The 56,292-nt window shown below is 53.3% G+C and carries 54 protein-coding genes and 1 tRNA gene; 24 read left to right on the top strand and 31 right to left on the bottom strand.

The window, feature by feature from the left end; genetic code table 11:
* The first annotated feature begins 270 nt into the window (after positions 1–270).
* A complete protein-coding gene (locus ACYVG7_RS19070; RefSeq protein ID WP_460884683.1) occupies positions 271–1,056 on the top strand; it encodes a secretin N-terminal domain-containing protein in 786 nt (261 codons plus the stop codon).
* Between the two features lie 41 nt (positions 1,057–1,097).
* Here ACYVG7_RS19070 and ACYVG7_RS19065 read toward each other — a convergent pair whose 3' ends face one another.
* The 3 genes from ACYVG7_RS19065 to ACYVG7_RS19055 all read right to left on the bottom strand — a co-directional run bounded on the left by ACYVG7_RS19065 (position 1,098) and on the right by ACYVG7_RS19055 (position 4,612).
* A complete protein-coding gene (locus ACYVG7_RS19065; RefSeq protein WP_460884682.1) occupies positions 1,098–2,759 on the bottom strand; it encodes a putative transporter in 1,662 nt (553 codons plus the stop codon).
* 187 nt (positions 2,760–2,946) lie between these two features.
* Positions 2,947–3,225 (bottom strand): energy transducer TonB, encoded by a 279-nt coding sequence (locus ACYVG7_RS19060; protein WP_460884681.1) that lies wholly within the window; start codon positions 3,223–3,225, stop codon positions 2,947–2,949.
* Between the two features lie 769 nt (positions 3,226–3,994).
* A complete protein-coding gene (locus ACYVG7_RS19055) occupies positions 3,995–4,612 on the bottom strand; it encodes an acyl carrier protein phosphodiesterase (RefSeq protein ID WP_460884680.1) in 618 nt (205 codons plus the stop codon).
* A 387-nt stretch (positions 4,613–4,999) separates the two neighbouring features.
* Here ACYVG7_RS19055 and ACYVG7_RS19050 point away from each other — a divergent pair, with 387 nt between their 5' ends.
* Genes ACYVG7_RS19050 through ACYVG7_RS19040 form a run of 3 tightly spaced genes read left to right on the top strand, consistent with a single transcriptional unit; the run spans position 5,000 to position 9,771 of the window.
* A complete protein-coding gene (locus tag ACYVG7_RS19050) occupies positions 5,000–6,922 on the top strand; it encodes a PrkA family serine protein kinase (RefSeq protein ID WP_460884679.1) in 1,923 nt (640 codons plus the stop codon).
* A 26-nt stretch (positions 6,923–6,948) separates the two neighbouring features.
* Positions 6,949–8,214 (top strand): YeaH/YhbH family protein, encoded by a 1,266-nt coding sequence (locus ACYVG7_RS19045; RefSeq protein ID WP_460884678.1) that lies wholly within the window; start codon positions 6,949–6,951, stop codon positions 8,212–8,214.
* A 30-nt stretch (positions 8,215–8,244) separates the two neighbouring features.
* A complete protein-coding gene (locus ACYVG7_RS19040; protein WP_460884677.1) occupies positions 8,245–9,771 on the top strand; it encodes a SpoVR family protein in 1,527 nt (508 codons plus the stop codon).
* A 91-nt stretch (positions 9,772–9,862) separates the two neighbouring features.
* Here the strand turns inward: ACYVG7_RS19040 and fadR are convergent, their stop codons facing one another.
* Positions 9,863–10,579: a fatty acid metabolism transcriptional regulator FadR gene (fadR, locus tag ACYVG7_RS19035; protein ID WP_460884676.1), complete on the bottom strand. Its 717-nt coding sequence runs from the start codon at positions 10,577–10,579 to the stop codon at positions 9,863–9,865.
* A gap of 361 nt (positions 10,580–10,940) precedes the next feature.
* On the opposite strand from fadR, the gene dsbB reads away from it, so the two are divergent.
* Entirely contained in the window at positions 10,941–11,462 is a 522-nt protein-coding gene (gene dsbB / locus ACYVG7_RS19030; protein ID WP_460884675.1) for a disulfide bond formation protein DsbB, read from the top strand.
* Between the two features lie 119 nt (positions 11,463–11,581).
* On the opposite strand, the gene ACYVG7_RS19025 is transcribed toward dsbB, so the two are convergent.
* From ACYVG7_RS19025 to yceD, 13 genes are all read right to left on the bottom strand, one after another.
* Positions 11,582–12,358, bottom strand: coding sequence for a TatD family hydrolase (locus ACYVG7_RS19025; protein WP_460884674.1), 777 nt, complete (start codon positions 12,356–12,358; stop codon positions 11,582–11,584).
* Positions 12,348–13,325 carry a DNA polymerase III subunit delta' gene (gene holB / locus ACYVG7_RS19020; RefSeq protein WP_460884673.1) on the bottom strand — a complete coding sequence of 326 codons (978 nt, stop codon included), beginning with the start codon at positions 13,323–13,325 and terminating at the stop codon, positions 12,348–12,350. Before holB ends, ACYVG7_RS19025 begins: the two co-directional genes overlap by 11 nt.
* Entirely contained in the window at positions 13,310–13,939 is a 630-nt protein-coding gene (gene tmk, locus ACYVG7_RS19015; RefSeq protein WP_460884672.1) for a dTMP kinase, read from the bottom strand. The genes holB and tmk overlap by 16 nt, the downstream gene beginning before the upstream one ends.
* Positions 13,939–14,991: an endolytic transglycosylase MltG gene (gene mltG, locus ACYVG7_RS19010; RefSeq protein WP_460884671.1), complete on the bottom strand. Its 1,053-nt coding sequence runs from the start codon at positions 14,989–14,991 to the stop codon at positions 13,939–13,941. Before mltG ends, tmk begins: the two co-directional genes overlap by 1 nt.
* Positions 14,921–15,736 (bottom strand): aminodeoxychorismate lyase, encoded by an 816-nt coding sequence (gene pabC, locus ACYVG7_RS19005; RefSeq protein ID WP_460884670.1) that lies wholly within the window; start codon positions 15,734–15,736, stop codon positions 14,921–14,923. The genes mltG and pabC overlap by 71 nt, the downstream gene beginning before the upstream one ends.
* Before the next feature lie 129 nt (positions 15,737–15,865).
* On the bottom strand, positions 15,866–17,107 hold the full coding sequence (gene fabF / locus ACYVG7_RS19000) for a beta-ketoacyl-ACP synthase II (RefSeq protein ID WP_460884669.1): 1,242 nt from the start codon (positions 17,105–17,107) through the stop codon (positions 15,866–15,868).
* 84 nt (positions 17,108–17,191) lie between these two features.
* The gene (gene acpP / locus ACYVG7_RS18995; RefSeq protein ID WP_460884668.1) at positions 17,192–17,428 is read right to left on the bottom strand and encodes an acyl carrier protein; all 237 of its coding nucleotides are present in this window, start codon (positions 17,426–17,428) and stop codon (positions 17,192–17,194) included.
* 158 nt (positions 17,429–17,586) lie between these two features.
* Positions 17,587–18,321: a 3-oxoacyl-ACP reductase FabG gene (gene fabG, locus ACYVG7_RS18990; protein WP_460884667.1), complete on the bottom strand. Its 735-nt coding sequence runs from the start codon at positions 18,319–18,321 to the stop codon at positions 17,587–17,589.
* A 30-nt stretch (positions 18,322–18,351) separates the two neighbouring features.
* On the bottom strand, positions 18,352–19,287 hold the full coding sequence (fabD, locus tag ACYVG7_RS18985) for an ACP S-malonyltransferase (protein ID WP_460884666.1): 936 nt from the start codon (positions 19,285–19,287) through the stop codon (positions 18,352–18,354).
* Positions 19,288–19,306: 19 nt separating this feature from the next.
* A complete protein-coding gene (locus ACYVG7_RS18980) occupies positions 19,307–20,266 on the bottom strand; it encodes a beta-ketoacyl-ACP synthase III (RefSeq protein WP_460884665.1) in 960 nt (319 codons plus the stop codon).
* 8 nt (positions 20,267–20,274) lie between these two features.
* A complete protein-coding gene (gene plsX / locus ACYVG7_RS18975) occupies positions 20,275–21,294 on the bottom strand; it encodes a phosphate acyltransferase PlsX (protein ID WP_460884664.1) in 1,020 nt (339 codons plus the stop codon).
* Between the two features lie 22 nt (positions 21,295–21,316).
* On the bottom strand, positions 21,317–21,484 hold the full coding sequence (gene rpmF / locus ACYVG7_RS18970) for a 50S ribosomal protein L32 (RefSeq protein ID WP_377152791.1): 168 nt from the start codon (positions 21,482–21,484) through the stop codon (positions 21,317–21,319).
* 20 nt (positions 21,485–21,504) lie between these two features.
* A complete protein-coding gene (gene yceD / locus ACYVG7_RS18965; RefSeq protein ID WP_460884663.1) occupies positions 21,505–22,026 on the bottom strand; it encodes a 23S rRNA accumulation protein YceD in 522 nt (173 codons plus the stop codon).
* 126 nt (positions 22,027–22,152) lie between these two features.
* Between yceD and ACYVG7_RS18960 the strand changes: the two genes are divergently transcribed.
* The gene (locus ACYVG7_RS18960) at positions 22,153–22,734 is read left to right on the top strand and encodes a Maf family protein (RefSeq protein WP_460884662.1); all 582 of its coding nucleotides are present in this window, start codon (positions 22,153–22,155) and stop codon (positions 22,732–22,734) included.
* A 4-nt stretch (positions 22,735–22,738) separates the two neighbouring features.
* Here the strand turns inward: ACYVG7_RS18960 and ACYVG7_RS18955 are convergent, their stop codons facing one another.
* Both ACYVG7_RS18955 and rluC read right to left on the bottom strand, forming a co-directional pair.
* Positions 22,739–23,425 (bottom strand): HAD family hydrolase, encoded by a 687-nt coding sequence (locus ACYVG7_RS18955; RefSeq protein WP_460884661.1) that lies wholly within the window; start codon positions 23,423–23,425, stop codon positions 22,739–22,741.
* Positions 23,422–24,375 carry a 23S rRNA pseudouridine(955/2504/2580) synthase RluC gene (gene rluC / locus ACYVG7_RS18950; protein WP_460884660.1) on the bottom strand — a complete coding sequence of 318 codons (954 nt, stop codon included), beginning with the start codon at positions 24,373–24,375 and terminating at the stop codon, positions 23,422–23,424. The genes ACYVG7_RS18955 and rluC overlap by 4 nt, the downstream gene beginning before the upstream one ends.
* Positions 24,376–24,808: 433 nt before the next feature.
* Between rluC and rne the strand changes: the two genes are divergently transcribed.
* From rne to ttcA, 4 genes are all read left to right on the top strand, one after another.
* Positions 24,809–27,865, top strand: coding sequence for a ribonuclease E (rne, locus tag ACYVG7_RS18945; RefSeq protein WP_460884659.1), 3,057 nt, complete (start codon positions 24,809–24,811; stop codon positions 27,863–27,865).
* Positions 27,866–28,130: 265 nt separating this feature from the next.
* Positions 28,131–28,886, top strand: coding sequence for an FNR family transcription factor (locus ACYVG7_RS18940; protein ID WP_460884658.1), 756 nt, complete (start codon positions 28,131–28,133; stop codon positions 28,884–28,886).
* Between the two features lie 113 nt (positions 28,887–28,999).
* Positions 29,000–29,914, top strand: a complete 915-nt coding sequence (gene uspE, locus ACYVG7_RS18935; protein ID WP_460884657.1) for a universal stress protein UspE — start codon at positions 29,000–29,002, stop codon at positions 29,912–29,914.
* A gap of 90 nt (positions 29,915–30,004) precedes the next feature.
* Positions 30,005–30,919, top strand: a complete 915-nt coding sequence (gene ttcA / locus ACYVG7_RS18930; protein ID WP_460884656.1) for a tRNA 2-thiocytidine(32) synthetase TtcA — start codon at positions 30,005–30,007, stop codon at positions 30,917–30,919.
* Positions 30,920–31,019: 100 nt separating this feature from the next.
* Here the strand turns inward: ttcA and ACYVG7_RS18925 are convergent, their stop codons facing one another.
* Both ACYVG7_RS18925 and ACYVG7_RS18920 read right to left on the bottom strand, forming a co-directional pair.
* Positions 31,020–31,811 (bottom strand): glucosaminidase domain-containing protein, encoded by a 792-nt coding sequence (locus ACYVG7_RS18925; RefSeq protein WP_460884655.1) that lies wholly within the window; start codon positions 31,809–31,811, stop codon positions 31,020–31,022.
* Positions 31,808–32,584 carry a hypothetical protein gene (locus tag ACYVG7_RS18920; RefSeq protein ID WP_460884654.1) on the bottom strand — a complete coding sequence of 259 codons (777 nt, stop codon included), beginning with the start codon at positions 32,582–32,584 and terminating at the stop codon, positions 31,808–31,810. Before ACYVG7_RS18920 ends, ACYVG7_RS18925 begins: the two co-directional genes overlap by 4 nt.
* A gap of 422 nt (positions 32,585–33,006) precedes the next feature.
* Here ACYVG7_RS18920 and ACYVG7_RS18915 point away from each other — a divergent pair, with 422 nt between their 5' ends.
* From ACYVG7_RS18915 to ACYVG7_RS18900, 4 genes are read left to right on the top strand one after another with little or no spacing between them, the layout of a single operon-like run.
* Positions 33,007–33,543: a DUF2796 domain-containing protein gene (locus tag ACYVG7_RS18915; RefSeq protein ID WP_460884653.1), complete on the top strand. Its 537-nt coding sequence runs from the start codon at positions 33,007–33,009 to the stop codon at positions 33,541–33,543.
* A complete protein-coding gene (locus tag ACYVG7_RS18910) occupies positions 33,540–34,250 on the top strand; it encodes an ABC transporter ATP-binding protein (RefSeq protein WP_460884652.1) in 711 nt (236 codons plus the stop codon). Before ACYVG7_RS18915 ends, ACYVG7_RS18910 begins: the two co-directional genes overlap by 4 nt.
* Positions 34,244–35,491, top strand: coding sequence for an ABC transporter permease (locus ACYVG7_RS18905; RefSeq protein WP_460884651.1), 1,248 nt, complete (start codon positions 34,244–34,246; stop codon positions 35,489–35,491). Before ACYVG7_RS18910 ends, ACYVG7_RS18905 begins: the two co-directional genes overlap by 7 nt.
* Positions 35,492–35,493: 2 nt before the next feature.
* Positions 35,494–35,973 (top strand): DUF3299 domain-containing protein, encoded by a 480-nt coding sequence (locus ACYVG7_RS18900; RefSeq protein WP_460884650.1) that lies wholly within the window; start codon positions 35,494–35,496, stop codon positions 35,971–35,973.
* Between the two features lie 19 nt (positions 35,974–35,992).
* Here the strand turns inward: ACYVG7_RS18900 and cobB are convergent, their stop codons facing one another.
* From cobB to thrS, 9 genes are all read right to left on the bottom strand, one after another.
* The gene (gene cobB, locus ACYVG7_RS18895; RefSeq protein WP_460884649.1) at positions 35,993–36,724 is read right to left on the bottom strand and encodes a Sir2 family NAD+-dependent deacetylase; all 732 of its coding nucleotides are present in this window, start codon (positions 36,722–36,724) and stop codon (positions 35,993–35,995) included.
* A gap of 105 nt (positions 36,725–36,829) precedes the next feature.
* Positions 36,830–37,147: an integration host factor subunit alpha gene (locus ACYVG7_RS18890; RefSeq protein ID WP_460884648.1), complete on the bottom strand. Its 318-nt coding sequence runs from the start codon at positions 37,145–37,147 to the stop codon at positions 36,830–36,832.
* A gap of 3 nt (positions 37,148–37,150) precedes the next feature.
* On the bottom strand, positions 37,151–39,538 hold the full coding sequence (gene pheT, locus ACYVG7_RS18885) for a phenylalanine--tRNA ligase subunit beta (protein ID WP_460884647.1): 2,388 nt from the start codon (positions 39,536–39,538) through the stop codon (positions 37,151–37,153).
* Positions 39,539–39,554: 16 nt separating this feature from the next.
* A complete protein-coding gene (gene pheS, locus ACYVG7_RS18880) occupies positions 39,555–40,538 on the bottom strand; it encodes a phenylalanine--tRNA ligase subunit alpha (RefSeq protein ID WP_460884646.1) in 984 nt (327 codons plus the stop codon).
* A 106-nt stretch (positions 40,539–40,644) separates the two neighbouring features.
* On the bottom strand, positions 40,645–43,512 hold the full coding sequence (locus ACYVG7_RS18875) for an EAL domain-containing protein (RefSeq protein WP_460884645.1): 2,868 nt from the start codon (positions 43,510–43,512) through the stop codon (positions 40,645–40,647).
* 107 nt (positions 43,513–43,619) lie between these two features.
* Positions 43,620–43,976, bottom strand: coding sequence for a 50S ribosomal protein L20 (rplT, locus tag ACYVG7_RS18870; protein ID WP_460884644.1), 357 nt, complete (start codon positions 43,974–43,976; stop codon positions 43,620–43,622).
* 14 nt (positions 43,977–43,990) lie between these two features.
* Complete coding sequence (gene rpmI, locus ACYVG7_RS18865; RefSeq protein ID WP_460884643.1) at positions 43,991–44,185, bottom strand: 50S ribosomal protein L35; 195 nt, start codon at positions 44,183–44,185, stop codon at positions 43,991–43,993.
* Positions 44,186–44,279: 94 nt separating this feature from the next.
* Positions 44,280–44,774, bottom strand: coding sequence for a translation initiation factor IF-3 (gene infC / locus ACYVG7_RS18860; protein ID WP_460884642.1), 495 nt, complete (start codon positions 44,772–44,774; stop codon positions 44,280–44,282).
* A gap of 48 nt (positions 44,775–44,822) precedes the next feature.
* Positions 44,823–46,751: a threonine--tRNA ligase gene (gene thrS, locus ACYVG7_RS18855; RefSeq protein WP_460884641.1), complete on the bottom strand. Its 1,929-nt coding sequence runs from the start codon at positions 46,749–46,751 to the stop codon at positions 44,823–44,825.
* A 241-nt stretch (positions 46,752–46,992) separates the two neighbouring features.
* Here thrS and ACYVG7_RS18850 point away from each other — a divergent pair, with 241 nt between their 5' ends.
* The 10 genes from ACYVG7_RS18850 (at position 46,993) to ACYVG7_RS18805 (ending at position 55,143) form a co-directional block, all read left to right on the top strand.
* Positions 46,993–47,871: a fructosamine kinase family protein gene (locus ACYVG7_RS18850; RefSeq protein ID WP_460884640.1), complete on the top strand. Its 879-nt coding sequence runs from the start codon at positions 46,993–46,995 to the stop codon at positions 47,869–47,871.
* Between the two features lie 108 nt (positions 47,872–47,979).
* Positions 47,980–48,183: a CPXCG motif-containing cysteine-rich protein gene (locus ACYVG7_RS18845; RefSeq protein ID WP_460884639.1), complete on the top strand. Its 204-nt coding sequence runs from the start codon at positions 47,980–47,982 to the stop codon at positions 48,181–48,183.
* 94 nt (positions 48,184–48,277) lie between these two features.
* Positions 48,278–48,484 carry a YaeP family protein gene (locus tag ACYVG7_RS18840; RefSeq protein ID WP_460884638.1) on the top strand — a complete coding sequence of 69 codons (207 nt, stop codon included), beginning with the start codon at positions 48,278–48,280 and terminating at the stop codon, positions 48,482–48,484.
* Between the two features lie 95 nt (positions 48,485–48,579).
* Entirely contained in the window at positions 48,580–49,926 is a 1,347-nt protein-coding gene (locus ACYVG7_RS18835; protein WP_460884637.1) for an MATE family efflux transporter, read from the top strand.
* A 369-nt stretch (positions 49,927–50,295) separates the two neighbouring features.
* Positions 50,296–51,699 carry a putrescine aminotransferase gene (locus ACYVG7_RS18830; RefSeq protein WP_460884636.1) on the top strand — a complete coding sequence of 468 codons (1,404 nt, stop codon included), beginning with the start codon at positions 50,296–50,298 and terminating at the stop codon, positions 51,697–51,699.
* Between the two features lie 224 nt (positions 51,700–51,923).
* Positions 51,924–52,000, top strand: a tRNA-Val gene (locus tag ACYVG7_RS18825).
* Positions 52,001–52,335: 335 nt separating this feature from the next.
* On the top strand, positions 52,336–52,632 hold the full coding sequence (locus ACYVG7_RS18820; protein WP_460884635.1) for a DUF2325 domain-containing protein: 297 nt from the start codon (positions 52,336–52,338) through the stop codon (positions 52,630–52,632).
* A gap of 332 nt (positions 52,633–52,964) precedes the next feature.
* On the top strand, positions 52,965–53,666 hold the full coding sequence (locus ACYVG7_RS18815) for a pirin family protein (RefSeq protein WP_460884634.1): 702 nt from the start codon (positions 52,965–52,967) through the stop codon (positions 53,664–53,666).
* A 30-nt stretch (positions 53,667–53,696) separates the two neighbouring features.
* Entirely contained in the window at positions 53,697–54,119 is a 423-nt protein-coding gene (locus ACYVG7_RS18810; RefSeq protein WP_460884633.1) for a DoxX family protein, read from the top strand.
* Between the two features lie 79 nt (positions 54,120–54,198).
* On the top strand, positions 54,199–55,143 hold the full coding sequence (locus ACYVG7_RS18805; protein WP_460884632.1) for a LysR family transcriptional regulator: 945 nt from the start codon (positions 54,199–54,201) through the stop codon (positions 55,141–55,143).
* 144 nt (positions 55,144–55,287) lie between these two features.
* Here the strand turns inward: ACYVG7_RS18805 and ACYVG7_RS18800 are convergent, their stop codons facing one another.
* Positions 55,288–55,692: an H-NS family histone-like protein gene (locus ACYVG7_RS18800; RefSeq protein WP_460884631.1), complete on the bottom strand. Its 405-nt coding sequence runs from the start codon at positions 55,690–55,692 to the stop codon at positions 55,288–55,290.
* Positions 55,693–56,292: the final 600 nt, after the last annotated feature.

Raw genomic sequence — 56,292 nt, 5'->3', positions numbered from 1 at the left:
GGAACTGGTCAGGATCGGCTGTCGTACGGCTCCAATGCCACAACGCCTGTTGAAGCTGGCTGAGTCTCGATGGTAATCAGGTAAATCCATGATGAATCCCCCTCATTCGATCAACACCTAGGTCTAACTATAGGCCGATTGCGTGTTGCTGCGACCAATACGGATCACATTTTACGAGTCGCTGGAAGCCCGCTCTCGCAGACGCAGCATAGAGGTCTATCTGTATGAGCATGTTAAACTCGAACCACGGTTTTTTTAACTGGAGTCGCCATGCTGCGCTATCTATTTGCATTACTCCTGATTGCTTCGTACACGCTATCTGCCGAAGAGATCACCATACTTCCGCTGCACCACCGTCTACCCGAACAGGTTCTCCCCACACTGGAACCGCTGGTCAGTCCGGGCGGCTCTATCGTCGGCGCGGGTAATCAGCTGTTCGTCCGGACCACACCAGAAAATCTCGCCGAGCTGCAAACGGTACTTGCCGCCATCGATAAGCCGCTGCAGCGATTACTGATCTCGGTACGTCAGGGAAATGATTTCCGGGCCGATGAGCGCGGTCTGTCGATCCAGCAAGGCAGCATTAAACTGGGCGACAACTCTCAAATCCAGCTTGAGGGGTCTGTGCAGAACAACCAAAGCCAGGGTAACAACCAGAGCAGTCAACAGGTGCAAACGGTTGAAGGGGCCGCGGCGCAGATCTACCTGGGACAATCCCTGCCGTTGGCCATGCGTCAGATCCAGCGTCAAAACCATCAGCTGGTTCTGGCTGACACGATTCAGTATGTCGATGTGGGCACTGGGTTTACCGCCCTACCCCGGCTCGTTGGCGACCAGGTCGAGCTGAATATTTCGCCCCTGCAACAGCAACTCAACGGTAACCAGATTGAACAGGCTAATCTGAGCACAATCATCCGAGGCCCGCTTGGTACATGGATACCGCTGGGCGGCGGAGAAATCAGCAGTAATCAACAACAAAGCGGTTTGGCTGGCTCCAGCAACCAGCGCAATACCAGGCAGCAGCACGTATGGCTCAAAGTCGAGCGCTTGAATTGAAAACGGGGCCGCAAGGGCCCCGTTATCTGCTGTGATATTCGCTATCCCCCAACCCAGAGCAAGATAGCCAGGATCTGGGGCGAAAGGATCCGTAAAAACATCACCAGTGGATACACTGTTGCATAAGCCAACGAGGACGCTTCGCTGGTTGGATGCATGTTATTGGCAAATGCCAGTGCGGGTGGATCTGTCATCGACCCCGCCAGCAGACCGCAGAGCGTCAGGTAGTTCATTCCCGCCAACCAACGCGCCAACACCGCGACCAAACACAGCGGGATCAAGGTAATAGCAACACCGAATCCCATCCAGAGCACGCCATCTCCTTGCACCAGGGTTTCAACAAAATTGCCACCGGCTTTCAATCCCACCACAGCAAGGAACAACACGATCCCCAACTCGCGAAGAGCGAGGTTGGCGCTGGGAGGCATAAACCAATACAAGGGACCGATACTGCCAATCCGAGACAGGATCAGCGCCACCACCAGAGGGCCGCCGGCAAGCCCCAGTTTCAGTGCAGCCGGAAAACCGGGCACGTAAAATGGGACTGAACCGAGCACCACCCCGAGACCTATGCCGATAAACACAGGGAGCATCTGGACTTGTTGTAATTTTTGCTGCGCGTTACCCACCAGGTTTGCCACCGCCTCAATGGCTTCGGCACGCCCGACCAGATTGAGAATGTCGCCAAATTGCAAGGAGGAGTGGTTGCTGGGTACCAGTTCGATGCCAGCCCGGTTCAGCCGCGACACAACAACATCATACTTGAGCTTCAGATCCAGCTCCTGAATGGTCTTGCTCAATACCTGCTCATTGGTGACGACCACTCGTACCACACGCAAATCAGTGCCCTGTGTCGATAGTGATGTCTCGACTTCTTCACCAATAACCAAACGCACCCGTTTCAGCGCCTCGGGCTCACCGACCAGATGAACCAGATCGTTGAGCTGGATCCGGGTCGTGGCATGGGGGACCATCAACGCCTCCCCTCGCTTCAAACGTGAACAGATCACCTGTCCATCTTCCAGACTGGGGATCTCCTGCAGCATCAAACCATCCAGATTCGGATTACGCACCGCCAGATTCATGGTTTGCAGATTGCGTTTATTTTGCCCGCTTAGCTGCTCAAAATGCCGCGCTTCACGTTCGATATTGATCTTGAATACCAGGCGCACCAACCACATGGTCAACAGGATGCCGCAGATCCCGAATGGATAGGCAACAGCATAACCCATCCCCATGACCCCCATCTCACCCGGTTGTGCCCCCAACTCATTGAGGATCTGCTGTCCCGCCCCCAGAGATGGTGTATTGGTCACCGCACCGGAGTAGGTCCCCAGAATAACCGGCAATGGCACATTGAAAAGCTTGTGGATCAGATAGACCACCACAAAACCGACTAGCACCAGCAGGGCGGCAAACAGATTCAACTTCAGACCCGAGGTCCGGAGTGAGGAAAAAAAGCCGGGCCCGACCTGGATACCTATGGTGTAGACAAACAGGATCAGCCCAAACTCCTGGATAAACTGCAGGGTATGCATATCCAGCTCGACTCCGAAGTAGCCGACAAAATGGCCAACAGCAATCCCGCCAAATAGCACGCCGCCGATCCCCAGGCCGACACCATAGAAGCGCAGATTCCCAAACCACAATCCCAGAACGGCGACCAAAGCCAACAGGCTGGTCGACAACGCAACATCACTCATAGCTAGACTCCCGGTTGCGAAGACGATGATTTTGCCCAACAGGCCATAACGAGATCACCGAATGCCTAAAAGATTATCAGCCGTTCATGGTGACAAATGGGCGATGAGGCACAGTTCAGGGAGCCAATGTGGTACGGAATCACACTCTCGGTGATCTGGATCAAGCCGCTCACACGGCTTATTGGTGTCAAGGGTGCAAGCGGAAGATGACGGGCAGACGTAATCGGGCTGCATGCCCTACGCCATTGAGGGTATGGGGTAAAAACTGATTGCGGGACACGGATCGTAATGCCGCCTGATCCAGCAGCGCAGAACCGGAGCTTTCGATGATTTCACGTTTGAGCTGTTCGCCGTGCTCATCCAGCCACACCTGAACCAGAACTCGTCCTTCAATGCCTCGCCGCCGGGCCAAGGGGGGATACTCTGCTGGCACTGGCGCTTGCCGATAGCGAGCCTGGGTGATCACGGGGCCTCCGGGCTCTTTATTGACATTGGAGACTGTGGTGGCAGCCTTCGGATCTGTGCCGTGCTGAGTCGAGGGTTTGCCCAGGAGAGGCGCGGCAAGGGCGGAGGCAGAGGATACCGGATGGCTAAATTGGGTCTGTGGTCTTGAAGCCTCGCCCTGTGTAGGCGAAGTCTTGGCCGAATGCTGGGCTGCAGCTAGTACTGACGCTTGCGGATCCGTGACAGGCCTGCTGCGTTCCACGCTCGAGTATTGCTGCTTGGGATGGATTTGCTGCTTTCTTCGGCCCTTATCATCCACCGCAGAGTGGGTGGATGAACGTAACGCGGAGCGCCGTGATGACGGTACTGAGTGTTTAAGCGATGTCTGGGATGAGCGGCGATCCGGTTGTATGGCTACGGTTGATGGGATCGCCTCGGCTCGAGCAGCCCTGCGCGTTGGAGCCTGAGGCAACGATAGACTCGTGGATGCTGCTGACTTCGTAATTCGGTTTTGCGGCGAATCAGTTTTCATGCTCGAGGCGCTAAGCCATCGCGCCTTCAACATTGCGGTTTCAGGAGCATGCGCGACCTGAAGCAACACATTCCCTGGATGATTGGCTAACCAGAAAATAGCCGCAACACCAGTCACATGCACCAACAACACCAGCAGCCAGATATGATATCCGGTACGGCGATGGGCGGAGGCACGGGGTGGCGCAGGACGGGTCATAGCGGTTCGTTGTGGCCAGTGGGGACCCGATCATTCGATAATCGGACCGAAAAGCCAAGCTTCATTTCCTGGATCTCATCGCTCCGGCCAGTGTTTCATTCTCTTGCCACTCCCTGCAGGCCCGCAGCATGTCTGGCATAAAACCACGAAAATCTTGCTCCAGACCCGCATAATGAGCCTCCAGCTCGACAATTGCCCCGACCAAGCTATTCGCACGCTTCAAGCGAACACGGCTGATATGATCCAGCGACCGACCAATCATCGCCAAATCAGCATACCCACACAACCAGTCTTGGCGTTGCATCGCGGCCAACATATTGAATGCTCCTTCCGGGAAAAAGGACCAATACTCGGTCAGGAGCCGGTAAAAATCCTGGCTGTAGCGTGCCAAAGGGATGTCGCAATAACAGAGCCAGTGAGTTGCCAGAAAATGGTCATACACCATATCGATGATGATGCCGGCAAACCGCCGGCGCTCTGGACTGATACGCTGGCAGCTGCGGATAAACAACGGGTGTCGATCCGTTGAGCGATCCACAAATCGGTGTAGCGCGACTCCGCGGGCCAACTCAGGCGGCAAGCCACAAGGCAAGGGGCCTTTGACAAAATCCCCCAGCAAGCCACCAATCTGATCCGAAGGTCTCGCCCCCGCTAATAACACATGCGCCAGAAAGTTCACGCCTCAAATCCTTGCTAAAGACCCATATCGACACTGATGCGCCGAGTATACCCATCCTGAAGCCATTTCGGATCGTATTGGCTAGCAACGGCAATGCACCGAAATTGTGCGCACTCCAACTAATGGAACACAAATCCCCCAAGTTGCTGACAAAATGCGCTTTGACATCATCCCGTGACAGTGGCACAACAGGATCAAGGGCTCAAGATTGCCGCAGTAGACAGCAAGACGATGTCGCAAGTTGGCCTGAAAAGTGCTTATTTCTCGATAGCTTATTTCTCAGTCCACTTTTGACTCGACTAGTCTTTAACAAGACGACCGTCGATGCCGTCACCAGCCAGTAGTTTAACGCTGACTGGCCGTAACAAGCGATTTGGGGGAAAGATCATGGGAATTTTCGATCACTATCAACGCCGTTATGAAGCCTCGCGTGAAGAGGAGTACACACTGGCGGAGTTTCTTGACCTCTGCAAAAAGGACAAGACCTGCTACGCCTCGGCCTCCGAGCGCCTGTTACTGGCCATCGGTGAACCCGAAATGGTCGATACCTCCCTGACTCCCCGTTTGAGTCGATTATTCTCCAACCGGGTCGTGCCGCGTTATCCAGCGTTCAAGGATTTTTATGGTATGGAAGAGGCGATAGAGCAGATCGTCTCCTACCTCAAACATGCCGCCCAGGGGCTCGAGGAGCGCAAGCAGATCCTCTACCTGTTGGGTCCAGTCGGTGGCGGCAAATCATCCCTGGCCGAGAAGCTCAAATCCTTGATGCAAAAGGTGCCCATCTATCGCATCAAGGGCTCACCGGTAAATGACCACCCCTTCTGCCTGTTTGATGTCAACGAAGATGGCGACATTCTGGAGAAGGAATATGGCATCCCGAAACGCTATCTCAAGAGCATCATTTCGCCCTGGGTCGCTAAACGGCTGCATGAATTTGGCGGTGACATCAGTCAGTTCCGGGTCGAGAAGGTCTACCCTTCCATCCTCGATCAGCTGGCCATTGCGAAAACCGAACCGGGAGATGAAAACAATCAGGATATCTCCGCTCTGGTCGGCAAGGTTGATATTCGTCAGTTGGAGCATTTCGCCCAGAATGATGCCGATGCCTATGCCTACTCAGGCTCCCTGTGCCGCGCCAATCAAGGGATGATGGAATTTGTCGAAATGTTCAAGGCGCCGATCAAGGTGCTGCATCCGTTGCTGACCGCGACGCAGGAAGGCAACTACAACGGCACCGAAGGGTTATCCGCCCTGCCCTTCGAGGGGATCATTCTTGCTCACTCCAATGAATCGGAGTGGCAGCAGTTCCGCAATAACAAGAACAATGAGGCATTCCTGGATCGGGTCTATATCGTCAAGGTGCCCTATTGCCTGCGCTTCTCTGAAGAAGTGCATATCTATGAAAAACTACTGGTTAATAGTGAGTTAGCCAATGCCAAATGTGCTCCTGGCACCCTGGAATACCTGGCTCAGTTCAGTGTGCTCTCCCGGCTGAAGACTCCGGAGAACTCCAGCCTGTACTCCAAAATGCGGGTCTATGATGGGGAAAGCCTCAAAGATACCGATCCCAAAGCCAAGTCGTACCAGGAGTATCGCGACTACGCGGGTGTGGATGAAGGAATGGAGGGCCTTTCGACCCGGTTCGCCTTCAAAATCCTCTCCCGAGTATTCAATTTTGACCATCTGGAGGTAGCAGCCAATCCAGTGCATCTGTTCTACGTGCTGGAGCAACAGATCGAACGCGAGCAGTTTCCTCAAGAAACGCACGACAAGTACCTGGAATTCATCAAGGGCTACCTGGTCCCCCGCTATGTGGAATTCATCGGCAAGGAGATCCAGACCGCGTATCTGGAATCCTACTCTGAGTACGGTCAGAACATTTTTGACCGCTACGTAACCTATGCCGACTTCTGGATCCAGGATCAGGAGTACCGCGACCCGGAAACCGGCCAGCTGTTTGATCGCTCCGCACTCAACAGCGAGCTGGAGAAGATTGAAAAACCAGCCGGGATCAGCAACCCCAAAGATTTCCGTAACGAGATCGTCAACTTCGTACTGCGCGCTCGCGCCAACAACGCGGGCCGGAATCCGAACTGGACCAGCTACGAGAAACTCAGAGCGGTGATCGAGAAGAAGATGTTCTCCAATACCGAAGAGCTGCTGCCGGTCATCTCCTTCAATGCCAAGACCTCAGCCGAAGAGCAGCACAAACACGAGAACTTTGTCGAACGGATGATGGAAAAGGGCTATACGCGCAAGCAGGTCCGCCTGCTCTCTGAATGGTATTTGCGGGTGCGCAAATCCAGCTAGGGCTCGATGTATCAGGAGGCAGCAGTATGGCGCATTTCATCGACCGGCGGCTCAATGGCAAGAACAAGAGTGCAGTGAACCGGCAACGGTTCCTGCACCGCTACAAGGAGCAGATCAAAAAGGCGGTCTCCGATGCGGTGAGCAAGCGGAGCATTCAGGATATCGACCAAGGCGAACACGTTTCCATCCCGAGCAAGGATATTACCGAGCCGGTATTTCATCAGGGTAAAGGGGGGCATCGGGAGATCGTGCATCCTGGTAATGATCGCTTCGTACCTGGAGAGCATATCGACCGACCGACAGGCTCCTCCGGTGGCGGTAGTGGTTCTGGTGATGCCAGCGACAGTGGTGAGGGGGAAGACGAATTTGTCTTCGACATCTCCAAAGATGAATATCTCGATATGCTGTTCGATGATCTGGAGCTACCGAATCTAGAGCAGAACCAGATCAGCAAGTTGGTCGAGATGAAAACCCATAGAGCCGGTTACACCGCTAATGGCGTACCGGCCAACATCAACATTGTCCGTTCATTGCAGAACTCCCTCGCCCGCCGGATGGCACTGCAAGCCGGCAAAAAACGCCAACTGCTCGAGTTGGAGGCTGAATTGCAAAGCCAGCAAGCGGCGGGGGCATCGGCAGCCATTCTACAACTGATTGAGCAGGAGATTGCCGAGTTACGGCGCCGCATCGACGCTGTACCCTTTATCGACACCTTCGATCTGCGGTTTAACAACTTCGTCAAACGTCCCGAGCCTTCCAGCCAAGCAGTCATGTTCTGCCTGATGGATGTATCCGGCTCCATGGATCAAGCCACTAAGGAGATGGCCAAGCGCTTTTACATCCTGCTGTATCTGTTTTTAACCCGCAGCTACAAGAATGTGGACGTGGTGTTTATCCGCCACCATACCCAGGCCAAGGAGGTGGACGAGCATGACTTTTTTTACTCTCAGGAAACCGGTGGCACCATAGTCTCCAGTGCTTTGAAGCTGATGGCTGAGATCATGCAGGCTCGCTATCCCGCCGCCCAATGGAATATTTACGCCGCTCAAGCTTCCGACGGAGACAACTGGGCCGATGACTCCCCCCTGTGCAAGGAGCTGCTGACCCAACAGATCCTGCCGTGGGTACGCTACTTTTCGTACATTGAAATCACCAGTCGCGCCCATCAGAGTCTGTGGTATCAATACGAGACGCTGGTCAAAAGCTTCCCGCACTTTGCCATGGAGAACATCCGCACCGTGGAAGATATCTACCCGGTATTCCGCGAACTATTTAAAAAGCAGGCCGCCTGAATGCACTGTGAGCAGGGATGAGGAGTGATTATGTCGACGTCACACAGCCACGAACCACTACCCGATGGTCCAGACTGGAGCTTTTCACTGCTGGAACGCTATCAGGCCGAAATTGCCCGCGTGGCCGAGCATTATCGCCTCAAGACCTACCCGAACCAGATCGAGGTGATCAGCAGTGAGCAGATGATGGATGCCTACTCCAGTGTGGGAATGCCCATCGGCTACCATCATTGGTCCTTTGGTAAAAAGTTCATCAGTACCGAGCAACACTACAAACGGGGGCAGATGGGTCTGGCTTATGAAATTGTCATCAACGCCGATCCCTGTATCTCCTACCTGATGGAAGAAAATACCCTGCCCATGCAGGCATTGGTCATGGCTCACGCCTGTTATGGCCACAACTCGTTTTTCCGCAACAACTACCTGTTCAAGACCTGGACCGACGCCAGTTCGATCATTGACTACCTGCTGTTTGCTCGCCACTACATCAGCGATTGTGAGGAACATCATGGCGTTGATGCCGTAGAAGCATTGCTCGACTCCTGTCACGCCTTGATGAATTACGGCGTGGATCGTTACAAGCGCCCGCAAAAGATCTCGTTGAGTGAGGAAAAACGCCGGCAGAAGCGCCGCGAAGAGTATCTGCAGACTCAGGTGAATGAACTCTGGCGCACGCTACCCAAGGCGACCGGCACCGCCGATCGCAAGCCGGGCCGTTTCCCGAGCGAGCCCCAGGAGAACATTCTCTATTTTATCGAGAAACATGCCCCTTTGCTGGAGCCCTGGCAGCGCGAGATCATCCGCATCGTGCGCAAGATCAGTCAGTATTTTTATCCGCAGAAGCAAACCCAGGTAATGAATGAAGGCTGGGCGACGTTCTGGCACTACACCATTCTCAATCACCTGTATGACGAGGGTTTGCTCACCGATCGTTTCATGCTGGAGTTTCTCCACAACCATACCAACGTGGTCTACCAGCCGCCCTATAACAGTCCCCACTACTCCGGCATCAACCCCTATGCCCTGGGGTTTGCCATGTTCCGCGATCTGCGCCGTCTGTGTGAATCACCGACCGAGGAAGATAAATACTGGTTCCCGGATTATGCCGGCAGCGACTGGCTAACCACCTTGCACTTTGCGATGGAAAACTTTAAGGACGAGAGCTTTATCAGCCAGTTTCTGAGCCCTACTGTGATGCGCGATTTGCGGCTATTTGCCATTGATGACAATGATCAATGCAATTACCTGCAGGTCTCGGCCATTCATAACGAAGAAGGCTACCGCCGGTTGCGGCAGAAGATCTCGGCGCAATATAACCTGAGTCAACTCGAGCCAAATATTCAGGTCTACAACGTGGCCCTCAAGGGAGATCGCTCCTTGATCCTGCGCTACGTGCCCCATGAACGCATTCCCTTAGCCGATTCGCGTCATGAAGTGATCAAGCATCTGCAACGACTGTGGGGTTTCGGCGTGATCCTGGAGCAGGAAGATGCCGATGGTAAGATACAGATCATCGCCCAAAATCCGGAGCCACCTTCCACATCCGCGTCACCCTAACCCCGGAGCCTACGGCCTCATCCCGTCACCACCGATGATCCAAAACAAAAAAGCCGCTCAGCGGCTTTTTTGTTGGCTCATGAGTGAGCCGTCAGATCTCGTCCAGATTGGCCGAAAGCGACTCTTTAAGCGTGCTCCAAATCTTGGCGGAGTCCGCGCCATATTGCCGGACCAATAACCAAACGGCATCCGCCTTGCCATCAGCCCGGGCGAGCTCGGCCAATTGCTGATAAAACGCCAGCGTACAGTGCCGGGCAGGCTGCTGAGCAAAATAGTAGCGGCCAATCCGGGTATAGAGCTTCTGAAAACCATTGAGGATCAGGGCATAAATCGGATTGCCGGAGGCAAACGCCAACTGGTGGTAAAGCTGATAATCAAACTCGGCGAATGCTTCGGCATCGTCGCCCAACGCTTCGGCCTGGGCCAGCAATTCCAACACGCGCTGCGGGCTATTTTTTACCGCACCGCGCAGGAAAATCCCGCTGATATTGGTGCGGGCAGAGAGCAATTGATCGATCAGTTGCGGAAACTTTTCCTGATCCAGTCGCGCCAGAGTTTCCAGAATATTAAGCCCGGAGGTTTCCCAAAAATTATTCACTCGGGTCGGCTTGCCGTGTTGAATGGTCAGCCAGCCATCACGAGCCAGACGCTGTAATACTTCGCGCAAGGTAGTCCGGGTTACCCCAATCAGTTCAGAAAGCTCACGCTCTGCCGGGAGAATGGTGCCGGGAGGGAACCGATTATTCCAAATCGATTCAATGATGTACTCTTCGGCAAAACCAGCCGGGCTTTGGGCTTTAATGACCATCAATCTTCTCTGTTTGGGAAAAAGCAGGGCGGATAATAGCAGAGCGTCAAGGATATCAACAAGCGCTGGTGTGACCAGTTTCTAAACCGCACCGGAGAAAGAGTCTGTATTCGGCCACAAAAGGCAACGCTCGCCGGCTTTGTCTCCCGTCGTCACGGCATACATTCTCCAAGTTGGCGGCTATTGCTACCCCAATTGAGATAACAACGAAAGGGGCAGAAAAATAAGCGGCCACGGTATCTAGTTCTTTTGTCATCGCAAAAACCGTCATCAATAAAATAATAGAAACAGCCAGATAGGCACTCTTTTCTTTTTATCTGAATTAGCTTCTAATCGACGACTCTATTCTGAGGAGCCACTGATGATTACATATATCCGGACGATCAGTCGTCAACGAGCGGCATGGGCTTTATTGGCGGCCTCGGCCTTCGCCTTTGAGTTATGCGGTCTATTTTTCCAGCATGTGATGGGGTTATTCCCTTGCGTGATGTGCGTCTATGAGCGGTTAGCGTTTATTGGCATTCTGGTGGCGGCTCTGGTAGCCCTGATAGCGCCGCAAAAGCTCTGGCTGCGATGGCCTGCACTCTTGCTGTGGGGTTACAGTGCGTTCCGCGGCCTGCAGCTATCACTGCAGCATGTCGATTACCAGTTGAATCCGTCCCCTTTCAATACCTGTAGCTTTTTTGCCAAGTTCCCCAGCTGGATGCCATTGGATAAGTGGATCCCCTGGATGTTCTATCCGACCGGGGACTGCTCCGAGCGGCAATGGGTCTTCCTCAGCTGGGATATGCCGCAGTGGCTGGTGCTGATATTCGGCTGCTATCTGGCAGTCGCCCTGATCATCATGGTCGGCAATCTGGCCAAGGGTCGCTGCTGCCAATAGATCCGCGAGCTCGACTCATGTGGTTGTAAAACTCAAAAGCCCCGGGCGGAAACGCACCGGGGCTTTTTATCTGGCAGGGAATGTCCAGCACTGAGGAGTACGGCGCTACCGCGAGCGAATTAACGACCGGCCAGCGGGAATAGCCGGAAGAAGTTCTCGCTGGTCAAGGCCGCGATCTCTTCTACCGTGGTATTGCGCAACCAGGCGACATATTCAGCCACATCACGAACATATGCTGGCTCATTTTCCTGCCCCCGATGGGGAACTGGCGCCAGATAGGGCGAATCGGTTTCGATCAGCAAGCGCTCGGCTGGCAAACGGCGGGTGACTTCTCGCAGCCGATCGGCATTGCGGAATGTCACGATACCGGAGATCGAAATGTAAAAACCCAGCGCCATGGCAGCTTCGGCCATGGCCCAATCCTCAGTGAAGCAGTGCAAGACTCCGCCCACCGAGTCAGCGCCCTCCTCTTTGAGGATCGCCAAGGTATCCTCCTGCGCGTCTCGGGTGTGGATGATCAGTGGTTTGTGCAACTCACGGGCGACGCGGATATGCTCGCGAAAGGCCTGTTGCTGGATCAATTTGTGCTCTGGATGATAGAAATAATCCAGACCAGTTTCACCAATGGCAACCACTCTGGGCTCGGCAGCTAGCTGACGCAGCAACTCCGGACTCCAGGGTGATTCCTGATCCAGAGGATGCACGCCGCAGGAAGCAAAAACCTGAGGAAACGGCGCTATCTTGGCCAACATGCTGGGAAATTGTTCCAACGTGACACTTACACACAATAAGTGCGAGACACCCCGCGCACTGGCTTTAGCAACCGCATCGGCAATATCAACATGTTTACTGGCGTAATCGAGACGGTCTAGGTGGCAATGTGAATCAACGAGCAAGGTGAAGATCCTCGAGAATAAGCTGGTTCAACCAGGTCATGAGATGAAGAGAGGGCAGACTCGTGGGCATGCCTTCAGGAATTGCGGCCAATAGTTGCCAGCGTTCGGTTGCGGCCAGAAGATGCGCAGTCGAGAATTGAGCCAGTCGTTGAATGGTCGGTTGTGCATCCCCCATCACCAACTGATTTGCACTGCATCCCGCTTGCAGTTTGAGTGCATCCAGTAACAGGCAATGGATCCAGGACTGGCTATGAGGCATCTCCGTCAGCATTGAGCCAATCAAGGCTTCGAGTTGAGCCGGATCGTCTAAAAAGCGGCTCAGTCGCTCACACAAACCACGACGACGAACATCCATACCACCGCGCAAATAGGCCAAAGTTTGTAGTGGTGCGAACTGATTGAGCCGCAGGTGATGCTCCTGGGCCTGAGCCCCGCCTTCTTGTTGACGTAACCATTCCAGGGTCGGAGCTGTTTCCGGCTGAACAACCGCTAGTTTTTGACATCGGCTGAGGATAGTCGGTAATAAACGATTCGGCTGATCGGACAGCAATATCAGATGTGAGCGACCCGCAGGCTCTTCCAGAGTCTTGAGCAAGGCGTTGGCGGCTGATTCCGTCATCCGCTCAGCCCGCACCATGATCATCACCTTGGCGCCGCCCAGCTGCGCACTGCCATTGAGCTTGCCGATCAAATCCCGGACCAAGTCCACACCCAGACTTTTCTCGTTCTGCTCGCCCAATACTTGCAGATCCGGATGATTACCATGGACCAGCAGAGTACAGCTATGGCACAGACCACAAGCGCCCGTTGCCGATGGGTGCTGACAGAGCAACATCTGCACCATCTGTCGCGCCAGCTCCATCTTGCCAAGCCCTAGGGGACCGCTTAGCAACCAGGCATGAGCCAACCGGCCCTGGGTAAAACTATCCAGCCAGTCGCGCCAGATCGGGTCTAGCCAGGGATACATAGGCTCGACTCCAGTTCAACCCGGATACTGGCAGCGACCTGAGCTTCATTCTGGCTGGCATCAATAATCCGGATCCTGGCGTCTTGCGCCGCCAGTTGCAAATAGCGCTCCCGGGTGCGCACAAAGAACGCTTGCTGCTCCAGTTCGATCCGATCCAGCTCGCCACGGGCGCGGGCCCGCGCCAGACCAATGGCGGGATCGATATCCAAATACAGTGTCAGATCCGGAGCAAAGTCACCGAGGACCGCGTGCTTGATCTGCCGGATCAAGGCTTCATCAATCCCTCGGCCGCCTCCTTGATAGGCTAACGAGGAGAGATCGTGTCGATCACCGATCACCCAGATGCCCTGGTTCAACGCAGGTTTGATGCGCGTTTCCACAAGCTGCACCCGCGCGGCATACATGAGCAGCAACTCGGCTTGGATCGTCAAGGGTTCATCGTGGATCTCCTTAACAATCGCCCGCATCCGCTCAGCCAGCGGGGTACCACCTGGCTCGCGGGTTTTCTCAATCTGAGTAATGCCATGCTCTCTTAGCCAGGCCTCAACATGACGAACCGCCGTACTCTTGCCTGCACCTTCCAAGCCTTCGATCACGATAAATTGTGCAGTCATCAGGAGCGCCCCAAGATATAGCGGCGAACCGCATTATTATGTTCAGCCAGGGTTCGAGAGAAGTGATGTTCCCCTCCGCCCTTGGCAACGAAATAAAGATAATGACTAGATGCCGGATGCAGAGCCGCGCGTATCGCCGCTTTACCCGGCATGGCAATCGGCGTCGGAGGTAATCCCTCAATCAGATAGGTGTTATAGGGGTTGTCATCCTGCAGATCGGCTTTGCGGATATTGCCGTCATACCGATCCTTGATACCATAAATCACGGTCGGATCAGTTTGCAGCCGCATCCCCTTGCGCAGGCGATTGATAAACACCGAGGCGATCAGTGGACGCTCTGCGGCTTTACCCGTCTCTTTTTCGATAATAGATGCCATGATCAGCGCATCATAAGGCGTTTTATAGGGCAACCCTTGGGCGCGCTGGGCCCAGCTTTTTTCCAGAAACGCCACCATGTGCTCCCGGGAGCGCCGCAAAATATCAATATCCCGCGTCCCGGCGGTATAGGAATAAGTCTCCGGTAACAGCAATCCGTCAATGTTATCCGGCTCCAGTCCCAAGGCAGAGCGAACCTCGTCGGCATCATCTTCATCCAGGGTGCTATCGATAAAAGGTGCCTGCTGCAAGGTGCGGATGAAGTCTTCAATCCGTCCACCTTCGATCAGCGTCACCGAAAACAGCACTTCTTTACCGCTGGAGAATAACAACAAGGCATGGCCAACCAGCCAACCGGATTCCAAGCGGTAGGTTCCCATCTTGATCTGTGCCAGCTCTGGATGCAGTTTCAACCAGACCAGAGTCCAGAAGGGGGACACCGGCTGACCGGCTAATTCACTCACCAGCGAGCGAGCTGACATGCCCTTCTTGACGGTAAAATAGCGCGCATCACCGCTAATCGTCAGCTGATCCAGTCGATTGAGCTGAAAGTGTCCCCACGCGATCGCGCAGAGCAAGCTGACCAGCGATAGTAAAATGGCAATATTACGCCTGCGCCGCCGACAAAAACGCAGCCTGCAGTTGACGAGCCATGGCATGATTTTGGTAAGTAACATCTTCAATTCCAGTAACGGGTACGACTTCCATCAGGGAATTACTGATCCAGACCTCATCGGCCGCCTTCACCGTAGCCAAATTGGCGCGGATGGGCTGGCAGCGGATCCCCTGTTGCTCCAGATAACCGAGGATCCAGGCGCGCATCACACCCGCGACGCCACTGAGCGCCAAATCCGGTGTGTATACTACGGAATCTTGTCGCCAAAATACATTTGCGGCGACAGTTTCGACCACCATGCCTTCGGTATCCAGCACCAATCCTTCCGGCATACCGCGGTTTTCAAGCTCAGCTTTAAGCAAAACCTGCTCCAGACGATTCAGGCTCTTGATCCCCGCCAAGAGCGGAGTCAGACCCAATCGCCCCTGACATACGGCCAACTGGATCCCCGATTGTTGCCACTGTCGATAAAGATCCGGGTAATCATGCACACTGATCAACTCGTTGGGAGCTTGACACCCCTGGATCCCATAGCCTCGGGCACCAGAGCCACGCGTATACAAAATTTTGCAGCACCCCTGCTCGATATCCACCAACTGACTACACAGGCGCTCGTAAAGCCTTGGGATATCCAGCTCCGGGAAATGCAGCCGCTCGGCACACCAACGCAACCGTTCGACATGTAAGGCCCATAGTAACGGCCGTTGCTGCTTGATCTGCAGGGTCGTAAAAAAACCATCGCCCAGCGTCAGACCTCGGTCGGTCATAGCAATCTGACTCTGTGGTTCACCATTCAGCAGCATCATTCAACTTCCTATCTGAGCGCAACCTTGGTTTCAAAAACCAGGTTTGGCAGGATCCTTAGCACCATGTTACGCATAAAAAAGGCCCGATACAGAGTATCAGGCCTCTACTGGCTGCAGCCAGAGCTAGAACTAGACGCGCTTGAAGATCAAGGAGCCGTTGGTGCCACCAAAGCCAAACGAATTGGACAAGGCATATTCGAAATTGCCTTGTTTCGGCACATTCGGGACCAGATCCAGATCGCACTCTTCATCCGGATTATCCAGATTGATGGTCGGCGGAGCCACCTGATCGCGAAGCGCCAGCACAGTAATAATGGCCTCAATCGCTCCGGCAGCACCCAGCAGGTGTCCGGTCATGGACTTGGTGGAGCTAATCATCAGATTGCCCGCATGGTCACCAAAGGTCGCTTTCATGGCGCGCAACTCAGCGAGATCACCCAGCGGCGTCGAGGTGCCATGGGCGTTCACATAACCAATCTGGCTGGGCGCAATTCCGGCGTCCAGGATCGCATTGTGCATCGCCAAGGCAGCACCGGCCCCATCGGCAGGCGGAGCTGTCATGTGATTAGCGTCGGCACTCATACCAAAGCCGACAAACTCGGCATAAATTGTCGCACCACGAGCCTTGGCATGTTCATACTCTTCGAGCACCAACACACCGGCACCATCACCCAGCACAAAGCCATCACGATCCTTATCCCACGGACGACTCGCCTTCTGCGGCTCATCGTTGCGAGTCGACAACGCCTTGGCAGCCGCGAAGCCACCCATCCCCATCGGGGTTGACGCTTTTTCAGTGCCACCGCATACCATGACATCAGCATCGCCATAGGCAATCATACGTGCGGCAAACCCGATGGCATGAGTACCAGTCGTGCAAGCGGTCGTGACCGCAACATTCGGACCACGTAAGCCTTTCATGATGGAGATATGCCCAGAAGCCATATTGATGATGGTCGACGGGACAAAGAAAGGACTCAACTTACGTGGACCGCCGGCTATCAAGCTGTAATGGTTCTGCTCAATCAATCCTAGACCACCGATACCGGAACCAATCGCAACACCGACACGAGTTGCATTTTGTTCGGTAATTTCCAGACCTGAGTTTTCCAGCGCCTGCAGACCCGCAGCCACACCGTATTGAATGAACAGGTCCATCTTACGGGCATCTTTGCGAGAAATGCCGAATTGTTCAGGATCGAAATCCCGGATCAGACCTGCAAACTTAGTTGGAAAATCGGTTGTATCGAAATGGTCGATGTTGGTAATGCCACTCTGGCCTTGCAGTAATGCCTGCCATGAGGCTTCAGCAGAATGACCAACAGGAGAAAGCATACCCAGACCGGTCACCACAACTCTGCGTTTTGACACAGGATTGCCTCCGCGAGGTAAAAATTAAACAAGGGAATAAAAGAAACAAGAGCGGCTGAAAAGCCGCTCTTGTTGACCAGAAAATTAATCCTGGTTGGAATTGATGTAGTCGATAGCAGCTTGAACTGTGGTGATCTTCTCTGCTTCTTCATCAGGAATTTCAGTGTCGAATTCTTCTTCCAGGGCCATTACCAGCTCAACGGTGTCCAGAGAGTCAGCGCCCAGATCATCGACAAACGAGGCTTCAGACTTAACGTCTTCTTCCTTAACGCCCAGTTGTTCGATGATGATTTTCTTAACGCGTTCTTCGATATTGCTCATGACCTGATTTTTCCTTTAGAAATACGCAATTGCGTGTCGTTGCAGTAGTTTATTCGATTGTTCATAGTTTGCAAGACTGTTGGACGTGGTCAAACCAGGATTTTAGACATACATCGCCTAAAAATTTGCATAGATATGACCACTATTTGCCCTGCTGGTTAGACCATATACATGCCGCCATTAACATGTAAAGTCTCACCCGTCACATACGCCGCTTCATCCGATGCGAGGAACAACACGGCGGCAGCAATCTCTTTGGGGTCGCCAAGGCGATTCGCCGGCACCTGGCTCAGAATGCCAGCACGTTGATCGTCATTCAATGCCTGGGTCATATCTGTTTCAATAAAACCCGGGGCAACCGCATTGACTGTGATACCGCGCGAGGCCACTTCACGGGCCAACGACTTGGTAAAACCAATCAAACCGGCCTTCGCAGCAGCATAATTGGTCTGACCCGCGTTCCCCATGGTACCCACTACGGAGCCTATGCTAACGATGCGTCCATGGCGTTTTTTCATCATGGAGCGCAATACAGGCTTGCTCAGTCGGTACAGTGACGTCAGATTGGTATCAATGATGTCCTGCCACTCGTCATCTTTCATCCGCATCAACAGGTTATCACGGGTGATCCCCGCGTTATTGATCAGAATATCGACATCCCCGAAACGCTCCTTAATGGTCGCAAACAACGTTTCAACAGACTCGCTGCTGGTGACGTTCAACACCAGACCACAGCCTGCATCACCCAGGTAGGCAGAGATAGCATCAGCACCGGACTGGCTGGTTGCGGTACCCACGACTTTGGCGCCTTTGGCTACAAACGCTTCAGCAATCGCACGACCAATTCCGCGACTGGCTCCGGTTACCAAAGCAATCTTGTTTTCAAAACTCATGTGTTGTCCTTAATTATTCGGGGCCGCTGATTATTGCAGCTTGGCCAGTATCTCTTGCAACGAGGCGGTATCATTAATAGCCGCTCCATCAACACGCTTGTCGATACGCTTTGCCAGACCGCTCAGCACCTTGCCCGGCCCCATTTCCACTTCAAATTCAATGCCGGTATTCGCCATATTCTCAACAATCTCGGTCCAGCGGACCGGACTGAAGAGTTGACGCACCAGCGCATCCTTGATTCGGGCAGCGTCAGTTTCGGCGGTTACATCCACGTTATTGATCACCGGAATAGACGGGTTATGGATCTCGACGAGTTGCAAGGCCGCCGCCAGTTTTTCGGCCGCAGGATGCATCAAGGCACAGTGAGACGGCACGCTCACCGGCAACGGCAGCGCACGCTTGGCACCTGACTCTTTCATCAGCACATTGGCACGCTCAACAGCCTCTTTATGACCGGCGATGACCACCTGGCCCGGAGAGTTGAAGTTAACCGGAGAAACTACTTGGCCCTGAGCTGCCTTTTCGCAGTTAGCCGCAATGCTCTCATTGTCCAGACCGATGATGGCCGCCATGGCACCGACCCCTTCAGGAACCGCCTCTTGCATCGCCAGACCACGCAACTCAACCAACTTCACCGCATCGGTAAAAGCCATGGCACCGGAGCAGACCAGTGCCGAATACTCACCCAGGCTATGACCGGCCATTACGGCAGGAGCTGGTGCACCCAACTCTTGCCAGACGCGCCACAAGGCAACGGAACTGGTCAGCAAGGCCGGTTGAGTACGCCAGGTTTTGTTCAGCTCTTCCGCTGGGCCTTCCATCACCAAAGTGAATAGATCGTAACCGAGAACCTGACTGGCTTCGTCAAAGGTGGCTTTGACCACGGGATATACGCTAGCAATTTCAGCCAACATACCAACGCTTTGCGAGCCCTGACCGGGAAATGCGATCGCGAACTTAGTCATGTGTCATTTTCCTGTGCAATTAAAAACGAATCAGTGCCGAACCCCAGGTAAAACCACCCCCAAAGGCCTCGAGCAAAATCAGTTGTCCCCGCTGGATACGCCCGGAGCGAACCCCTTCATCCAGCGCCAGCGGTACAGATGCCGCGGAAGTATTGCCATGCTTTTCCAACGTCAGGATAACCTGGTCCATCGACATGCCCAATTTCTTGGCTGTGGCACTGATGATGCGGTAGTTGGCCTGGTGTGGCACCAACCAGTCCAGCTCGGACTTGTCCAGTCCGTTAGCAGCAAGGGTTTCGGTGACAATCTCGCTCAGACGAGTAACCGCAACTTTGAAGACATCATTGCCTTTCATGTACATATAAGCGGGAAAATCAGCTGCAGCAGGGCCACGTTTACCTTGCGGTAACTTAAGCAATTCACCGTAACGACCATCAGCATGCATGTGGGTCGACAAGATGCCGGGCTCTTCAGAAGCCCCCAAGACCACGGCACCAGCGCCATCACCAAAAATGATGATGGTGCCACGATCAGCCGGGTCACAAGTGCGAGCCAGAACATCCGCACCAACCACCAGAACCCGTTTTGCGCTACCGCCACGAACAAATTGATCCGCAACACTCAAGGCATAGCTAAAACCGGCACATGCCGCAGCGATATCAAATGCCGGAATGCCAGGACAATCCAGCAAACCCTGCAATTCGCAAGCTGCGGAAGGAAAGGCATTCTCTGCACTGGTCGTCGCCAGGACTATCATGTCCAAATCCGTGGCTAGGATGCCAGCAGCCGACAGCGCCTGAATAGCTGCCTCTTTAGCCATGGTGACAACGGTTTCGTCTTCACCGGCTATCCGGCGTTCTTTGATACCGGTACGTTCAACAATCCACTCATCACTGGTTTCGACCATACGCTCAAGATCAGCATTGGTACGAACCGTCGCGGGCACATAACTGCCCGTGCCAAGAATTTTACTAAACATAGGTTCGACTAGCGCCTGTTTATTGGTTCTGCTTCAAACCGCTCGGCAATGCGAGCCGGAAGTTGATGTTGCACTTCCACGGTTGCTTGCAGAATGGCATTGGAGAAAGCATGCCGCTCGGCACGCCCATGACTTTTGATAACAATGCCGCGCAATCCTAGCAGACTTGCCCCGTTATACTGGTCGGGGTTCAGGTGAGAAAGGCGACGTTTGAAAAACCGGGTCAGGAAGCTTTGCAGCCAACCAGACATGCCATCCATCTGTTGATGGCTGGCTTGAGATAATAACCGGACCATACCCTCGGCCGTTTTGAGGGCGATGTTACCGACAAAACCATCACAAACAATAACATCCGCCACCCCCTGGAATAACGCATCACCTTCGATAAAGCCGCGATAATTGAGACCTGGAGTAGCCGAGATTAGTTCCGAAGCGCAGCGAACTTGTTCATTTCCCTTGTTGGCTTCTGCTCCAACATTCAACAGCGCCACCGCCGGATTTTCAATCCCGAGCACACAATGCGCTACCACACTGCCCAACATGGCAAATTGTCGCAAATTTTCAGGACTGCAATTGACATTTGCCCCAAGATCCAGAAATACCGAGCGGCCGCCTGTACTCGTCGGCACACAGGTCATCAAGGCGGGTCGCTCCACCCCAGGCAGGGTTTTCAACACATGCTTGGCGATGGCCATCAAGGCCCCGGTATTCCCGGCGCTGACGCATGCATCCGCCTTTCCCTGTTGCACCAGCTCCAGTGCCACTCGCATCGAAGAATCTTTGAGATGACGCAAAGCGAATGCCGGTTGCTCAGACATGGAAATGATTTGGGAGGCGTGGACTGTATCGACACGAGAATGACCCAAGAGGCCATTTTGTTGTAGCAAGGGATAAATACTGGTGAGGTCACCAACCAATATCAATTTTAAATGAGGCAAAAGCGACAGTGCCTGCACGGCGGCAGGCACTGTTTCAGAGGGGCCGTGATCGCCCCCCATCAAATCTAACGCCAGGGTTAGAAAAGACAAAAGTTAATCCTGCTTAAATAAATTAAGCAATAACCTTTTTACCACGGTAAAAACCGTCTGCAGTCACGTGGTGACGACGGTGAATTTCACCAGAAGTCGGATCCACGGTCAGTGCAGAAGCAGTCAGTGCATCGTGAGAACGACGCATACCACGTCTGGAACGGGTTTTACGGTTCTGTTGTACGGCCATTGACCTAACTCCTAATTCATTTACTTATGTTTCAAACCGTTAAGAACTGCGAACGGATTCGGACGCTCATCAGCAGGTTCAATTTTACCCCACGTCATCTGCATACCCCCTCGTTTACACTCATGCTCGGCGTGCATGGGCGCAAATGGCAGGGCGAGGATTAATTCATCCTCAAGCAGCTCGTAGAGATCAATTTCGCCGTTTTCATCCAACTCAATGGGCTCATAAGCTTCCGGCAGTTCCTCCTCCTCTACCTTCGCAGATAGCGGAGTGTAGATGAACTCGACGTCGCAATGATGATCAAATGCGTCACCGCACCGTTGGCACTCAAGCTTGACCAAGGTATGGGCAGTACCTTGCATAATGGTCAGGCCTTGGGCATCAGTACCAAAGGACAATTCGGCTTCGACATCATCTTGAATATCGATAACAGATTCAGCCAGCCGCACAAGCTGGGCACGCTCAACAACCCCGACATAATCGAGGCGCTTCACGGCACAACGGACCGGATCAATCTTAATGGGCAACTTCACCTTTTGCATAAGGCGCGCATGATATAGACAGTCCCAGTGATAGTCAAAGGAAAAACCTATTGCGCTGAATAATCGGTGAATAATTCAGAAGCGCTGGGTATGATCGCCACACATCCCCTACCAAATAAAGCAACCATGTCGCCTATTATTCTCGCATCCACGTCGCCATATCGCCAAGCACTGCTGGGTAAACTGGGTATGCCATTTATAGCCATGGCACCAAATACCGATGAGACAGTGCTGCTGGGTGAAACCGCCGAGCAGCTGGTCAAGCGCTTAGCCATCGCAAAAGCGAGTGATGTTGGCAGCCGTCTTGATCAAGGCTGGGTCATCGGCTCTGATCAGGCATGCACCATCGACGGCACCATTCTAGGGAAGCCAGGAACCCACGAACAAGCGGTCTCGCAACTCCGGCAACTCTCGGGCCACGCCGTCACTTTTTTTACCGGCTTATGTCTGCACGACATCCAGACAGGCCAGCAGCAATCGATCGTGGAGCCTTTTACCGTTCATTTCCGCACTCTGGATGAAGTCACCATCCAGAACTACTTACAACGGGAACAACCCTACGACTGTGCCGGCAGCTTCAAGAGCGAGGGTATGGGGATCTGTCTGTTTACACGCTTTGAGGGGCGAGATCCCAATACCTTGATCGGTCTTCCGCTGATGGCCCTCACCGATATGCTGCTGAGTTGGGGAGTTAAATTACCACAGTAGTGATCTACTCTGCCTCAGCGGTAACCGTGGTGTCCTGAATAGACAACAGGTAGCGAGCCAATTGTTCCAAATTATCAACCATGACGATCGGCTCATGGGCTTGCAGTTGCTGTGGCCCATGAACACCCCAGGTAATTCCAATCCGATCCATGCCCAGTGCTTGTGCCATGGCCATATCGTGAATGGAATCTCCTACCATCACCGCCTGACTCACGGGCACATCCAGTTGTTCCAGGATCTGCTCCAGCATCAAGGGATCGGGTTTAGAACGAGCCTCATCTGCACCTCGAGTTGACGCAAACAACGCCCCCAACCCGGTATCAAGCAGCACTCGGTCCAACCCGGCCCGCGCCTTTCCTGTCGCGACAGCTAATTGATAGCCACTGTTACGCCAAGTCTGGAGTTGTAATTCCACCCCCGGAAACAAAGGAGTAGGCGTCGTATCCAGATACAGATAATGCTCGCGGTAACGCGCCAGTACCTCTTCTACACCTGTAGCGGACACACTAGGAAATAGCATCGGAATTGCCGTACGCAAACTCAGTCCAATGATATCGTGGACAGCCTTCGTGTCAGGGACAGGCAATGAACAGTCGATGGCGGACTGTCGCATGCAAGAGACAATACGAGCCACCGAATCCATCAAGGTACCATCCCAATCAAAGATCAGGAGTTGATAACGCAAACTCATGACTTATCGCTATCCAGCTTGTTGAGTAATGCCTGTAAATGAGGATCGAGCGGCGCTTCCATCGTCATATCTTTCTGCTCAACTGGATGACGAAACGTCAGTCGACTGGCGTGCAGGAATAAACGCTGTAAACCCAGCCCCCGCATTTTTCCATCAAACGTGGCTTCACCATATTTGTCGTCGCATGCAATCGGATGACCGGCATGTGCGGTATGCACCCGAATTTGATGGGTACGCCCAGTGATAGGGCTGGCCTCGACCAAGGTCGCTTCCGCAAAACGTTTGAGAATATGAAAGCGGGTTTCTGAGGGTTTACCTTCCGGATTCACGCGAACAATACGTTCACCCGATTGCAAAACATTCTTTAATAAGGGGGCATTGACCACTTTGACATGAGCCTGCCATTGACCTCGCACCAAGGCACTATATTGCTTGCGCATCGTTTTGAGACGCAGCTGCTCATGCAGACTTTTTAACACACTGCGCTTTTTTGCAATGAGTAAACAGCCGGACGTGTCGCGATCGAGACGATGCACCAGCTCCATGAACCGGGACTCTGGGCGTAATGAACGCAAGGCCTCAATGACGCCGAAACTCAGACCACTGCCGCCATGAACCGCCATTCCCGCCGGCTTATTCAGAACGATCAGCGCATCATCCTCAAACAGGATCATGGCCTCTAAGGCCTGAATGCTGGACAGCTTCGCCGAAGGCAATTCATTGGGCTCGGCCACACGCACAGGCGGAACACGTACCTCGTCACCTGCAATCAGCTTGTACTCAGGCTTAATGCGCTTCTTATTTACCCGCACTTCGCCCTTGCGCAAGATCCGATAAATCAGGCTCTTTGGCACACCTTTTAGCTGAGTCTTCAAATAATTATCTATGCGCTGCCCTTCCTGCTCAGCATCGATTACCAGCAGCCGCACTTGTTGAGTTGATGTATTCATGGCGCTGATTCTACATCAGATGGCGAGCTTTGTCGCAAAGCCAAAACGCTGCCTTGCTATGGTTGGCGTTAAAATGGAATAATGCGTGCGATTTTATGTAGCCAACCGCCTGGAAAACGGGTTGGATCAGGCTCGACCGAAAACAACAGGTCAGGGATGCTGTGTCAGTGAATTTCTTTACACCCTCTTTGAGCCTGCTGTGGCAGTCTGATAGTTACGCAAAATCCTGATTTCGCCAGATTGTTCTATGCTACTACGCAGAAGTTGCGTTTCTAGCTGGGTAAAGGATGCGAAGACGAATCCCATGTGCGCCTCATGCATGACCAACCGGGAGGTTGCTCGACCATGCTACAGACTCGAGGCCGGTTCTCTTTTTCAATCCCTCAAATGGCGATTGCATTTCACATCAGAAAGAATTTATTTAGAGAATTGAATGAAAAGAATGCTAATTAATGCAACTCAAGAAGAAGAGTTGCGCGTTGCCCTCGTCGATGGACAACGCATCTATGATCTGGACATCGAAAGTCCAGGGCACGAACAAAAGAAAGCCAACATCTACAAAGGTAAAATCACCCGCGTAGAACCCAGTCTGGAGGCCGCTTTCGTTGACTACGGAGCTGAACGACATGGCTTTTTACCGCTCAAAGAAATAGCTCGCGAATATTTCCCTGCCAACTACTCCTTCTCCGGTCGTCCGAATATCAAAGAAGTGATTCGGGAAGGTCATGAGGTCATCGTCCAAATTGATAAAGAAGAACGGGGCACCAAGGGTGCAGCGTTGACCACTTTTATCAGTCTGGCTGGGAGTTATTTGGTATTGATGCCCAATAACCCACGCGCGGGCGGTATTTCCCGCCGAATCGAAGGCGATGAACGTACCGAGCTCAAAGAGGCGCTCAATGGTCTCGAAGTTCCAGATGGCATGGGACTTATCGTGCGCACCGCAGGCGTAGGCAAATCCCGCGAAGAGTTGGAGTGGGATCTGAATGTTCTGCTCAAGCACTGGGAAACCATCAAAACCGCCTCTGACCAGCAAGCAGCCCCTTTCTTGATCCATCAGGAAAGTAACGTGATTGTGCGTGCTATCCGTGACTATTTGCGCCGCGACATTGGTGAAATTCTCATCGATAGCCCGAAGATTTTCGAGCGCGCCAAGCAACATATCGAATTGGTTCGTCCTGACTTCATCAATCGAGTCAAATTGTATAACGGTGAAATTCCGCTGTTCAGCCATTTTCAGATTGAGAGCCAAATTGAATCCGCCTTCCAGCGCGAAGTTCGTCTGCCTTCCGGCGGCTCTATCGTCATTGATCCGACCGAAGCACTGACCTCGATCGACATCAACTCGGCTCGTGCCACCAAGGGCGGCGATATTGAAGAAACAGCGCTACAAACCAATCTGGAAGCTGCCGATGAAATTGCCCGCCAGTTGCGTTTGCGCGATCTGGGTGGCCTGATCGTCATCGACTTCATCGATATGACGCCAGTCCGTCATCAACGCGAAGTGGAAAATCGCCTGCGAGATGCCGTTCGTCAGGATCGCGCTCGTATTCAATTAGGCCGCATTTCTCGCTTTGGTTTGCTGGAGCTTTCCCGCCAACGTCTGCGTCCTTCGCTGAATGAGTCCAGCACTCATGTCTGCCCACGTTGCATGGGGCAAGGCACCATTCGGGATAATGAATCGTTAGCACTGGCTATTTTGCGTCTGATCGAAGAAGAGGCGCTCAAGGACAATACCGATCAGGTGCATGCCCAAGTTCCGGTGGATGTCGCAGCCTTCCTGTTAAATGAGAAACGCACGGCAATTCTGAAGCTGGAACAGCGTCATCAAGTCCGGATCATTATTATTCCGAACGAGCAGATGCAGACACCGCATTTTGAAGTGCTGCGCGTTCGCTCTGGTGAGGCCAACGAAGCGCCTAGCTATGAGTTGAAAAACGAACTGGTGCGTGATGGTTATGAACCGAAGCTGGTTGAAACCAAAGCGGCCATAGCAGAGCCAGCCGTCCAGGGCTTTAGCTCCCCAGTCTCACAACAAGCTCCTGTCGCCGTCGTGCAACCACAACCAGGTCTATTCTCGCGTCTGTTTGCTGCATTAACTGCCTTGTTCCGTAGCGACTCCCCCGCTGAGGAAGCACCAAGCAAGCCGACGGCCGAGCGCCGTGATAATCGCCGTCGTCGTGACAATAGCGCTTCTCGTGATAACAATCGTCGCCGTCCAGCTGAACCCCGTCGAGAACGCGTGGTAAAGGATAAAGAAGAGTCGTTCACCAAGACCAACGATGACAAAGCTTTCCGGAATGGTGATGAAAAGCCAGCCGCTCGTCGGCAGCGAAATGAGCGACCAGAACGTACGGAGCGAGCCGAGCGTCCTGAGCGTAATACTCAGGAACGCACCGAACGCCAAGAGCGTCCAGTCCGTGGTGAACGGACTCCGCGTCCGGAACGTAAGCCACGAGACAATCGGGAAGCGGTAGTAGCAGAAGCGCCAGTGGTGGTGAATGAGGCCGATCTGCAGCAGCGTCAGGAAAAAGAGCAAAAAGTTGCAGAACGTCGTGAACGTCGCAACATGCGTAAGAAGGTCCGCGTTAGCGAGCCGGTAACAGAGCAGCCTCAACTGCCATCTGCAGCCAGTGAGCAAGAGTATGACTGGACAAGTCGTGACGAGTTAAAGACAGCCGATATCCAGCAAGTTGAAACCCCGCTGGTTGCAGCCGTTGTCGAAGAGCACCTACTCGCCACTGACGTCGCTGATGCTACGACTGATGAGCAAAAGGTTCGGACACCGCAACGCCGTAAACGCATCAATGAAGATGCGCGTCGTCAGCGCCAGCCGCGTAGCGAAAGCTCTGAAGAGAACCAGCAGCCCGGCACTGAAGAACATGGCTCCAGCGAAGGTGACAAGCCTCGTCGTAGCCGTCGTCGTACCAGCGCGGTTCGCGATGAGCAAGCTCCTGAGCAGGGTGGCATTGCTCATGACATTCATGAGGAGAGTGATCGGGTCGAATTCCCCGTCATCACCGAAACCACCGCTACCCGCGAAGTGCCTGAGCAACTCGTAGCTCAGGTTGTTGAAGCAGAAGAAACCGTAGCGCCAGTGGCAGCTGCCCCCGTTGAGACTGTAGCTCCGACTGAAGAGATCGCGTCGGTCATAGAACCCGCAGCTCCGGCCATTACCGCCCAAGTTGCGACAACTGTCGTCACCGATGTCATCGCACAGCCTGAGCCGGTTCATAGCGAACCAGCCACTGCAGTGAAACCGGTCGAGGTAGTCGTGACCAAGCCAAGCAAGGCACGTCGCCGCAGCGGGATCGTTTCGAATGTGCACTTTGCACAAGCCGAGATGACCTTGCCGCCGTCAGCACCTGAGTTGCCAGCCAAGCATGTGGAATATCCACCGTTTGAACGTCAGGCAGTCCAAGTATCAGGACGCAAGGCTAGCATCACCGATTTGCGTAGTGTAGCGTCAGCCCCTATGACTCGTCCCTGAGCAAACCAGTAACCGAAAAAGCCGCGCTTGCGCGGCTTTTTTTATGCAATCCATTTACATCCCATCGGCTGATGCAATAGTCACTATTGCGATAGATGGCATCGGCGATCAATTTTTTCATCGAGGCAATGAGCAAGCATATTTATTCAATTTCATAGCCGAGTCATCCGGGGTTTTTAGCCTGTTGGCCTCTTAATATCTGTTCAAGCAGGCAGGCTTGATGGTAAAATTGTTTGATAAAAATCAATTTTAAACGAATGAGCCTATGACCCCAGACAAGAAACTTGGAAAAAGAGTGCAATCCGGTGGCTGTGCCATTCATTGCCAAGACTGCAGCATCAGTCAGCTCTGCATTCCATTCAGTCTGAATGACAATGAGCTGGATCAGCTCGATAACATCATTGAGCGCAAAAAACCGATCCAAAAAGGCGAGGCTTTATTCAAGGCAGGCGATGAGCTCAGATCCCTCTATGCCATTCGCTCTGGAACGATCAAGTCATACACCATCACCGAACAAGGGGATGAGCAGATCACCGGTTTTCATCTAGCAGGTGACCTGATAGGCTTTGACGCCATCCATAAACAGCATCACCCATCATTTGCCCAGGCTCTGGAAACGTCCATGGTCTGCGAGATCCCATTTGAGATACTGGACGACCTCTCCGGCAAGATGCCGAAACTTCGTCAACAAATCATGCGGCTGATGAGTAACGAAATTATGGGGGATCAAGAAATGATCCTCTTGTTATCCAAAAAGAATGCCGAAGAACGTCTGGCGGCTTTCCTGCATCGTCTTTCAACTCGTTTTGCTGAGCGTGGTTTTTCTGCCCGCGAGTTCCGTCTCTCCATGACTCGCGGCGATATCGGCAACTACCTCGGGTTGACCGTAGAAACGATTAGTCGATTACTCGGCCGCTTTCAAAAGCTGGAGCTGATCCGGGTCAAAGGTAAATACGTCACTATTATCGATGGTCCATCCCTGGCTGAATTGGCTGGCCTACCCACACATTCCAGTTGCTAGGCTCACACGGGGTCAACATCCTCATTTGTTGACCCAAACAGCACTCTGCTTATTGCTTTTGCGCTAACCTGCTTACAGGCTATTCAAGCGTTCAACAATTGTGAGAGGGCCATATGATCAAATATCGCAATATTCTGGTCGTCATCGATCCCAATATGGAAGCTCAACCCGCACTCTATCGTGCCGCCGAAGTTGCTCGGCTGCAGGATAGTGCGACCATCAAAGTCTTCATGTCGATTTATGATTTTTCCTATGAAATCACCTCCATCCTCTCCGTTGAAGAGCGGGATGAGATGCGCGAAGGTGTGGTGGCGCAACGCCGCGCCTGGCTCGAAGGCCTGATCCAGCCCTATCTGGATGAAGGGCTAGATATGACCCTCAAGGTGGTCTGGCATAGTCGCCCTTCCGAGAGCATTCTCAACGAGGTCAACCAGCACGGTCATGATCTGGTCATCAAGAGCGCGCATCAGCACTCCCTGCTGGAAAGTTTTATTTTCACTCCACTGGATTGGCAACTGATCCGCAAATGCCACCTCCCCGTTTTACTAGTCAAAGAACACGATTGGCCAGCGGATGGCAATATTGTCGTGGCCCTCAATTTTAGTAGTGAACCAGAGCAGGATTCACTCAACCAAAAACTGTTCAAAGAGGCTAACCATGTTGCCAAACTGGTCAAAGCCAATGTGCACCTGGTGAATGCGGTGCCCGCGCCTACGGTTAATATTGCGCTGGAGGTTCCCGGCTTTACCCCCGAGATCTATAACGAGGCCATTTTGTTACATCATCAGAGCATGATGAACGAATTTGCTCAGGAACATCATGTTCCAAGCGCACAAACTCATGTCATTGAGGGGCTGCCAGAGGATGTATTACCGGAGATTGCTGAACAACTGGATGCCGAATTGATCCTACTCGGTAGCCTAGGAAGAACCGGCTGGTCGGCCGCCTTAATCGGCAATACCGCCGAGCAGGTTGTCGATAGTCTGCATTGTGATCTGTTGGTTCTCAAGCCCGACTCGCAAACGTAACCGGAAGACGCATCCGCAATACGTCAAATCTTGCCGTCACCGGGACAGTGGCTATAATATGCGGCCAACTTTGTCCCGGGTGACTGCTAGATGTCTGACGAATTAAACTCCAAACAAGTCTATAACCTGAATAAGCTTCAAAAGCGGTTGCGCCGCCATGTTGGAGAAGCCATCGCTGACTTCAATATGATTGAGGACGGTGACCGGATCATGGTTTGCCTCTCCGGTGGAAAGGACAGTTATGGTCTATTGGATATTCTGTTGAATTTACGGGCTAGTGCACCGATCCACTTCGATATCATCGCAGTCAATCTCGACCAAAAACAACCCGGCTTTCCGGCCGATGTGTTGCCCGCCTATCTGGAACAATTGGGTATCCCCTATAAGATTGTCGAAGAAGATACCTACTCCATCGTCAAAGACAAAATTCCGGAAGGCAAAACCACCTGCTCGCTTTGTTCGCGGCTGCGTCGCGGTATTCTCTACCGGACGGCAACTGAGTTGGGAGCAACTAAAATCGCTTTGGGTCACCATCGGGATGACATTCTTGAAACCTTGTTTTTAAACATGTTTTTCGGTGGCAAGATGAAGTCGATGCCGCCAAAGCTGGTCAGTGATGATGGCAAGCATGTGGTGATCCGCCCCCTAGCCTACTGCAAGGAAAAGGATCTCGTTCGTTATGCCGAGTGGAAGGCGTTTCCGATCATCCCGTGTAATCTGTGCGGTTCGCAGGAAAATTTACAGCGCCAAGCCATCAAACAAATGCTCACTGACTGGGACAAGCGTTTCCCTGGTCGGATCGAGATCATGTTCAAGTCGCTACAAGACGTAGTCCCCAGCCACCTGTTGGACAATCAGTTATTTGATTTCAAAAATCTGGACCGAAGCCAGGGGCCCATTGACGGCGGCGATATTGCCTTCGATAAGCCTGATTTCTCTCCTGTTCCAGCTCTGGAGCTTGAAAATGATGATCTCGAACGCTTGCAGATTGTAGAACTGCAATAAGCGCGGGTCATCCAGCAGACACAAATGATCAAACGCTAGATACGACAAAGGCCCGTGTTCACACGGGCCTTTGTATAGGCACACTGTGGTTACTGAAGGGTTAGTTTGCCTTGGCGGCACTCCAGTAACGTTGATTGGTGCGGATCATCCCCTGGATCTTGCGTACGTAACCATCACCCATCGTTGAATAACGATTCAGACCCTTGGCTAACGCAACCGCATCCAGCGGCTTTACCTCCGCACGCATATCGGCGCGCATCTGGCGCACCTGCTTGTAAGCCGGATGCGTATTCACATTCCGCATGTAGGCCTGCACTGCCAGCTCTGGGGAATCAAACGACTTGACCTCTCCTGAGCCATTCCGGCGATACGGCGAAACACCACATCCTTTTTCAAAGCAATAGTGGCCAAAGAAGTTATTCAGTTTGCGGGCCATTCGGGATGTCCCCCACCCTGATTCCGTGGCCGCCTGGCTTAACACCAGTTCTGGAGGAAGAATATCCACCCGAACCAGGAGTTGATCAATCCCCTGCTCATTGAGCGGGAGGTTATCCAGGCGATACTGTTGTCCCATGTTCGCCAGCCACTCTTCCTGTTCGGAAGCAAGCTGGATCCCCTGGTTCAACTGTGACTTCAGTTTTTCAAGTTTACTGCGCTGAGTCAGTATGTTGGCCGCAACCGTCTCATAAGACGGACGCAGGTAATTGACAAAAGCTTGCTTGCGCTCGACAGGATCCTTAATAGCCTTGAAATCAGGCGGATCCATAGCCACCGAAGTGGCAAGCTCACGCTGGACGTCACGAGGCACAGGCCCCGGCGCGCCAGTATTACCCACAGCAGCCGGCATCACGGCGCAGAGTAACAGCAAGGTCCATAGTCTGGTCATCTTCATGCAACAAAGCTCCCCTTATCGAGCGATGCAGCATCCTTGGGCGATAGTTCAATCCGCACCCGGACACCACATACATCACGGTAGACGATGCCATTCACGATTAAGTAGAACGGTATCATCCAGATGAGCCCCAGGCCGAGTGGCAACATGGCTAGGACAAACAACGCAGCCAGCACAGCGTATAACAGCAACAACTGTGGCCAACCACGCAGAAACAAGCGGAAGGATGTCCACATGGCTCGCACCGGGGACAATCTCCGCTCCAAGATCAGAGGGATGGTAAACAGCATACTGACACTGAATAACAACAGCAGTGCCATGCTGACAGACTCTGCCATGCTCGAATGCATGGACAAACTCTCCAGCCCTCCTTTACACCCGGAAAGCAGCAAGCTCGTCTGAATTAATACAGGCGCCTGGCGAAGATAATCAAACACCATGCTGCCTCGCACGCGGGATCCCAGTGCGCGGCGTAACCCCAACATATCCAGACTGCTACTCACGGGTGATAGTACCGCCGCCAGCATGATGCTAAACAACATGCTGATGACGATGCTATCCGTCTCCAGCCAGCCGCTAAACGCCGCTAGCCGAATCAATAAAAACATCAAGGCAAGGACGGTTGCCACAGCCAACAATAAGCCGGTTTTAGCCCCCGACGTCAATTGCCAGCCTTCGCGTAATACAGCCTTCAGATCGAGACGAAACCCCGAATCCAAAGAGCGCTGTAAATCACCGCCGATAGTTATCAGATCTTGTTTCTGATCCGTCATTGCCCATTCTTTAATAAACCAAAGTTGGCATTATAGCAATAATTACCCTCCAAGCCCAACTTCACGGGATTTCGCCCCATTTAAGAAAGAAAAATCATGTTTTTATCGGGTTAAAAAACTCCTCAAAACGGTAAATCAAGTAAAAAATGGTTATTTTTCATAGAATAAGACGAAGGCAACAACCTTTGGAGTAATTTGGCACCCAAGTCTTGATTTCAGTGGTCCAGTGACCCTTTTCGTCCGATTCTCGACGCTCGCTGAGTCCAGGATCCCCATACAAAACGGACCAGCCGCCACCATGAAATCCCCTTGGCAGAGCTCTTGTCATCCCCATGTCATGAACACCTCGGAGGATAGAAAACCCAGCGGTGCTGGCCACATAACACCGCATCATTCCGTACAACAGAAGAGATCCGAGGCAGATGAGTAAAGCCATTCAATGGAGCCTGGCCGGTTTGTGGTTAGGTGGTTCCTGCATGCTATCCGCAGCCGAATTGTCCCCGCATACCGAACATGAAGCACATGAGCATGGACATGCCACGCTCAATATAGCCGTCGAGGGGACGAGTCTATTATTGGAACTCAAGGTTCCAGCCGCCGACATTGTGGGCTTCGAACACGCACCCCATACCGCAGCGCAAAAGCAGCAACTCGATGCGGCCTTGACCACACTGCACCAGGCCGATAATCTTGTTGATCTGGAAAAAAGCGCAGGTTGCCAGCTTCAGCAGGTCAAGGTGCAGCATCACCTGGATGGCAAAGCGTCCACGGCACACGGCGATATTGAAGCCAGTTATGCCTATTCCTGCCAGAGCCCGGAGGATCTGAACGCCATCACCCTGACACTCTTCAAGCATTTTGCATCATTACAAGACATTGACTATCAGATCATGGCCCAAAGCCATCAGGGGGCCGGCGAGCTGAGTCCAGAGAATCCCCAAGTGGAACTGCAGAAATGATGGATCTCGAACCGCCGGTGATTGCGATGTCCGGGGTCCAGTTTGGCTGGCCTGGTCATAACGCCCTATTAAACATCCCAAACCTTCAGGTTCAAGCCGGTGAAAGCCTGTTCATCAAGGGCGCAAGCGGCAGCGGCAAGTCGACACTACTCGGATTACTGACCGGGATCCACATCGTCAATCAGGGGAGGCTCTGCGTGCTGGGCCACGAGTTAAAATCCTTGCGCAGTTCGCAACGGGATCAGTTTCGTGCGCATCATATAGGATATATCTTCCAGCAATTCAACCTGTTGCCGTTTTTATCCGTGCTCGAAAACGTCACCTCGCCACTGATTTTCTCTCACCTCAAGCGGCAACGGCTGTCAGACACACCACTTCAGGAAGCCCATCGCTTACTGGACGCCTTACAGTTACCCGATTCCCTGCGTCAACGGCCGGTGCATCAGTTGAGCATAGGTCAACAGCAGCGGGTAGCCGCCGCACGAGCCTTCATTGGCCAACCAGCACTGGTGATTGCCGATGAACCCACTTCGGCGCTGGACTCGAGCAGCCGGGCCGCCTTCATGGAGCTGCTGTTTGCCGAATGCCGTCGCGCGCACAGCACACTGTTGTTTGTCAGTCATGACCCTAGCCTGGAGACGCATTTTTCCCGCGTCATCCCGCTCAGTGAGCTGAATCGGCTCCAGCCGGAGGAAGCCGTATGCTGATGCTCGCCGCTAAAAGTCTATGGTCGCGCCGTCTGACGGCTTGCCTGATTCTGATCGCCATTGCCATCAGTGTTTGTCTCTTCCTGGGTGTCGAACGGGTCAAAGAGCAAGCCAAGGATAGTTTTGCCCGCACCATCTCCGGAACCGACTTGATCGTCGGGGCTCGAACCGGCCCACTTAACTTATTGCTCTATTCCATTTTTCATCTTGGAGACGCCACCAATAATATCGGCTGGGATAGCTATCAGGCTCTACGGCAGCAAGCTGCCGTGGCCTGGACGATTCCGCTGTCATTGGGGGACTCCCATCAGGGATATAGGGTCATCGGTACTTCGGGCGAGTTCTTCCAGCATTATCAGTATGGGGATCACCTCCCACTGCAATTTGCTGCCGGTACTGAGTTTTCAAAAGTCTTCGATGTGGTCATCGGTGCCGAAGTCGCTCAAGCCCTGCACTATCAACTCAACGATGACATCATCATCGCCCATGGCACGGGAAAACATGGCTTCAGCCGACATGAGGATCTGCCCTTTCGCATCGTCGGCATACTGCAACCCACAGGAACCCCTGTCGATCGCTCGTTGCTCGTCTCACTGGCGAGCATCGAAGCCATCCATGTCGGTTGGGACTCGGGCCAGCAAGCCCAGCATCTGACAGCGGAACAGGCTCTGAGCCATAACCTGCAGCCACAGAGTATTACCGCAGCACTGGTCGGTCTGCACAGTAAGATCCAGACCTTTAGTCTGCAACGAGCCATCAACAGTTATCAGCCTGAGCCGCTGCAAGCCATCATGCCGGGTGTGGCACTGCGTGATCTCTGGCAGTTGATGTCGGTTGCCGAACAGGCATTGGCTTTTGTCTCTGCCTTTGTCGTGATTGCGGGCCTGACCGGCATGCTCACCACCTTGCTGGCCGGGCTCAATGAACGCCGCAGAGAGTTGGCGATCTTGCGTTCCCTGGGAGCCACGGCCGCGCACCTGTTTTGGCTGCTGACACTCGAAGCACTGATACTGATCTCTGGCGGTATTCTACTTGGCATCGCCGCCCTTTACCTTGGACTGATACTCCTGATCCCCTGGATCCAGCTGCATTATGGCTTACGACTACCAATGCAGATACCGACCAGCACCGAGTTACAGCTACTACTGGGCATTTGGTTGGCTGGCTTATTGGTAGGTACGCTACCGGCATGGCGAGCCCTACACTTTTCCCTTCACGATGGCATGACCCCGAGGAACTGAACATGAAGCGACTCTTGCTGCTCCTGGCAATATTGTTGTCCCTGCCGACATCGGCGCTTGCCATCGAGTATCAGACGTTGAAGTGGCCGGATTTGCTGCCGACATCCGGACAGTCAAACGAATCGAAACGTCCAGAAGCGGCGGTTAACCATAATGGCAAGGCCATCCTGCAGGAAGAAGGGAGTGTCAGGACCGATCTGGATCAGCGGCAAGTGCGCGTCCCTGGCTATGTAGTCCCGGTCGATGGGAACGAGGAAACCGTCAGCAGCTTTTTACTGGTGCCATTCTTCGGTGCTTGCATCCATGTCCCACCGCCACCCAGTAACCAGATCATCTACGTGACACTGAGCGAACCCGTGGCGGTGGATGAACTCTGGGATGCAGTTTGGGTCTATGGCACCTTACACACCACCAGAACCAGTCATGAGCTGGCAAATTCCGGCTATCAGATGCAAGGCATTCGCGTCGAAAGCTACGAGTAAGGCGCCAGATCGACATCCATTAGGTGTGACGGCCAAAAACACTCTGCCATTGGGCTGGATCGGCCAGTAACTGATCCACCCACAGTGGTAGAGTTTCCCCGGCGGGACCGTAGATTGCTTGCTCAAAATGGCTGCGTTGCTGCGAAGCCTCCAGATTGAACTCCAACGTTCGGGCTCCACCATGCCGAGCCTCGGCCACAAAACCGGCTGCCGGATAGACATGGCCCGAGGTACCAATTGCCACAAACAAGTCCGCTTGCGTTAGCGCCTCATAGATAGCCTGCATCTGCAATGGCTCTTCACCAAACCAGACGATGTGGGGTCGTAGCACAGCCTTTGGTTGGCAACAGGAGCAACGATCGACAGCAGTCACATCATCGGACCAAACGCGGACCTCGCCGGTAAGAACACAGCGCACCTTGAGTAGCTCGCCATGCATGTGGATCACTTCAGGACTCCCGGCTCGCTCGTGCAAATCATCAATATTTTGGGTAATCAGAGTAACCGTATCCGGCCAATGCTGTTGCAGACGGGCGATGGCATAGTGGGCTGGATTGGGTCGCACGGACTTCAGTAAGGCACGGCGCTGATTATAAAAGTGCTGAACCAAATCGGGATCCCGCAAAAATCCTTCCGGGGTCGCAACATCCTCGATGCGATGTTGTTCCCACAGTCCATCACTGGCGCGAAACGTCGGGATACCCGATTCGGCGGACACACCCGCTCCCGTCAGCACTACAATTCGCGGCATCACCACAGTGCAACTCCTTCTCTAGGCCAGCCAACCCACCGGCGTCAGTCAACATGCAAAAACAAACAAGCCAGGCTTTGGGCCTGGCTTGTTATTCTCAGCGCGTTATTCGTCGTCGCTGGCATCTGTTTCATTGGGTGTGGCGTGTTCGACACGAGCCTTGAGTTTTTGCCCTGGCCGGAAGGTAACCACCCGCCGAGCACTGATGGGGATATCCTCCCCAGTCTTCGGGTTCCGACCCGGGCGTTCACTCTTGGTACGCAGCTCGAAGTTACCAAAGCCAGAGATTTTCACCTGCTCGCCTGCTTCGAGCGATTGGCGGATCTCCTCGAAAAACGCCTCAACCATATCCTTGGCGTCGCGTTTGCTTAAGCCCAGCTGGGTGAAGAGATGTTCCGCTATATCGGCTTTGGTCAGCGCCATAGATCAATCCCTCAAGGATGCATTGAACTCAGTGCGGAGACCTTCGACCACATTGGCTATGGTGTCGGCGATCTCCTTGTCCTCCAAGGTTCGCTGGGTATCCTGCAACACGAGGCTGATCGCCAGACTCTTCTTGCCCTCAGGGACACCCGGCCCTTGGTATATGTCAAACAAGTTTATTCCAACTATCTGATTTCCGCCAATTTTTTTCGCGGTATGCAGAATATCGGCTGCTGTGACGGCGCTGTCAACCACTAAGGCCAAATCTCGGCGATTTGCCGGGAAACGGGAGATCTCGCCGGCCACCGGAATGCGAACTTTGAGTAAGGCATTCAGCTCCAGTTCGAACAACACCACCTTGCTTTTGAGACCCAACTTCTTTTCCAGACTCGGATGAATGACACCAATCCAGCCGATAGGATGACCATCGCGCAAAACCTGAGCTGACTGTCCCGGGTGCAACGCCGTATGTTCGGCCCGCACAAAGCTGAAACGGTGCGCTTCACCGGTCAACTCCAGTAACGCCTCCACATCGCCCTTCAGATCGAAGAAATCGGTGGCCCGGGATGGGATACTCCAGTGCTCATCCGCCAAATTACCGCTGATGATACCGGCCAGCAGAGGCTCTTGGCGAATTCCGTTTTCGGCTTGTTCATCTTTGAGGAAGCGCAGGCCACTTTCAAACAGGCGTACCCGACCCTGCTGACGGTTCTGGTTGTAAACCACGGCATTGATGAGACCGGGCCATAGGGAAACCCGCATCGCCGACATATCCGCTGAAATCGGGAATGGCAGGATGATCGGCTCCTGATGGGGGAACAGTAAACTCATCGCCTTCGGCTCGACAAAGCTATAGGTGATGGCTTCCTGGAAGCCACGATCGACCAGCAGGTGACGTGCCCGCTTGAGCGGCAAATCGGCTTCCAATTGCTCATTCATCACCAGATGGGCCATCGGTGGCAAATTGGGAATGTTGTTGTAGCCGTAGATGCGAGCCACTTCCTCAATCAAATCCTCTTCGATCGCCAGATCGAAACGCCAACTCGGTGATGTCGCCTGCCAACCTTCTGCCGTCAGGGTCACTTGCAAGCCCAGACGATTCAGGATGTCAGTTACCACGGCGTCATCAAATGCGATACCGACAACCCGGTTCAGCTTCTCGCGACGCAAGGTAATAAGCTCAGGCTTCGGCAGGTGCGCATCAGAGACTACTTCAATCACAGGGCCCGCTTCGCCACCGCAGATATCCAGCAGCAGACGACAGGCGCGGTCCATGGCTTGTTGTTGCAACTGGCTATCGACGCCACGTTCAAAGCGATGGGATGAATCAGTCGACAGACCATAGCTACGCGCCCGCCCCTTGATCGACAATGGACTGAAGAAGGCACATTCCAACAAAATGTCCTGAGTCTCGGCAGAGACACCGGAATGCAGGCCACCAAAGATACCGGCAATCGCCAACGGCCCGGTGCCATCCGCAATCACCAAGGTATCAGCATTGAGGGAGACTTCATTCTCATCCAACAGGGTCAGCGTCTCGCCGGCAACCGCCATCCGTACCTGCAAGCCGCTCTCCAGCTTGGCCAGATCGAAGGCGTGCATGGGTTGCCCCAGCTCCAGCAACACATAGTTGGTGACATCGACAATCGGGTCGATGGAGCGCATGCCACAGCGACGCAGTTTTTCCTGCATCAACAACGGGGTCTCGGCCTTGACGTTCAAGCCCTTGATCACCCGCCCCAGATAGCGGGGGCAAGCCTCTGCCGCCGTGACAGTGATCGGGAAACTGGCATCGATTGTTGCCGATGCTGGTGCCCATTCGGGAGACCGGACATCACAACGATTCAGCACACCGATCTCACGGGCCAAACCGGCAATGCTCAGACAATCGGCACGATTGGGGGTCAGATCGACTTCGATCATGGCGTCATCCAACTGCAGATAGCTACGCAGATCGGTACCTACTGGAGCGTCCAGCGGCAATTCGATGATGCCATCGGCTTCGACCGGGATCCCTAGCTCGCTGTAGGAGCACAGCATGCCGTGGGATGGTTGACCGCGCAGTTTTGCCTTTTTGATCTCGAAATTGCCCGGCAACACAGCGCCGACCTTGGCCACGGCTACGCGCAGACCTTGACGGCAGTTTGGCGCGCCGCAGACGATATCAAGCAATTCGGCTTCGCCGACGTTGACCTTGGTGACACGCAGTTTATCGGCATCTGGATGTTGCTCACAGGCAACAACTTCACCCACCACCACATTGCTGAATTCACCGGCAACGGCATCGACGCTGTCCACTTCCAGACCGGCCATGGTGATCTGATCGGCCAGCTCATTGGTGCCGAGAGAGGCCTGGATCCACTCATCTACCCAGGATTTACTGAATTTCATCTATTAGCCCCTGTTCTTACTTGAACTGCTTGAGGAAGCGCAGGTCATTCTCGAAGAATGAACGCAGATCGTTGACACCGTAGCGCAGCATGGTCAGTCGCTCGACCCCCATACCGAAGGCAAAGCCGGAGTATTTTTCCGGATCGATACCGACGGCGCGCAATACGCTTGGGTGCACCATGCCGCAACCCAGAACTTCCAACCAACGGCCGTTCTTGCCCATCACATCGACTTCGGCGCTAGGTTCGGTGAACGGGAAGTAAGAAGGACGGAAGCGGATCGTCAAATCTTCTTCAAAGAAGTTCTGCAGGAAGTCATGCAGGATACCTTTGAGTTCGGTAAAACTGGCCTTTTCATCCACCAACAAACCTTCGACTTGGTGGAACATGGGGGTGTGGGTCATGTCGTAGTCATTACGATACACCCGACCCGGCGCTATGATGCGAATGGGCGGCTGTTGCTGCTCCATGGTGCGGATCTGCACCCCGGAGGTGTGGGTTCGCAGCATCAGGCTAGGGTTGAAGAAGAAAGTGTCGTGATCGGTACGCGCTGGGTGATGCGCCGGAATATTCAGGGCATCGAAGTTATGGAAGTCATCTTCAATTTCCGGCCCGGTCGCCACGGCAAACCCCAGCTCGCCGAATAGACGTTCGATGCGCTCTATGGTCCGAGTCACCGGATGCAGGCCACCATTTTCCAGACGACGCCCCGGCAGAGTCACATCAATAGTCTCAGCCGCCAGCTTCTGGTTCAATTCGGCGCTCTGGAACGCTTCGCGCTTGGCATTCAGTGCACTTTGTACCTGTTCTTTAGCTTGGTTGATCAGTGCACCGGCTGCCGGACGCTCGGCCGCCGATAGGCCGCCCAGGGTCTTCATCTGTTCGGTGAAAAAACCTTTTTTACCCAGATACTGCACGCGCAGCTCATCCAGAGCGGCTGCATCCTTGACACTCTCTATCTCTGCCTGTGCCTTGGCAATCACTTCATCTAGCTGTTGCATGTCTTCCTCGTTTCCCACACCCCGAGGTGGGGCGGCAAATAGAATAGGGAGAAAAACGCATGGTAGTCAAAACGACCGTCACTGACCAGCATTCTCCCTTTACGGTTTATTCTTCAATAGGTTCCGAGAGCAGGCTCGGTTCGTGGATCGCGTATCCCTGCAGATAATCGACCCCCATGGCCACCAGTTTTTCACGGATGGCGGCATTTTCGACAAACTCGGCAACCGTCTTGACGCCTACGGCGCGGGCCAGCTCGGCCATCGAATTCACAATGGCTCTGTCGGTTTCACTGGTGTCCAGATGGCGCACAAACTGGCCATCGATCTTCAGCAGGTCAATCGGCAGCTCTTTGAGATGGCCATAGGAGGAGAAGCCGCTGCCGAAGTCATCCAGCGCAAATGCACACCCTAGGCTCTTGAAGGTTTCGATAAACGCCTTGGTCGCATCGATATTGGCGATCGCCTGAGATTCAGTGATTTCGAAACACAAACGTTCATAGGGGAAATCAGCGGCCTCGAGCAAACGCCGTATCTTGCGATGCATCTTGGGCGTACCTACCGATTCCCCGGACAGATTCACCGAGACCATCGACAAGCGGGCTAGCTCATCAGGATTGGCGGCATACCATTTCAGCAGGTTGTCCAGCACCCAGAGATCAATCTGCGGCATCAGTCCAAATCGCTCTGCGGCACCGATAAATTGAGCCGGCCGGATCAGCTCGCCGTTTTCCGCGCGCAAGCGCAGCAGAATTTCATACTTCAAACCCGGTGCCGAGCCCTGACTCGGGACTATCAGCTGGCGAGCCAGCTCGAAACGGCGCTCTTCCAGAGCCTGATGAATGCGCGCCACCCAGGCGACCTCTTCCTGATACAAACGCATTTCCGGACTGAGATCTGAATAAACATGGATCCGGTTTCGTCCTTGCCGTTTGGCGGTGGAACAAGCCGCATCGGCCAGTGCCATCAGGGCGGAAGCGTCATTACAACCCGATTGGATGGGCACCACGCCGAGACTGGCGGTAACCGAATAGATCTTGCCATTCCAGACAAACTTCAGCTCCTGGATCGCCTTGCGCCAACGCTCGACGTACTGAATGACCTCATCGATATAGCTGTTTTCCATCACCACGGCGAATTCATCCCCACTCAGTCGCGTGAGCAGAAAATTATCCTTTTTCAGGTTGGAAATATGATTGGCAATCTGGCGTAAAAATTCATCGCCAGCCAAGTGCCCGCCCCCTTCATTGATCACCTTGAAGTGATCGATGTCGATAAAGCAGAGGTAATCGGTACCCGGCGTAATGTGCCGCCGTTTGAATAAGGACTCCAGCGCCTGAATGAGGTAACGGCGATTATGCAGCCCGGTGGCTTCATCATGGTTAGCCAGATATTCCAGACGGGCCTGGTATTGTTTGCTTTCTGTAATGTCGACCAGGATACCTTCCAATAGCATGGCCCGATTCTTGCCATTGCGGCGGGAGATGCGCAGCGAGAGACGGGCCCAGAAGGTTGTTCCGTCCTTGTGTCGCATCTCGACATCACTGCGCACCCCTTCCTTGGCCGAGCTGAACAGCTTGGCCAACAGATCATCCCGATCCTTGCCATTGACATACAACGCATGGGTGGTACGGCCGACCGTAGTGGCCATGGTCTGGATATCGTCATAACCAAACATGCGACAAAAAGCAGGATTTGCCGCCAACAACTGTCCTTCCAACGTCGAGGTAAAGAGCCCCTCATTGGCACTGTGGTACAGCTCGAAATAACGCTTCAACCCTTCCGAAGCTTGGCGTTTAGCCCGCATCCGCCCTTTCTTTTCCAGATAGGTCCGATAGGCCAGCGAGAAGCAGAGTAGAAATGCGGCCATGGCTGAAAATAACGACAGCAGATATTCACTGATCCATTCATCGCGGAGCCAGGTGTACCGGGTGGCAAACAGGCTCAGGCAACCGAGCATGAAACCAAACCAGGAGTAGCAATACAGGCGCTGCAGCCAGGTACCTCGCCTGAGGAAATAAATACAGAAACTAGCCGCCAACAGGGTCACCAGCAGATAACTGCCGAACGTGATATACACGCTCCAGACGAGCGGCAACAACCAGACCGCCAGTATCACGGCCGCTACCACCATCAGGATCAAACGACAGGTACGGCGCAGGCGAGGTGGCAACCAGATCCGGAACATATCCAGCGACGAGAGGATAAGCCCCATCAGCAACATGTTACCGGTGGTCAACAATAAGCGCAGCTCATCCAACCAATCAGGGATCACTTCATAGAGGGTGGCGTAGCCTTTGACGATCCAGGTGGTCGCCACCAGACTCAAAGCAAAGAGTGCGTAATAAATAAAGCGACGTTCGCGAATAAAGGCGTACATCAGCAGGGCATACAGCCCCACGAGAATGAAGGCGCCACTCACCAATCCCATCTGTAACTTGCCTACCGCTTGCTGGTTGGCATAAAAGCGAATGTCTTGCAGAGTCACCGGAAACTGCATGAAGGAATCGGATTGGGCATGCATATAAATGGCATACCCTTCACCCACATCCAGTGTCAGGGGCAGCGTGAAGGCTTTGGAAGGATAGGGTTTTGCGGTGACACCGCGATCAACGCCGGTATTCCAAACCCGCTGCAGCCGTCCATTCTTTACTAAATAGATATCGAGGATATCCAGCATGGAATGCTGAATATCCATCATCAAATATTGCAACTCGCCGGAGCGGTTATGGACCGCGACTCGGAACCAATAGGAGCGGTTATCCAGACCAAATGCCGGATAATCTGCCGCCGTCACTTGCCAACCTTGCAGTTGTGCAACTTCCCAGGGCCAGCGCAGTTGAGGAGCCGCCTGCAGATATTCCAACTGCTGACTGATATCACTGTTGGTATGGCGATCCTTGATCTCGATGACATGGATAGCCCAGGCCTGACCTATCGAAAGCAGGAAAAAAACGAATGCGGTAATGACTCTCACGGTAACCAGAATGCGTTGATGAATAACGGATGTTGTTAAATATCAGAGCTCAGCGCGATACACAATAAAAAAGGGAGGCTAATGCCTCCCCGTTTTAGCGTTTCCGCTTAGGCCAGCGCTGCCTTGGCTTTTTCAACCAGTGCAGTGAAAGTACCCTTATCGTGAACAGCGATATCCGCCAGGATCTTGCGATCGATCTCGATAGAGGCCTTCTTCAGACCGTTGATGAAGCGGCTATAAGACAGACCGTTCTGACGTGAAGCGGCGTTAATACGCGCGATCCACAGCTGACGGAACTGACGCTTCTTCTGACGACGGTCACGATAAGCATATTGGCCAGCCTTGGTTACCGCTTGTACCGCTACGCGGTAGACACGGGAACGGGCACCGTAGTAGCCCTTGGCTGCTTTCATTACTTTCTTGTGACGAGCACGAGCAGTCACACCACGTTTAACTCTTGGCATTTGTCAATCCTTCCTTACGCGTATGGCAGCATGTTAACAACACGCAAGGTATCACTCTTGTGAACCATGCTCATTGCACGCAAGTGACGCTTACGCTTGGTGCTCTTTTTGGTCAGGATGTGACGCTTGTTGGCTTGCTTACGCTTAAAACCGTTGGCGGTTTTCTTAAAGCGCTTCCAAGCTCCCTTATTGTTTTTCAACTTTGGCATAAAAACTCCGCATTGTGTTTGCCAATTGTATAATCAGGCGAATAAAAACCCGCGGACATAAAGCCCGCTGGGTTCTATTACTTGATGAGCCTAATTACTTCTTTTTCGGCGCCAGCATCATGACGGCTTGGCGACCTTCCACGCGAGGGAAGGACTCCACAACGGCCAACTCTTCCAGATCGCTTTTTACACGTTCCAAAACGTTCATACCGAGGTCTTGATGCGCCATTTCACGACCGCGGAAGCGGAGCGTGACTTTGGCCTTGTCGCCATCTTCCAGAAAACGAATCAGGTTGCGCAGTTTTACCTGATAGTCGCCTTCATCAGTTCCAGGACGGAATTTAATTTCCTTAATCTGGACCTGTTTTTGCTTCTTCTTCTGTTCTTTCTGAGACTTACTCTTCTCATACAGGAACTTACCGAAGTCCATAATCCGGCACACTGGTGGCTCAGCATTTGGACTGATCTCTACCAGATCCACGCCCGCTTTTATGGCACGATCCAAAGCCTCTTCGATTGGCACAACACCGATGGGTTCACCATCTAGGTCAACGAGACGTACTTCTTTGCAACGGATCTCACCATTCATGCGGGTGCGGGGCGGTTGCTTGCCCGTTTTTTTAGCGCCGTTTATAGCTTATTCCTCCACTGTCTTTTGACCGCGAGACGCAATCTCTTGTTGCAAGGCGGCGATCAACGCATCTACCTTGAACTTTCCTAGATCGGTCCCTTTACGAGTACGCACTGCTATTTCGCCTGCTTCGACTTCTTTGTCGCCACAGACAAGCATAAATGGTACCCGCTTCAAGGTGTGCTCGCGGATTTTAAAGCCAATCTTCTCATTTCTCAAGTCCGCTTTCGCTCGGATACCGGCTTGAGAGAGAAGTTTGACCACCTGTTTGGCATAATCAGCCTGATTATCGGTGATATTCATCACCACAGCCTGTACTGGAGAAAGCCATGTCGGGAAGAAACCTGCAAACTCCTCGGTCAAAATACCGATGAAGCGTTCCAGCGAGCCCAGAATGGCGCGGTGGATCATAACAGGAACATGGCGGTCATTGTCTTCGCCCACATAAGTGGCGCCCAGACGGCCCGGTAAGGCAAAGTCGAGCTGGATGGTACCACATTGCCATGCGCGGTCGAGACAATCATGCAAGGTAAATTCAATTTTCGGACCGTAGAAGGCGCCTTCACCCGGTTGTAACTGATATTCCAGGCCATTGGCCTGCAATGCAGCTTCCAAACCATGCTCCGCTTTATCCCACATCTCATCACTACCAATCCGTTTTTCAGGACGAGTCGAGAGCTTGACGGCGATATTCTGGAAGCCGAAGGTGCTGTAAGTGTCATAGACCATCTTGATACAGCCACTCACTTCCGACTGGATTTGGTCCTCGGCACAGAAAATATGGGCATCATCCTGGGTAAAGCCGCGAACCCGCATCAAGCCATGTAGCGAGCCGGAAGGCTCATTGCGGTGGCAGCTACCAAATTCGGCCATCCGCAGGGGCAGATCACGGTAGGACTTGAGTCCTTGATTGAAGATCTGGACATGCCCTGGACAGTTCATCGGCTTGATGGCGTACTCGCGATTTTCCGAGCTGGTGGTAAACATCGCATCCGCGTATTTATCCCAGTGTCCGGAACGCTCCCACAGTACCCGATCCATCATGAACGGACCTTTCACTTCCTGATAGTCGTATTCAGTCAGCTTTTCACGAATGAAGGTTTCTAATTCGCGGAAGATGGTCCAGCCATCATGGTGCCAGAACACCATGCCAGGAGCCTCCTCCTGCATATGATAGAGGTCCAGTTGCTTGCCAATTTTGCGGTGATCACGTTTGGCTGCTTCTTCCAGACGTTGCAGATAGGCACCCAGTTGCTTTTTATCCGCCCAAGCAGTGCCGTAAATACGCTGCAACATCTTGTTCTTCGAATCCCCGCGCCAATAAGCACCGGAGATTTTTTGCAATTTGAAGTGGTGGCAAAAGCGCATATTGGGAACATGCGGACCACGGCACATATCGATATATTCTTCGTGATGATAGAGGCCTGGCTTGTCATCCTTGGCAATATTCTCATCCAGAATGGCAACCTTGTAACTCTCCCCACGGCTTGCGAAAACGTCACGAGCTTCCTGCCAACTCACCGTTTTCTTGATCACGGCGTAATCTTTTTGTGCCAGCTCCAGCATACGAGCTTCCAGCACCTGCAGATCTTCTTCGGTCAATGCCCGATCCAAGTCCACATCGTAATAGAAGCCGTTGTCGATCACCGGACCGATCGCCATCCGCGTTTCCGGCCACAGCTGTTTGATGGCATGACCTAAGAGATGCGCGCAGGAGTGACGAAGAATCTCGAGACCCTCTTCGTCCTTGGTGGTGATGATTGACAGCGCGGCGTCTTGTTCAATCAATTCACAGGCATCGACCAGTTCACCGTTGATACGACCGGCAATACAGGCTTTGGCCAGACCAGGACCGATAGAGGCCGCGACATCCATGACGGTGACCGCTTGATCAAAGTGACGTTGGCTACCATCAGGGAGAGTAATAACAGGCATGATTCATTCCTTGTACAGTGGTGACACCTACCAAGTGCCACTTGTTAGTGCATTGAATTCTTTATCAAGAGAATTTACCGACAATGTCCGCTACTTTCGGACATATGAAGCGCGAGTCTAATGAAAACCTGAATCTCAGGCAATCAGTTCAGCACCAGAATAGCGCGATCAATTACCATCCAAATCCAGCACTCAGAGTCTTGCCATCTATACTTGGGATATCCGTGTTGGATACTGGGGTATGACTATGTGGCATGGGATAGCAGCGCAACTCTCTGCGGCACTCGGACATCGCTACAACATCCTCGAGCACGAGGCCTTGAGTATTACTCCGGAGGAGCGCCACTTCCGCATCAGTGATGGCCAACAACCGCTATTCATTAAACTGGCGCCTCGCAACCAGCTAGAGCGGATGACGGTGGGGCTACGCAATCTGTCAGCCCTGAAGTTGTATGACAAGGTCTATTTCCCCTCGCCAGTTTGTTGCGGTATCGCTGGCGACCAGAGCTTTATGGCTCAGGAATATCTTGTTTTGCAGGCAACAGATGCCTCACCGCATTGGTTTTCTCTCGGGGCGGCCCTGGCGCGATTGCATCGTAGTGACGAACAGGCCATGTACGGCTGGGAGGAAGATACCTACTTGAGCACCACGCTGCAGCCCAATCGCTGGCACAAACAATGGTCGTCGTTTTTCGCCGAACAACGGATTGGCTGGCAGTTGCAACTGTTACGAGAGCAGAACAAGCTGGATCCGGAAATTGATATCGAAGGCGTCATCGACACGGTTCGCCGCCTGCTGATCCATCACACGCCGAAGCCCAGTCCGCTACACGGTGATTTATGGCGTGGCAACTGTGGCTTTACCCAACAACACGGGGTGCTGTTTTCACCCGCTTGCTATTTTGGCGATCGAGAAACAGATATAGCTCTGACGGAGCTGTTTACCCGATTCCCGGACGGATTCTATGGCGGTTACCAGAGTATCTGGCCACTGGATCCGGGCTATGAGCAGCGCCGCCCACTCTACAATCTGTACCATCAGTTAAACCAGTTTCTGGTCTCAGGAGAAGGCTATCGACGCAGCGCAGAAACAGCACTGATGCAGTTGCTGGCAACCTGATGTGGAGGATCAAGATGGAAATGCAATCAGCATCTCATCTTGGCATCGGGTAATCGATCACGATGACAAGGAGCGTTTCGTTGTTCCGGCCAAGAGCCTGGAGGTTATATGCGCGATTACACCACTAAAACTATCGTCTGCCCCCATTGCGGACACCATACCACGGTCGAACTTGATGCCAGTCAAGGCGATCAGGAATTCTACGAGGATTGCCTGGCTTGCTGTAACCCCATCCATCTGCGCTTGCACCGCGATGAACAGCACGACCGGTTGCAGTTATATGTGGATGCCGATGACGAGCAGATATTCTAACGCGCCATCGCATTCGGACTGACTCAAGCGATGACGTGGCTGCACCGCAGGCAAATGGGGTATGATGACGCCCCATTTTTCGTTGAGGTGTACCATGAAATATTTGGCCTGTTGTGACAAGGTGCGTGAAGCTTATAGCCAAATCGGGGGTGGCGATCTCGGATATATTGATAAAGCGATCACCGCAGCCATCCGCGCACTAGACGAGATTGCGGCGGATGACTCATTGCCCGAGCAGACTCGTAACAAGGCAGCTTATGCCGCTGCCAATTTATTGATGAGCGACTATAACGACGATTAAAGGCTACAAATCCGTATTCTTGCTCCTGTTTCTTAGCTTCGTTCGCGTCATAGGGTTATCCAGATGACGCTTTTTTGTGTTCCGAGAGGTTTTTTGTGCAACGTTTTTTCAGTGAGAGTCGTCACCTGCTGCGACTCGCCTCTCCCATTCTGGTCGCGCAAGTCGCACAAACGGCCATGACGCTGGTGGATACCATCATGGCCGGTCAAGTCAGTGCAACCGATTTGGCCGCCGTTTCTGTCGCCAGTAGCTTCTGGCTGCCGATCATCCTGTTTGTGCAGGGCATCATCATGGCGCTGACGCCGATCGTGGCCCAGCTCAATGGTGCGCAGCGGCAAAAGGATATTCCCGGCGCCGTGTTTCAGGGCTGTTGGGTTGGCGCTCTGGCCATTATTCCAACCATGCTGCTGCTCTATTTCAGTCCGTTGCTATTGCATTTCATGGATGTAGAGCCTGCACTCGCCGCCAAAACCACCGGCTTCCTGCATGCCATCTTGTGGGGTATCCCCGCCTACGTGTTCTATCAGTTACTGCGTAATTACACAGAAGGTTTATCCCATACTCTGCCCACCATGTTTATCGGCTTCATCGGTTTAATGATCAATATCCCGGCGAATTACATCTTTATTCATGGCAAGTTCGGGATGCCGGCTCTGGGCGGTGTAGGCTGCGGCGTGGCATCCGCTCTCGTCTTCTGGGCCATGGCGATCGCCATGTTCTGTTATGTACGTTATGCCCACATCTACCGTCAGTGCCGGTTGTTTACACACTGGGTCCAGCCTGATTGGCAACAAATCTATCGGATCGTCAAACTCGGTTTCCCGATTGCTTTGGCCCTATTCTGTGAAGTGACCCTGTTCACCATAGTTGCACTGCTATTGTCACCTCTGGGCTCAGAGATTGTCGCCAGCCATCAGGTAGCATTGAATTTCTCCTCCCTGATCTTCATGCTGCCGCTCTCCCTCGGTTTTGCGGTGACCATCCGCGTCGGTCACTCCATTGGCGAGAAAGATCCTAATCAGGCACGCATTGCCACCCTGACCGGTTTAGGTGTCGGCCTCATGCTGGCCTTATTTACCGCCCTGTTCACCGTCCTGGGTCGGGAGTGGATTGCCAGCCAATATAGTCAGGATCTTGCGGTGATTGCCTTGGCTTCACAGCTCATGATCTTTGCCGCCATCTATCAAATCTCGGATACCATCCAGGTGGTCTCCTCCGGCGCACTGCGTGGTTATAAGGATACCAAGGTGATTTTCTTCATCACTATGGTGGCCTATTGGGGTTTAGGCCTCCCCACCGGGGTGATTTTGGGCTTAACCGACTGGATTTGCCCCAAAATGGGGCCAATGGGGTTCTGGATCGGCTTCATCGTGGGCCTAACTAGTGCAGCCCTGCTTTTAGGGATTCGATTGAGGGTTATTTTCCGTCGTTTTGCCATCTAAAACTGCATACCCACATCTTAAAAAAGGGAATAAATGGTTTTATTCCCTTTTTGCTTTGCATATTCATCCAACCACAGTCAGATGATGCATATCCCATATTTAATGCCAGATAAGTGTCAAATTCACAGAATAAATAATATGAAAGATGTCATTTATCTATTGAAAGAATCGGTAGTCGCAAAATGCCCTAGGTGCAAGCCACAATGTGAACCTGGTCAAATTATCGCCTATCGGTAGTTGGGTTCTGCATAATCAGTCAAAGCACCCTTGTGGTGCATTTTTCTTTTAAATCAGCTACTTGCAACATTTTTGCCCACGTTCTACAGTAAACATAGGCAAATAATCGGGCCAAGCCCCGGGAAGGCATGTATGCATAAGGGAACAGCATCAACTTTGGCGTTATCACGTCAGGCGCTGGACATCATCAGCAAAAAACAACTCACTCATGAAGAAGCCAGCTGGCTTAACGACCAAACCATCTCGGGCTTCCGCAACCACATCAACCCGGGATTTCTCGAATACCGCAAGTCCGTTACCGCTGGTGGCCAGTTTGCCGCCATCGAATGGCGCGCCTCGGGTCCGAATACCCTGGTCGACACCGCAGGTCGCGAATATATCGATTGCTTAGGCGGCTTCGGCATTTTCAACGTAGGTCACCGTCATCCCAAAGTTGTGGCTGCCGTCGAACAGCAGCTGGCCAAACAACCTCTCCACAGTCAGGAACTCCTCGATCCACTACGCGCCCTGCTAGCCAAGATGCTGGCCGGTATTGCCCCAGGCGATCTGGAGTATTGTTTCTTCGGCAACAGTGGTACTGAATCGGTCGAAGCGGCGATCAAACTGGCCAAGGCCTACCAATCACCTCATGGCAAGACCGCATTCGTCGCCACCAATGGTGGATTCCATGGCAAGAGCCTGGGTGCCTTGTCTGCCACTTCCAAAGCGGTATTCCGCAAGCCTTTTGCCCCCTTGGTACCTGGCTTCCGGCATGTCCCTTTCGGAGATCTGGAGGCCATGCGCGATACCCTGTACGCCTGCCAGAATGCAGGGGATGGCGTTGCCGCTGTCATTGTGGAACCGATCCAAGGCGAAGGGGGTGTCATCATCCCACCGGCTGATTATCTGCCTGGATTGCGCAAACTCTGTGATGAAGTCGGTGCCCTACTGATTATTGATGAAGTGCAAACCGGCATGGGCCGTACCGGCAAGATGTTCGCCTGCGAGCACAGCGGTGTGGTGCCGGACATACTCTGTCTGGCCAAAGCCCTCGGTGGCGGCGTGATGCCGATTTCGGCAACCCTGGCCAGTGAAAAGGTCTTCTCGGTGCTGTTTGATAACCCCTTCTTACACACCACCACCTTTGGCGGTAATCCGATGGCCTGCGCGGCCGGGATTGCCACCATTAACGTGCTGCTAGAAGAGGCCCTGCCGGAACAAGCTGAGCGCGTCGGTAGCTACCTGTTACAAGGTTTGCAGGAGTTGGCCGAAGATTTCACCGATCTCATCGTCACAGTGCGTGGCCAAGGTATGCTGCAAGCCATCGAGTTTGCCCACAATCAGTTGGGCTACAGCTTCGCCAAGGCGATGTTTGATGCCGGTGTCCTGGTGGCAGGAACCCTGATCAATGCCAAGACCGTCCGTATCGAGCCGCCGTTAACCTTTACCGAGGCATTGGCCGACAAAGTCCTGATCATTGCCGAACAGGTTTTACTCCAGTTACGCGAAAAAAAAGCGGCCGCCCCGAGCAACGTCGGTGAAAAGGTCACCAGCTGACGATGGGCCTTCGCTCTGTCCATGCTCACCAAGCCCCGGTCTCGGGGCTTTTTCTTGCCGATTTGCGGCAAAATATTCACCCAGGTGTCAGCAAAACAGCAGCAATTGATTAGGAAAAAAGCAAACGCACTCACAGACTTGCAAAACTTGGCTCCGGTACTTGCCAGCATCCTCGTTCACCGTTAATATGCGGCCCACTCAAGCGGCATTGCCCTTGAATGTGTGCGTCCTTAGCTCAGCTGGTTAGAGCACCACCTTGACATGGTGGGGGTCGGTGGTTCGAGTCCACTAGGACGCACCAAATTCACAAAAATCCCGCTTCCGAGCGGGATTTTTGTTTTCTGCCTTCTGGAAAGCCGTGGCTGACATCCACTGGTAGCTAGTCTCGTGCCGGTTGCCCCCTGGGCGTGGTTGTCACCCAACGTCTCGTCGCATCCTAGCCTCTCATATCACCTTGGCGGCCAGCCATTGCGATTCAACCACGGTGCCTTGTTGATGACCGAGGGCCTAGCCACTAGGTTGGCCATCTAGACATCCCATAGTCGAATTTCAGATAACCATTACCGGATTAATTCGTTCTCAAGATAAAAAGCCGACGTAAGGTGAAGGGAGGTGTTCAAAACAAGGAGTAGCGTCATGAAAGCACTGATTGTCGGGGGAGATCGCATCGAGAGTATTGTCCGAACACTCCATGCCGCAGGCATAGAGCGCTTCGATCACTGGAGCGGCCGCAAGTCGGGGGAACAGCACCAGGAGGTGCCGCGCGATACCACGCTAGTGGTGATGCTGATCGATCAAGTCGGCCATACCTTCGCCGGTAAAGTGCGGCATATCGCCGATGCCCAAGGCTTACCCATTATCTACAGTCCACGCAGTCGCTCCCGCCTGACAAACCAGTTGTTGCAGGTCAAACAACGCATCGCCTTGTGCTGATGGCCGAGGGATCATGACGGCTGCAATCTCCCTGCTTCCGCTGTGTGCTCGGGATCTTCAAGGCTCCAGCCAGCTGAACATAGAGCCGAGTGAATGCCGCTCTCCTCGGTGCAGAAGGAGAGCGGCGCATACAGGCATTCGCTGAGTTTTTGGCAATGGCTCAGGACCCAGGCAGCCTCCGCCGTAGCGTAGGTACACCACTCTGATTGACCAAAATTTATGAATAGACCCTCCAATCATTCAAAAAAATTGAATTTCGTCGTCAAACCTCATTGATCTCGAACCTATGGTTCAGGGCTAAGATGAGCTCATCCATTACAGGGGGGCACAAGATGCTGCAACTTCGAAAATCTAGCGAGCGCGGATATGCCGATCATGGCTGGCTCAAGAGCTATCACTCCTTCTCTTTTGCTGGCTACTACGATCCCGCACACAGCGGCTGGGGCAATCTGCTGGTGATCAATGAAGATCAGATAGCACCCGGCACCGGCTTCGGTCAGCACGGCCATCGCAACATGGAAATCATCAGCTACGTATTGAGTGGTGAGCTCGCCCATCAAGACAGCATGGGCAATATCAAAGCGATCCCTCCGGGCGATGTGCAACGCATGAGCGCAGGCAGTGGTGTCACCCATAGCGAGTTTAACCATGCTGCCGGACAGACCACGCATTTTCTGCAGATCTGGATTGAACCGAACCAGATAGGCATCCCTCCGAGCTATGCGCAAAAGAGTATCCCGGCGGCGGACAAGCGCGGTGCATTGCGCCTGGTTGCCTCACCGGACGGTGCGCACGACTCGGTCGTGATCCATGCCGATGCGGCCCTCTACGCCGGACTCTTTGATGACGATGAACAAGCCACGCTGACTCTCAACCCGCAGCGCAAGGCGTACGTCCATCTGATCCGGGGAGCTCTGGAGGTGAATGGTGTACGTATTACCGCGGGTGATGCCATCAAACTCGAGGCTGAAACCCAAATTGTTTTAACCCATGGCGTTGACGCCGAAGTCCTGGTCTTTGATTTGACCGCCTGATTATTTAATTTACCCACTAAGGATATTCCCATGTTCAATGCTCAACTGAATGCTCTGCAACATCCCTTGACGCTGATCGGCCGCTGGTTACTGGCGCTGTTGTTCCTGCCGGCCGGCATCAGCAAATTGACGGGCTTTGCTGGCACCGTCGGTTACATTGCCTCAGCAGGTTTGCCATTCCCGACCCTGGGCGCACTAGTCGCAATTGCAGTGGAAATAGGCGCCGGCCTGGCGTTAATCGTCGGATTCCAGACACGGATTGCCGCCCTGATCCTGGCGTTGTTTACCCTGGTGGCGTCGTTCTTCTTTCACCCCTACTGGGCGGTGCCTGCCGATCAACAGTTCATCACCCAACTGCTGTTCTTCAAGAACATTGCCGTGGTCGGTGGCCTGTTGACACTAACTGCCTGGGGTGCTGGAGCATGGAGTCTGGATGCCCGTCGCAAGGGGTAAGCCGCTCGCGAGGTGGCAGCTTGTCGAGCTGCCACCTTTGCGTGCATGATGGATTCCCCCAAGATGCTGGATGCTCCTGATGCCAACCCCTCGTGATGTTCTTACCCCCGGCGCACTCACCATGCTGCAACTGATCGCCGACTGTGGCAGTTTTGCCGCCGCCGCACGAGCCAGCCACATGGTACCCAGTGCCCTCACCTATCGCGTTCGACAACTGGAGGATGCCCTGGATGTGTTGCTCTTCGACCGCAGCAGCCGACAGGCCAAACTCACCGCCGCCGGTGCTGAGTTGTTGCGCGAAGGCGCCCGGGTGCTCAACGAGATTGATGCCATTGCCAACCGGGTCAAACGAGTGGCAACCGGCTGGGAATCCCAGTTCACCATCGCCGTCGACAGTATTATTGACCGCTCGGCGGTGATGGAACTCTGTGATGCCTTTTTACATCTGAACCCACCGACCCGGCTGAAACTGCGCGCAGAAACGCTATCTGGAACTTTGGAAGCCCTGACCTCCGGACAAGCGGATCTGGCCCTTGGCGTCGTGATGGATGACAACACCAAACCCGGGCTGCTGCGCGAACCCTTGGGTACCATCAATTTTGTGTTTTCGGTCGCCCCGCACCATCCTCTGGCCCGGGTGCCCGAGCCATTGACCGACCCGGTGATCCGCCAGCATCGTGCGGTCGCCATTGCCGATTCGGTGCGCCAAGGCACGACACTGAGCATAGGCCTACTGGCCGGTCAGGATGTTTTCACCGTGGCCGACATGTCCAGCAAACTGGACGCCCAGATCCGCGGACTCGGGGTCGGCTTTTTGCCCAGCCATCTGGCACAACCCTATATCGATACCGGACGGCTGGTCACTAAAACCGTCGAGCGAGCCGAACAGCAGATCCTGTCCAGCTATGCCTGGCGCAAAGGCAGCAAGAGCGGACAAGGGCGGGCACTGCAATGGTGGCTGACCCAACTGCAAGCAGCGACGACACGCAGTGCCTTATTGGGAGAACGTCGCCGCCTACGCTAAATGGCCGCCTGGAGATCCTCGTCTGACATGGGGTTCATGGCTGAAATAAAGACGGGTAAACGGACGAGCTCGCCGTGGTGAGCACTGCAACAAAAAGGCCCTGAACCAGAGGTTCAGGGCCTTTTCTCTTTCGACGATCCGCGATTACTTGATCAGGAAGTCTTCCAGAGTTTTGCCTTGTTCTTCGATTGCACGGCGGATCACAACCGGCTGGCGGCCTTGGCCGGTCCAAGTGCGTTGTTCACCGTTGTCATCCTGGTAGCTGTATTTTGCCGGACGTGGGGCACGCTTGCTGGTGGCTTGAGCTTCAACAGGACCAGACACCAGTTCGGAGATGTCGATGCCGTCAGCTTGCATCAGCGCCATATATTCACTGATTTTACGAGCACGCTCTTCACGTTGCTTCTGCTCGCCTTCTTTTTGCGCACGCAATTCATCAACCACGGTCGTCAGTTTGGATAAACCTTCTTCCAGTTGTTCCAGAGTCAAATCACGAGCAGCCGCTTTCAAACTGCGAATATTCAACAACACTTTGATAAATTCAGACATAACAAAACCTTATTATTAAATGGTCACTTTCGGACTAAACTTTCGGACTAAAGAAGAATACCACAGCATACAGATGCTCATTCAAAGTTCATTCTAATTGCAAGTGCCGAGTTATTCTAGTCATGAGTTAATGATCTAACCTATTTTTACATCACAAATTGCCAAATCTTCTGAATCATCATGCAGCAAATAATATTAAAGAGCCATCCGAACCTTACGCTATCCCCTGATGAATTAACCACAGCACACTGCCGAACGTGACATGAAAGCGGATTGCCGCAATCGGCTTCAATATTGGTCACTATTTACGCCAACACATTGCTCCATGAGATGGTCTATTCCCATCGAAAAAAACAAGCCCCTCGCCGCCATAACAAAGTTAAGACGCCAAGAAAGACGAGACATAACAAGGACTATTACTTGACCCAGCAAAAAATTAATGAGCAAGCAGGAAATATTATTTTAAGCACTCAAGGCCCATGATGATTGGCCGATACAAACGCGCAGCAGTCCAGGGAGCAGGGCGGGATCGCACTTTGTTAATGAAATTTGAACAGGCAGATCGTCTGTGATCTAATCGCGTCTCCATGCAGGAGGCAC

Source organism: Pseudaeromonas pectinilytica, assembly GCF_054780855.1.
Note: the sequence above shows the minus strand (reverse complement) of the source record. Positions and strands in the feature narration are given on the sequence as shown.

What these genes read in the sequence shown, in the direction of transcription:
- dsbB (WP_460884675.1), top strand. Translation starts at nt 10,941, where the DNA reads ATGATTACATATATCCGGACGATCAGTCGTCAACGAGCGGCATGGGCT.
- ACYVG7_RS19065 (WP_460884682.1), bottom strand. Translation starts at nt 2,759, where the DNA reads ATGAGTGATGTTGCGTTGTCGACCAGCCTGTTGGCTTTGGTCGCCGTT.
- ACYVG7_RS19050 (WP_460884679.1), top strand. Translation starts at nt 5,000, where the DNA reads ATGGGAATTTTCGATCACTATCAACGCCGTTATGAAGCCTCGCGTGAA.
- ACYVG7_RS18815 (WP_460884634.1), top strand. Translation starts at nt 52,965, where the DNA reads ATGCTGCAACTTCGAAAATCTAGCGAGCGCGGATATGCCGATCATGGC.
- ACYVG7_RS18890 (WP_460884648.1), bottom strand. Translation starts at nt 37,147, where the DNA reads ATGGCGCTGACCAAAGCCGATATAGCGGAACATCTCTTCACCCAGCTG.
- fabG (WP_460884667.1), bottom strand. Translation starts at nt 18,321, where the DNA reads ATGAGTTTTGAAAACAAGATTGCTTTGGTAACCGGAGCCAGTCGCGGA.
- infC (WP_460884642.1), bottom strand. Translation starts at nt 44,774, where the DNA reads ATGAATGGTGAGATCCGTTGCAAAGAAGTACGTCTCGTTGACCTAGAT.
- ACYVG7_RS19040 (WP_460884677.1), top strand. Translation starts at nt 8,245, where the DNA reads ATGTCGACGTCACACAGCCACGAACCACTACCCGATGGTCCAGACTGG.
- rpmI (WP_460884643.1), bottom strand. Translation starts at nt 44,185, where the DNA reads ATGCCAAAGTTGAAAAACAATAAGGGAGCTTGGAAGCGCTTTAAGAAA.
- ACYVG7_RS18800 (WP_460884631.1), bottom strand. Translation starts at nt 55,692, where the DNA reads ATGTCTGAATTTATCAAAGTGTTGTTGAATATTCGCAGTTTGAAAGCG.
- ACYVG7_RS18910 (WP_460884652.1), top strand. Translation starts at nt 33,540, where the DNA reads ATGATGGATCTCGAACCGCCGGTGATTGCGATGTCCGGGGTCCAGTTT.
- rpmF (WP_377152791.1), bottom strand. Translation starts at nt 21,484, where the DNA reads ATGGCCGTACAACAGAACCGTAAAACCCGTTCCAGACGTGGTATGCGT.
- pheS (WP_460884646.1), bottom strand. Translation starts at nt 40,538, where the DNA reads ATGCAACAGCTAGATGAAGTGATTGCCAAGGCACAGGCAGAGATAGAG.
- rluC (WP_460884660.1), bottom strand. Translation starts at nt 24,375, where the DNA reads ATGAATACATCAACTCAACAAGTGCGGCTGCTGGTAATCGATGCTGAG.
- ACYVG7_RS18925 (WP_460884655.1), bottom strand. Translation starts at nt 31,811, where the DNA reads ATGAAGATGACCAGACTATGGACCTTGCTGTTACTCTGCGCCGTGATG.
- ACYVG7_RS18900 (WP_460884650.1), top strand. Translation starts at nt 35,494, where the DNA reads ATGAAGCGACTCTTGCTGCTCCTGGCAATATTGTTGTCCCTGCCGACA.
- ACYVG7_RS18805 (WP_460884632.1), top strand. Translation starts at nt 54,199, where the DNA reads ATGCCAACCCCTCGTGATGTTCTTACCCCCGGCGCACTCACCATGCTG.
- fabD (WP_460884666.1), bottom strand. Translation starts at nt 19,287, where the DNA reads ATGACTAAGTTCGCGATCGCATTTCCCGGTCAGGGCTCGCAAAGCGTT.
- ACYVG7_RS18905 (WP_460884651.1), top strand. Translation starts at nt 34,244, where the DNA reads ATGCTGATGCTCGCCGCTAAAAGTCTATGGTCGCGCCGTCTGACGGCT.
- uspE (WP_460884657.1), top strand. Translation starts at nt 29,000, where the DNA reads ATGATCAAATATCGCAATATTCTGGTCGTCATCGATCCCAATATGGAA.
- ACYVG7_RS18810 (WP_460884633.1), top strand. Translation starts at nt 53,697, where the DNA reads ATGTTCAATGCTCAACTGAATGCTCTGCAACATCCCTTGACGCTGATC.
- ACYVG7_RS19045 (WP_460884678.1), top strand. Translation starts at nt 6,949, where the DNA reads ATGGCGCATTTCATCGACCGGCGGCTCAATGGCAAGAACAAGAGTGCA.
- rne (WP_460884659.1), top strand. Translation starts at nt 24,809, where the DNA reads ATGAAAAGAATGCTAATTAATGCAACTCAAGAAGAAGAGTTGCGCGTT.
- pabC (WP_460884670.1), bottom strand. Translation starts at nt 15,736, where the DNA reads ATGATGCTGCTGAATGGTGAACCACAGAGTCAGATTGCTATGACCGAC.
- yceD (WP_460884663.1), bottom strand. Translation starts at nt 22,026, where the DNA reads ATGCAAAAGGTGAAGTTGCCCATTAAGATTGATCCGGTCCGTTGTGCC.
- tmk (WP_460884672.1), bottom strand. Translation starts at nt 13,939, where the DNA reads ATGACTGCACAATTTATCGTGATCGAAGGCTTGGAAGGTGCAGGCAAG.
- ACYVG7_RS18960 (WP_460884662.1), top strand. Translation starts at nt 22,153, where the DNA reads ATGTCGCCTATTATTCTCGCATCCACGTCGCCATATCGCCAAGCACTG.
- rplT (WP_460884644.1), bottom strand. Translation starts at nt 43,976, where the DNA reads ATGCCAAGAGTTAAACGTGGTGTGACTGCTCGTGCTCGTCACAAGAAA.
- ACYVG7_RS19070 (WP_460884683.1), top strand. Translation starts at nt 271, where the DNA reads ATGCTGCGCTATCTATTTGCATTACTCCTGATTGCTTCGTACACGCTA.
- holB (WP_460884673.1), bottom strand. Translation starts at nt 13,325, where the DNA reads ATGTATCCCTGGCTAGACCCGATCTGGCGCGACTGGCTGGATAGTTTT.
- ACYVG7_RS18940 (WP_460884658.1), top strand. Translation starts at nt 28,131, where the DNA reads ATGACCCCAGACAAGAAACTTGGAAAAAGAGTGCAATCCGGTGGCTGT.
- ACYVG7_RS18840 (WP_460884638.1), top strand. Translation starts at nt 48,278, where the DNA reads ATGAAATATTTGGCCTGTTGTGACAAGGTGCGTGAAGCTTATAGCCAA.
- mltG (WP_460884671.1), bottom strand. Translation starts at nt 14,991, where the DNA reads ATGTTACTTACCAAAATCATGCCATGGCTCGTCAACTGCAGGCTGCGT.
- ACYVG7_RS18850 (WP_460884640.1), top strand. Translation starts at nt 46,993, where the DNA reads ATGACTATGTGGCATGGGATAGCAGCGCAACTCTCTGCGGCACTCGGA.
- cobB (WP_460884649.1), bottom strand. Translation starts at nt 36,724, where the DNA reads ATGCCGCGAATTGTAGTGCTGACGGGAGCGGGTGTGTCCGCCGAATCG.
- thrS (WP_460884641.1), bottom strand. Translation starts at nt 46,751, where the DNA reads ATGCCTGTTATTACTCTCCCTGATGGTAGCCAACGTCACTTTGATCAA.
- ttcA (WP_460884656.1), top strand. Translation starts at nt 30,005, where the DNA reads ATGTCTGACGAATTAAACTCCAAACAAGTCTATAACCTGAATAAGCTT.
- fadR (WP_460884676.1), bottom strand. Translation starts at nt 10,579, where the DNA reads ATGGTCATTAAAGCCCAAAGCCCGGCTGGTTTTGCCGAAGAGTACATC.
- ACYVG7_RS18845 (WP_460884639.1), top strand. Translation starts at nt 47,980, where the DNA reads ATGCGCGATTACACCACTAAAACTATCGTCTGCCCCCATTGCGGACAC.
- ACYVG7_RS18820 (WP_460884635.1), top strand. Translation starts at nt 52,336, where the DNA reads ATGAAAGCACTGATTGTCGGGGGAGATCGCATCGAGAGTATTGTCCGA.
- ACYVG7_RS18915 (WP_460884653.1), top strand. Translation starts at nt 33,007, where the DNA reads ATGAGTAAAGCCATTCAATGGAGCCTGGCCGGTTTGTGGTTAGGTGGT.
- ACYVG7_RS18955 (WP_460884661.1), bottom strand. Translation starts at nt 23,425, where the DNA reads ATGAGTTTGCGTTATCAACTCCTGATCTTTGATTGGGATGGTACCTTG.
- ACYVG7_RS18980 (WP_460884665.1), bottom strand. Translation starts at nt 20,266, where the DNA reads ATGTTTAGTAAAATTCTTGGCACGGGCAGTTATGTGCCCGCGACGGTT.
- ACYVG7_RS18830 (WP_460884636.1), top strand. Translation starts at nt 50,296, where the DNA reads ATGCATAAGGGAACAGCATCAACTTTGGCGTTATCACGTCAGGCGCTG.
- pheT (WP_460884647.1), bottom strand. Translation starts at nt 39,538, where the DNA reads ATGAAATTCAGTAAATCCTGGGTAGATGAGTGGATCCAGGCCTCTCTC.
- acpP (WP_460884668.1), bottom strand. Translation starts at nt 17,428, where the DNA reads ATGAGCAATATCGAAGAACGCGTTAAGAAAATCATCATCGAACAACTG.
- ACYVG7_RS18920 (WP_460884654.1), bottom strand. Translation starts at nt 32,584, where the DNA reads ATGACGGATCAGAAACAAGATCTGATAACTATCGGCGGTGATTTACAG.